The sequence below is a fragment of the Gemmatimonadota bacterium genome, assembly GCA_041390105.1.
Classification (GTDB): Bacteria; Gemmatimonadota; Gemmatimonadetes; order Longimicrobiales; family Gaopeijiaceae; genus JAGQIF01.
The window spans coordinates 1-57,120 of the sequence record JAWKQO010000005.1 but is presented as its reverse complement, the minus strand read 5'-3'; the positions used below and the strand labels follow the sequence as shown (position 1 = coordinate 57,120).

Here is a 57,120-nt window from a genome sequence, read left to right as displayed (position 1 = left end):
GTGACCGTCGACCTCCTGGTCGAGGCGGCGGCTCTGACCGCGGCCGAGCTTGCCGCGCGGTGGGGGATCGAGCGCCCATCCCTCGGCCTTTGCGCGATGAACCCCCACGCATCGGACGGAGGCCTCTTCGGCGACGAGGAGGCACGCGTGTTCACCCCCGCCGTAGAAGCCGCACGGGCCCGCGGCATCCAACTCGCGGGCCCCATCCCCGCAGACACGGTCTTCCACCGGGCGCTCCAGGGGGAGTTCGACGCGATCATCGCTCCCTACCACGATGTGGGGATGGCCGCCTTCAAGACGGCCGCGTTCGGAAGGGGGGTCAACGTGACCCTGGGCCTGCCTTTCGTGCGCACCTCTCCGGATCACGGCACGGCCTTTGATCTGGTGGGCAGCGGCCGTGCGGACCCGTCCTCGTTCATGGAGGCGATCCAATTGGCCAGGAGGCTTTCGTCGCGCAGGTTTTGACAGCCTTTTCGGCCGTTGGTTAGCATGGGGGGACCGCCACGTCGGGTCGGGTGTGCGCCCGAGCGCTCGGTGCGGTCCCGGTCGGGAACGCCACGCCCCGGAGCGCTGTGATCAAGTTCCACCACGTCTACAAGGAGTACCCGCCCCGCGGGGCGGCGCTGAGCGACGTGACCTTTCACGTTCGCAAAAGTGAGTTCGTGTTCCTGACCGGGCACTCGGGGTCGGGGAAGTCCACCACCATGCGCCTGGTCCACATGGCGGAACGCCCCACCAAGGGAGAGGTGCGCGTCAGCGGCTTCTCCTCGCTGCGCACGCCCGATCGCGACCTGTGGAAGGTCAGGCGCCGCGTCGGGTATGTCTTCCAGGACTTCCGCCTCCTGCCCGGGCGCAGCGCCGCCGAGAACGTGGCCTTTGCGCTCGAGGTGACCGGAGCGAGCCGCGGGGAGATCGGCCCCAAGTGCCAGCGCCTGCTCTCCCAGGTGGGGCTGGCCGCCAAGGCCGGAGCCGCGGTGGACGAGCTTTCCGGAGGCGAACGTCAGCGGGTCGCCATCGCTCGCGCGCTGGCCAACGATCCCCTGGTGCTCCTGGCGGACGAGCCCACTGGCAACCTGGACGACCGGGCCACCCGCGGGATCATGGAGCTCTTCCTCCAGATCAACGCGCTGGGCATGGCGGTGCTGATGGCCACTCATGACCTGGAGCTGATCCAGAAGCACCCCGAGATCCGACTGCTGGAGCTGGATCAAGGAAGGCTCGTCTACGACTCGGGGAACGCCGATGCCGTACGCCCTGCGTGAGGCGCTGGCGGCCTTTCGCCGCGCTCCGCTCCTTACCGGCCTCTCGGCGGCCATGGTGGGGATGGCGCTCTTCGTGGTGGGGATCTTCTCCCTCGTGGCCTTCAACCTCCGGGAGGCGTTGGTCGGGCTCGAGGAGCGCGTCCAGATCGTCGCCTATCTCCGTGACGACGCCCGAGCGCTCGACGTGACCCTGAGCCAGGATCAACTCCGGCGGCGCCCCGAGGTGGACGAGGTGCGCCTGGTCACCAAGGACCAGGCCTTGGCCCGGGCCCGTGCGGATCTTCCCGAATTCGGTGACGCGTTCGTGGGGCTCGAGGAGAACCCCCTGCCCGCCTCTCTGGAGATCCGATTGAAGGAGGCGTTTCGGACCGAAGACGCCATCGAAGAGATCGCTCACGAGGCGGCGCTCTATCCTTTCGTCGAGGACGTGCAGTTCGGACAGGAATGGGTCGAGCGCTTGTTCCTGCTTCGACGGATCGCCGGGTTCACGACGCTCTTTCTAGGAGCAGCCTTCGCGTTGGTGGCAGCGTTGATCATCGGGACGGCCATCCGGATCGCCATCTTCGCGCGGCGCGACGAGATCTCCATCATGCGACTCGTGGGAGCCACCAACGGGTTCGTGGCCCGTCCGTTCCTGCTGGAGGGTGCGATTACCGGGCTGCTCGGCGGGGCGGTGGCGTTGATCCTCACGGTGGTCACGCACCGCTCCATCCAGGGCTTCCTGTTCGAGCTGGCCTTCATTCCCGGCTCCTGGATCGTGATCGGCCTGCTCGCCGGCACCTTCTTCGGGATGGCCTCCAGCGCTCTGGCGCTGCGCCGCTACTTGCGGGAGGTCTGAGTCATGCGCCTGCTCACGGTCGTCCTGCTGGTCACAGGTTTGGGCGTGGGTCAGACCACGGCGGCAGCCGGACAGCAGAGCCAGGAAGACGTCCGCCGCCAACTGGCCGAGAGCCAGAAGCGCCTGGAGGAGATCCGCGCCGAGCGGGCCCGTCTCAACGACGAGCTGAGTACCCTCCGCTCACAGGTGCGCAACGTGTCCGGTGAGTTGCAGAACATCGAGAGACAGCTGTCCACCTCCCGTTCCGCCGTGGCCGAGATCGACTTCCAGCTGGACGCGGTCTCCACCGAAGTGACTCGCATCTCCACGCAGCTCACGCGCACGCGCGAGGATCTCTCCCGTAAGAAGCACGTTCTCGGCACGCGCCTGCGCGAGGTCTTCAAGCGAGGGCCGCTCAGCACCGTGCGGGTGCTGCTGGGAGCCGAATCGTTCGCCGATCTGCTCAACCGCTACCGCTATCTGTACCTGCTCACATCCCTGGACCGCTCCCTGGTCGAGCGCGTCTCCACGCTGGAGCGCTCCCTCGTCAGCCAGAGTGCCGAGATGGAGGCGCAGGTGCAGGAGCTGGGGCGGCTGCGCGATGCCAAGCAGGATGAGGAGCAACAGCTGGTCCGGGTGCAGCAGTCCCGCCAGGCGACCTTGTCCTCCTTCCAGCAGACCGCCCAGGCCGCCGAGACCCGCCTGAACGAGCTGCAGGCACGAGACCAACGGATGACAGGTCTGGTGGCCGAGCTCGAGGAGCGCCGGCGGGGCGAGGAGCAACGCTCGCGCATGGCCGGTGGTCCGGCGCCCGCGGCATCGACGCTGACGTCAAACGACGTGGGTCGACTGGATTGGCCGGTCGAGGGAACGCTCGTCTATCCGTTCGGAGAGCAGCGGCGCCCGAACGGGACCACGCTGCGCTGGAACGGCATCGGCATCCATGCTCCGGTGGGCACGCCGGTCAAAGCCGTGCGGCCGGGCCTGGTCGTGCACGCCGGACCGTTGGAGGGCTACGGCCCCACCGTGATGGTCAGCCACGGCGAAGGCTTCTACACGCTCTACCTCTACCTGCAGGACATCGGCGTCACGGAAGGCCGCAACGTGGCGGAGGGCCAGGTGGTCGGTACGGTGGGCGGTGCCAACACGCCGGAGGGCCCGCACCTGGAGTTCCAGGTTCGTATGCGCATCGGCGGCAACTCACCCCAGGCGACCGACCCGCTCCAGTGGCTGAAGCCGCGCTGAGCAGCGTCCGCCCGAATCCCGGGAGCCCGGTCCCATGAGTCCGCTGCACCCGCTCCTGGGACATCGGGAAGCCCAGCGCGCCCTGGCGCGGGCGCACGCGTCCGGGATCCTACCCTCCGGCCTGCTCCTCCACGGCCCGGAGGGGGTCGGCAAGCAACGCCTCGGTCTGTGGATCGCCCAACTGCTCCTGTGCGAGAGCCCGCATGCGGAAGAGGGGCCCTGTGGCGTCTGCCGGACGTGCCGTCAGGTGCTCCGCCTCGAGCACCCCGACCTGCATTGGTACTTCCCTCTCCCGCGCCCCAAGGGAGCCAGCACGCCGGAGAAGCTCGAGGAGAAGCTGGAGGAGGCTCGCCACGAAGCACTGGCCGAACGCCGGGAGAGCCCGTTGCACCGGAGTCATCAGGAGGAGCTGGTGGGTCTGTATGTGGCCACCTCCCGCTCCATCCGCCGCCGTGCGTCGAAGCGCCCCTCGGCTGGAACGCGTCAGGTATTCCTCATCGGCGCCGCCGAAGCGCTGGTGCCTCAGGAATCGAGCCCCGAGGCCGCCAACGCCCTGCTCAAACTGCTGGAGGAGCCTCCGGCTTCGACCACCTTCATCCTCACTTCGGCGGAGCCGCACGCGCTTCTCCCCACCATCCGCTCGCGACTGCTGCACCTGCACCTGTCGCCCCTCCCGCTTGCGGAGGTCGAACACGCGCTCGTGGAGTGGGCCGGAGCGACTCCCCAGGCCGCTGGCCTGGCCGCCCGGCTCTCGCGCGGTTCTCTGGGGCGAGCCCTCGCCTTTTTGTCGGATGGAGACGGACCGGGACCTCTCGACCGGACACGCCTGGACGCCCTCGCGTTCCTGCGAAGCGCCCTCGGGCCCGCACCCGACCCGGCGTACGCCTACGCTCTCTCGGCCTCCGCAGCCGGCGGCCGGGGTTGGGCACCGCTTCTGGACGAGGTGGCCGAGTGGCTGCGCGATCTCGCGGCCGCCGCGGCCGGGTTGGACGAGCCCATCGTCAACGTCGACCAGCGCGAGCTCCTGACCCGGATGGTCCGCGCGATCGCGGCAGACCCGCACTGCTACGCACCTGCAGTGGATGCGGTATTCGAAGCGCGGGCGCTGGCCCTCGGCAACGCCAATCCCCAGCTTCTACTGTTCCAGCTCGCCCAGCGCTTGCGCGAGGTGCTCCTGCCCGCGCGCTGAAGCGGTGCGGTGCGCGGCGCCGTCCCGGCGGAATCTCACCGCCCTGCCAACGAGCCCAGGAGAATAGCCGTGCCGCACGAACCCGGACCCGGGCCGACGGAGCTGACCCACGTGACTGCCTCGGGTGAGGCACACATGGTCGACGTCACCGACAAGGCGCATACCCAGCGCAGCGCGGTCGCAGAAGGACATATCCGCATGTCTGCCGAGGCGCTGGAGCGCGTCATCCGAGGGGACGGCCGCAAAGGCGAAGTGCTGGGAGTGGCGCGCCTCGCCGGCATCATGGGGGGGAAACGGACCGCCGACCTGATCCCGCTCTGTCATGCGCTACCGGAGACCTCCTTCGAGGTGGAGGTCCACCCGGACACCACGCTCCCGGGCGTGCGTGTCCGCACCACCGCCCGCGTGGCGGGGCGCACCGGGGTGGAGATGGAAGCGCTGATGGCAACGGGAGTGGCGCTGCTGACCATTTATGACATGGTCAAGGCCGTCGATCGAGGGATGGAGATCGGCGGCGTGCGCTTGATCGAGAAGACCGGCGGACGCAGCGGTCACTGGACGGCGACCCAAGGCTGAGCGAGCGTCCTCTGCGAGCGCGGAGGGCCGCCACGTCGCGGGGACCGCCGGTCAGCGGCCTCCGACCGGGATCTTGACCTCGTCGCCGGGGCGAATGACCGAACGCAACGTCAGCCCATTCGCCTCGGCCAGCGCGCGTGCGCTCACCCCGTGACGCTGGGCGATGCCCGACAGCGTGTCACCCGACTGGACGCGGTAGACGACGACCTTGGCGCCCCGGACGCTCAGGCGCCGACCTGGATAGATCGTCTCTCCCTTGGACAGGGAGTTCCACGCCAAGAGCTCATCGACCGTCACGCCGTAGCGGCGCGAGATGGTCCAGGGGTTCTCCCCCGGCTGCACCACGTGGGTCACGTCGGCCCCACGGCCGCTGGTCACCGCGACCTCCGCCGTCTCGCCTCCCCCTTCGCTGGCCTCGGCTCGCCCCGTGCTGGCCGGAGCGGTGGGCGCTGCCGCAGCGATCCGCGCACGATCCACTCCGGCCGTGGGGATGATCAGGTTCTGGCCGATGCGCAGACGTCGGGGATTCACGCTGGGGTTGGCCGCCTGGAGCGTGGAGACACGGATCCCGTAACGGGCCGCGATGTGCGAAAGCGTCTCCCCTCGCGCCACCCGATGCTGCAGAAAGGTCACCCGCTGGCGCTGCGGCACATCCGCGAGGCGCGCCGCAAAGCCCTCGGTGCGCCCGGGCGGCACGCGCACGGTGAACGTGTGCCCCGGCGGCGTCACCCGCTGGCGCAGGTGCGGGTTCAACTCCTGGATCACCGCCTCCTCGACGCCGACCAGCTCGGCCACCACATCGAGGGAGACCGCATCGTCGACCTCGACCGTCTCGTACTCGAAGGGCTCGACGGCCTGTGGCACGCGGAAGCCGTAGCGCTCGGGATCCATGGCGATCTCGGTCGCAGCGAAGAGGCGTGGTACGAAGTGGCTGGTCTCGTTGGGCATCTTGTCGGACAACGCCCAGAACAGCGAGTCGGTGCGCGGAGCATCCGGTGCGTTCCGGCGGATGATGCCGCCGATGCGTCCGGGTCCGGAGTTGTAGGCCGCCAACGCCATGAACCACGACCCGAACTGCTCGCGCAGCTCGGCCAGATAGTCGAGCGCAACCGGCGTGGAGGCGACCGGATCCAGACGCTCGTCCACCAGCCCATCCACCTGCAGTCCCTTGAACCGCGCGGTGCCACTCATGAACTGCCAAAGCCCCACCGCGCTGACGCGACTGACCGCGCCCGGATTGTAGCCACTCTCCACGATGGGCAGGTAGCGCAGCGTGCGCGGCAAGCCGAGGCGGTCGATCTCCTCATCCACCAGCGGCTGGTAGCGCCCCATGCGCTCGAGGTAGCGCTGGAAGTGCTCCGAGCCCCGGGTGCTCCAGAAGTTCACCCAGAAGTCGATGCGCTCCCGGATCTCCGGTTGGTTGCGCAGCGGCGAAGAGAGAATCTCATCGAACTGCGGGTCGACGGCGTCCGCCTCCAACAGTTCGGAGGCAATGTCCACTGCGGCCGGCGCCTCGAAGGCGGTTGAGTCGGTTCGCAGCTCGGCGTCACTGGGCTCGGGGATCTCCATGGGCAGCAGCTCGTCCACCGACGGCTGCGGAACGGGCGTCGACGCGGGGCCCACCCCTCCACCCACGGGTGCACACCCGACGACCGCGGCGGCCAGGAGCAGCGCCACGCGTCTCATGCGAGGGCACCCACGCCAAGCAACTGATCGACCGCCGTCAACAGGCGCTCGACGACCTCGGGTCGCGCACCCTCTCCCATCAGGCCGACCCTCCAGATCTTCCCCTTGGCGGGGCCGAGGCCGCCCCCCACCTCGATGTCGAACCGATCGAGGAGCTCCTTGCGCAGCGGCGCTTCGGGCCGCCCCTCCGGCAGACGGGCAGAGGTGAGCTGAGGCAAGCGGTAGCCTTCCTGCGCGAAGAGCTCGAATCCGCGCTCCAGGAGGGCGGACTGCAGTGCCTCACCGGCGGCCCGATGCCGAGCGAAGCGCGCCTCCAGTCCCTCCTCCTCGACCAGGGCCAGACCCTCGCGCAGCGCGTACAGCATGTTGATGGGCGCGGTGTGGTGGTAGCGGCGTTCGTCGCCCAGGTATCCCGCGATGAGCTTCACGTCCAGATACCAGCTCTGGCAGGGGAGCGAGCGACCCTCGATGCGCGCCATGGCCTTGGGGGAAAACGTGATCGGGGCCAGGCCCGGCGGCACGCCCAGGCACTTCTGCGTGCCTGAATAGCACACGTCGATGCCCACCCGGTCCACGTCCACGGGCACGCCGCCCAGGGAGGTCACCGCGTCGACGAGGAACAGCGTCTCCCGCTCGGCCAGAGCCTCTCCGACCGCTTCCAGGGGCTGATGGACCCCCGTGGAGGTCTCGGCATGCACCAGGGCGGCCACGCGGGCCTGCGGATGCCGGGAGAGGACCTCCAGGAATCGGTCCTCCGACACGGGCTCTCCCCAGGGGGCCTCGACCTCGACCACCTGAGCGCCCATGCGACGGGCCATCTCGGCCAGCCGTCCTCCGAACACGCCGTTGATGCCGATGACCGCGGTATCCCCCGGCTCCAGCACGTTGGCCAGTGCCGCCTCCATCCCCGCGGACCCGGTGGCCGACAGCGCGAACGTCATGGGATTCTCGGTCCCGAAGACGACCTTCAGCCCTTCCTGGACCTCATCCATCAGGGCGAGCAGCTGCGGGTCCAAATGACCGACGGTGGGGCGCGCCATCGCCTCAAGGATGCGACCGGCCACGGGGGACGGCCCGGGGCCCAGCAACAGGCGGGGACGGATCTCGTGGGGTCGCATGGGGCGGCTCGTCGTCAGAGGTGGTAGTTGGGGGCTTCGCGGGTGATGGTCACGTCGTGCGGATGCGATTCGCGCAGGCCCCCGCTGGTGATGCGCAGGAACCGGGCCCGCTCGCGAAGCTCCTCCAGGGAACCCGCTCCCACGTACCCCATCCCGCTCCGAAGGCCCCCGACCAGTTGGAAGACCGTATCCCCGACCGGCCCCTTGTAGGGGACCCGGGCCTCGATTCCCTCGGGAACCAGCTTCTTGGCGTTCTGTTCCCCCTCCTGGAAGTACCGATCCGCCGACCCCTGCTCCATGGCGGACAGCGATCCCATCCCCCGGACGATCTTGAAGCGTCGACCTTCCAGGAGGAAGCTCTCGCCCGGGGATTCCTCGGTGCCCGCAAACATCGAGCCCATCATCACGGACGAGGCTCCCGCCGCCAGGGCTTTGACGATGTCACCCGAGTAGCGAATGCCACCGTCGGCGATGATGGGGACCCGGCCGTCGACCCCGTCCACGGCATCCATGATGGCGGTGAGCTGTGGCAGGCCCACCCCGGTGACCACGCGGGTGGTGCAGATCGATCCAGGTCCGACCCCCACCTTCACCGCATCCGCACCCCGTTCCGCCAGCGCCCGGGCCCCATCCGCGGTCCCCACGTTCCCGGCCACGATCTGCACGTCCGGCAGAGCCTGGCGTGTGCGCTCCAGGGCCTGCAGCACCCCCTCGGAATGGCCGTGAGCCGTATCGATCACCAGTACGTCAGCGCCCGCGGCGACCAGGGCCCGGGCCCGGTCGAGATCGCGGGTGCCGGCGCCGATGGCGCCCCCAACGCGAAGGCGGCCATGGTCGTCCTTGCAGGCGTGGGGGAAGTCCCTCCGTTTGTAGATGTCCTTCACGGTGATGAGGCCACGCAGGATGCCCTGCTCATCCACAACGGGCAGCTTCTCGATGCGGTGCCGATGCAGGATCCGTTCGGCATCGTCCAGGGTGGTCCCGACGGGTGCCGTGACCAGGCGCTCGGAGGTCATCACCGCCTGGATGGACTGGGAGAGGTCGGTCTCGAACTGCAGATCGCGGTTGGTGATGATCCCGACCAGCCGTCCGTCCGGCTCGACGATGGGCACTCCACTGATGGAGAAGCGCGCCATCAGATCCTGCGCGTCCCGCAAGGTCCGCTCGGGCCCCAGCGTGATCGGCTTGAGGATCATCCCGCTCTCCGATCGCTTGACGCGGTCGATCTCCTCGGCGTGGCGCTCGATGGGCATGTTCTTGTGGATGATCCCGATGCCGCCTTCCCGCGCGATGGCGATGGCCATCCGGGCCTCGGTGACCGTGTCCATCGCCGCCGACAGGAGAGGGATCTTCAGCGAGATCCCTTGCGTGAGAACCGACGTCAGATCGGTGTCCTTGGGATGCACGGTCGAATGCCCGGGGACCAGCAGGACATCGTCGAAGGTCAGCCCCTCGCCCACGATATGGGACGCGCGTGAACGCTTCGTGGGCATGCGGATGACGTCGGCAGCGCGGGTCGAACGCAGATTCATGGATGGGGGGCCGATGCTTCGTGGGTGAATCGGTCAGGAGTCAATGAAAAGCGCCCGCCGAGCGTCCGTGCCACGGGCACGACGGTCGGCGGGCGAAAGCCGCTGGGAAACACTTGCCTTCCCATGGGCCATCCTACCGGCGGGCCGGTTGGAGTGTCAAGGCGACCCGGCCCCCCCCCGCTCCGCGTCCGGGCCCTCCCCGCGATCGCCCGGACGGGGGCGTCCGTCGGAGGGCCGAAGTGCCCCCGCACTCTCGCCGCCCCGCTCGTCTTCGGTCGCTCCGAGCTCGTTCAGGAGCTTCTTGCCCGCATTGGAGACGCCCGACAGCACCCGGTCCGCCGCCGAGATGAGTTGGAAGGCCTCTCGCAGCGTGCTGGGGCTCAGCGCCTTCTTGCGAAGCTTGTCCTCGAGATTCTCCGCGAAGCGCTGCAGCCCGGAGCTCTCACCCGCTCCAGAGGGCGCGTACTTGGACTGCAGGAACTCGATGTAGTCGAGAACCTGGTAGACCTGGTCTTCCGGGAGACTCTCGATGGTCCTCAGGAGACGTGTCCGCAGGACGTCATGCATGGTGGCTCCTCAGGAGGTGCCTCCCCTTCATCCGAGGCGGGTGACGTTCTGCGCCGCCGGACCCTTCTGTCCGTCGACCACGTCGAACTCGACGGCTTCGCCTTCCTTCAGCGTACGAAACCCGTCCGTCTTGATGGCCGAGTGATGCACGAAGCAGTCCTGGCCGTTGTCTCCCCGCGTGATGAAACCGAAGCCCTTGGCGTCGTTGAACCACTTCACTGTGCCCTGCACGCGCATGTTCAAGCTCCCTTCCCACTGGGTGTTCCGGGGCAGATTTCGTCCCGCCCCGTCCTCGCGGAGAACCCATCACGCCTTCCGTGGATTCGTCCGGAGACACGAACGCTCGGACCAAGGCCCAGCCGGGTCAAGTCGCCAGCCTGAGCCCTGAGGGGCCGCGACCCCGCCTCCCCCCTTGGACACCCAGCGCACACGGCGTAGTGTAGACCGAGCCATCCTCCACCCCGACGGACAGACCATGAGAAACCTACCCCTCAGGGCCGTTCCTGTGGATCCGGACGCCCGCGCGGAGTACGCGCGCTGGCTGGATGGCCTCGACGCGCGCCTCCGCGACCCGGCCTGTGACCGCTACGCCCTTTGCCGCGAGGTCCTGGAGGACCTCTACGCACCCTGGTTGATGGGCCCCTCGGCAGACAGCGCCGGCGGACGCCTGACCCGCCTCCACCTCGACGCGCGCAACGTCACCCTGGAGCCCGAGTACTACGACGAGACGGATCTCGAGCGCTACGACCGCGTCAAGCCCCTCATCTGGATGTGGGAGATGTTCGACCGGAGTCCGCTCGGAGAGAACGTCGAGCTCGGCGTGAAGTTCCGACGTCTCCTGGCGCGGCGGATCTTCAAGCGCTGTGGAGCCAACTTCAAGGCATTCCATCAGGTCAAGCTCAGCTTCGGGTACAACCTCGAAGTCGGGGACGGCGTGGTGGTGCACCGCCAGGTCCTGTTGGACGACCGGGGAGGCATCGTCCTCGGCGACAAGGTCTCCATCTCGGACTTCGTCAACATCTACAGCCACTCCCACGCGCTCGACGACCCCCGAGACGTGAACCTTGCAACCACCGTGATCGAGCGCGGGGTGCGCGTCGCCTACCATGCCACGGTGCTGGCAGGCATCCGCATGCATGAGTACTCGATGGCGGGGGCGGGAGCCCTGGTCACCAAAGACGTCCCCGCCGACACGTTGGTGGTGGGCGTCCCGGCCAAGCCCCTGCGAGACAAAGGTGGGCGTCCGCGGCCTGGCGGCCGCAGCGACCCTCTCGCCACCGAGTAGTCCACCGGCCCGGCGGGGCCGCCGCCGTTCCTCGGTGAGCCTACCCGCCCGCCAGGCGGCGGATCAACCGGATCTGCCCGGCGTGGTACACGTCGTGGAAGGCCGCACCCAGGATCTGGTCCCGTCGCGAGCGGCGGGGTGCCGCGTCGCCCAGTGACGAAGGGTCCAGGCTTCGCAGTGCCTCCAGGAGCGCCGCGTGCGTGGCGTCCAGAAGCGCCAGATCCTCCCGCCACGCTCTTTCGGAGCGATCGTCGGGGATCGCCGGGAAGTTCGACGGACCACGCGCGAAGCGCGACTCCTCGCCCGTCACCCGACAGCGGACGCGATGCTTCCAGTAGGCGCAGTGCAACGCCAGCGCCCAGATCGAATGTCGGCCGACGTCCGGCTCCCACGCCGCCTCGGCAGCGCGCACGCGACGAAGGCTGCCCCGCAGCGTCGGGCCGTGCCAAGCATCCGCGTCGTACCCCTCGTGCAGCGCACGCTCCAGGAACGCGAGTTCCGACCGATCCGCGGCGCTTTTCCCCTTCGCCATCACTCCACCTCACTGAACAGGTCTCGACGACCCTCCACCCGCAGGAGGCGCCGCTTGTACTCCACTCCCCCAGTGTAGCCACCCAGCGTTCCATCGCTGGCAACGATGCGATGACAGGGCACCACGATGGCCACCGGGTTGGCGCCCAGCGCGTTCCCCACTGCTCGCGCAGCCCGCGGCCGCGCGATGCGCCTCGCCAACTCGGCGTAGGGGATCACGGCGCCGAACGGGATGCGCTCGGCCTCCTCCAGCACGTCCTTCTGGAACGGCCGCAGATCTGAGAGATCGACGGCCACGGAGAAGCGCTCCAGATCCCCGTCGAAGTAACGCTCGATCTCTTCCTGAACGGGCTCCAGTGCGTCGGCATCCCGAACCAGGGGCAGCGCCGGATACCTCCGGGACAAGTAGTCCTCGAACGCCCCCACCCCCGGCTGCTGCCAGGAGATGCGCGACAATCCTCGCGCGGTCCGCGCCGCGTACATGGTGCCGAACGGACTCTTGAACCGATGCCAACGGACCACGTCCTCGGCATCCAGTCCCCGTAGGACCGCTTCCGCCGCCCGCTCTGCGGCAGCGCGCTGGCGGCAGCGTGGACAGTCCGCGATGTGGTGGGCCATGCTCAGCGCTGCGGCATCGTCCATGGCGCCATCCAGGAAGTCGGAGAGCGTAGTGTCGTCGACGCGGCAACGCAGCTCGGGATCCGGGGTCATGTCACTCCTCCTCTGCCAGATCCGCCAGCGTACGGCGGAGGCGTTTCAAACCGTGATGGACGTTGGCCCGAGCGCTTTCAGGGCTGCACTCCAGCTTGTGCGCCACCTGCGTGTATTCGAGTCCCTCCACCCAACGAAACCACACCGCCTCACGCTGCTTCCGAGGAAGTCGGCGCAGTGCCTCCCTGACCTGGCCCTGGGTCCGCCGCGAGAGCGGCGCCCGTGGGGGATCCAAGGCGGCGGCGAGTGGATCGGCCGCCAGAGCCGCGAGTCGGGTACGCCAGCGCTTCTTGTGGGCCAGCCGGTCGAGGGCCGCGTTCGTGGCCACCCGAAAGAGCCAGGCCCGCACGTTCAGCCCAGTGTCCTCGACCGGCAGCCTTGACCAGGCCCTCATCCACACATGCTGCAGCAGATCGGACACGTCGTCCGGGTCACCGACCATGCGCAGGAGGTGGCGTTCCAGCTCCGGCCCGTGCGCGTCCATCCAGCGAGGGGTGGACTCCCTCATGTCGCCGGGCCACGGTGGACGACATGCAACGCCACCTGGAGGATCCAGTCCGGCAACGCGCCGGCCAGGGTGACGAGCACCGTACCACGAGTCCAGCGGATCCAGGCGGTGATGCGGGTGGAGCGGGTCATGGACGATCTCCGAGCAGGATGTTCTCGTCCATGGAACGGACGGGGCGCCGCGGCGTGAAAAATCCGCGGACGGGTACGCCCTCGTACGCGGCCCCCTAGGCCACGAGGGTGCGGATCCGTTCCACCTGGCGGCGGTGCAGGAGATCGTGTCCGGCGTAGAGCGCGATCAGATGCGCCACAGACTCCTCCCCGCGCTCCTCATGCACACCGACGCGGGCCAGGTCGTCGGGAGTCGCCGACCGCAGCAGCCTCAGGTTCGCCGCCCGCAGCGCTCCGAAGACGCCCAGCGCCTCAGGGAGCGACACATCGTCGTAGCCGAGTCGCCGCGCCCAGGCGTCCTGATCGTATCCCTGGAGGAGTGGACGTTCCTCCGCGAGGATACGGCGCACCCGGTAGCTCCACACGATCTCGGAGTCGGCCAGGTGTTGGATCACCTGACCGATCGACCACTTCCCCGCCGCCTCCGGCTGCTGGAGCTGGGCCGAGCTCAGCCCCTGCAGCGATTCGAGGAACCAAGCGGGAGAGGTTCGCAGGATCTCCAGAGGATCCGAGTCGACCACCAATTCGAGGACCGCCTTCACGTAGGCACGTGTGTCCTCGGGCCCTCCGGAAGCGGGGTTCGTGAAGACCGACATGGGAGCGGCTCAGGCGTCTGCGCCTTCCTCCTCGTACTTGGTCTTGAGCGAGAGAATGACTTCGGGGTCCGCCAGCGTGGTCGTATCACCGACGGCCCGGCCCTCTGCGATATCGCGGAGGAGTCGCCGCATGATCTTGCCTGAGCGAGTCTTGGGCAGTGCTGCCGTGAAGATGATGGTCTCGGGCCGCGCGATGGCGCCGATCTTGTCCGCGACGTGCTTCTTCAGCTCGTCCACCATCGCGTGGGTCCCGTCGACGCCCTCCTTGAGCGTCACGAAGGCCGCCACAGCCTGTCCCTTGATCTCGTGCGCCTTGCCCACCACCGCCGATTCGGCGACGGCGTGATGATCGACCAACGCACTCTCTACTTCCATGGTGCCGATGCGGTGCCCAGCGACGTTGAGCACATCGTCCACGCGCCCCAGCACCCAGAGGTAGCCATCGTCGTCCCGCTTGGCGCCGTCACCGGGGAAGTAGATCCCATCCCATTTGGACCAGTATTGCTCCCGGAAACGCTGGTCGTCGCCCCAGACGCCACGGATCATGGAAGGCCAGGGACGCGTGATGGCGAGGTAGCCCGCATGGGCCTCCTTCCCTTCCTCGTTCAGGATCGTAGCGCTGATGCCGGGGAACGGCTGCGTGGCGCTTCCTGGACGCGTCTCCGTGACCCCGGGCAACGGCGTGATCATGATGGCGCCCGTCTCCGTCTGCCACCACGTGTCTACGATCGGACAGCGCTCGCCCCCGATCACCCTGTGGTACCACATCCAGGCCTCAGGGTTGATGGGCTCGCCGACGGAACCGAGCAGGCGGAGCTGCGAGAGGTCGTATCTGCCCGGCCAGTCCTCTCCCCAACGCATGAACGCGCGAATCGCCGTGGGCGCTGTGTAGAAGACACTCACGCCATACTTCTCGCAGAGCTCCCAGAAGCGCCCGCGATGGGGCCAATCCGGGGCACCCTCGTACATCAGCACCGTGGCACCGCAAGCGAGCGGCCCATAGACGATGTAGCTGTGCCCGGTCACCCAGCCGACGTCCGCCGTGCACCAGTAGACGTCGTCGTCCTTGAGGTCGAAGACCGCGCGCGTCGTGGCGTAGACCTGCGTCAGATACCCGCCGGTGTGGTGCACGACTCCCTTGGGCTTCCCCGTGGTCCCCGACGTGTACAGGATGTAGAGGATGTCTTCGGAGTCCATCGGCTCGGCCGGACACTCCATGGAGGCGGTGTCCATGAGCTCGTGATACCAGTAGTCCCGGCCCTTGGTCATGTGCACGCCCGACACCCGCGAGAGCCCGAAGCCCCGGCCCACGACCACGCAGGACTCGATGGTCGGGCAGTGCTCGAGCGCGCGATCGACGGCGGCCTTGAGCGGCATCACCTGCCCTCGGCGGTAGCCACCGTCGGCCGTGATCAGGACCTTGGCCTCGGCGTCGTTGATGCGATCCGCCAGGGAGTCGGGGCTGAAGCCACCGAACACGACCGAGTGAGGCGCACCGAGGCGGGCGCACGCCAGCATCGCGATCGCCGCTTCCGGAATCATGGGCAGGTAGATCGCCACGCGATCGCCCTTCTTCACGCCCAGACCCTTCAAGACGTTGGCGAACTGGCACACCTCCCGATACAGGTCCCAGTAGGTATAGGTGCGTCGCTCGTCCTGCGGCTCGCCCTCCCAGATCAACGCGGCCTGGTTCCGCTTGGGCCCCCGCACGTGCCGGTCCAAGCAGTTGTGAGCCACGTTGAGAGTTCCGCCCAGGAACCACGACGCGTAGGGCGGCGCCCACTTGAGGACCGTGGTCCAGGGCGTGAACCACTCGAGTTGCTCCGCCCAGGACGCCCAGTAGGCCTCCGGGTCGGCCGCGGCCTCCGCATAGACGCCGGGATCGGCGAGGTGAGCCTGGGCGCGAAACGCCGGGGACGGGGGGAATCGGCGGGTCTCGTTCAGCAGGACGTCGAGCGCGTCGCCTTCACGGCTCATTCGGGTCGCTCCTCGAAAGCACGGATCACGGGGCGGGTGCCAGCGGGCACAACGGATATCCTGGGACAACGGTACCCGGGACGTTCCGGCAGGGGCAAGCCGGACGGGCAGGGTACCGGGACCCCTTCCCCCTCCCGCAGCCCAGAGCCTTATCAAGAATGGTTGTTGACATGGTGCCGCTCCGAAGCCGAGGTTTGGGGATGGAGTCCAAGGTGCCCCGGATGCTGGAAGAACGGCTGCGCCAGGCCTTGAGCGAACGCGGTCAGCGCTTTACGGCCCAGCGCGCGGCGGTCTATCGGTGCTTGGTGTCCACCTCGACCCACCCCACCGCCGAGGACGTCTTCCTCGAAGTCCGCGGGGAGATCAGCGGCATCTCCCTGGCGACCGTCTACAAGAGCCTGGAAGCGCTCGTGAGCTGTGGTCTCGCCCGCAAGCTGGCTCCGATCGACGGCTCCGCGCGCTACGACGGCGATCCCTCTCCCCACCATCATGCCCGCTGCCTCTCCTGCGGCCGCATCGTGGACGTGGCCGATCGCTCTGCAGAAGCCGCGGCCCGCGCGGCGATCGAGGCACCCGAGGGCTTCCGGGTCGTGGAGGCCCGCATCGAGCTGAGCGGTTACTGCGGTGCCTGCGGCGGGCTGCATGCCCCACACGCCCACGCCTGAGCTCCGTCCCCCGCAGCACTACCGCGGGTCGTTCGGGAGCGATTCCCAGCTCCGTTCGTCGCACGGGTCGGCTCGCGGACCTTTCCGGATCCTACCACGCGCCGTGGCCCGGCCCGTCGACCGATCCGATGTCGCGACCTTGCTGACCTGGTGCAACCAGGAGCACGTGGCCCTCGTCCCGCGCGCTGCCGCAACGGGGATGCCCGGGGGCAACGTCGGACCCGGTGTGGTGCTGGATCTCATGGGACTCGACCACATCGAGGCTCCCGACGCGGAAACCCGCACGATCCGGGTGGGCGCCGGAGCCGTCATCGGACGGGTGGAGGGGATGGCGCGGGCCTGCGGGCTGCGCCTCCCCCCGCTGCCCTCCAGCGCGCCCTGGTGCACGGTGGGGGGTCTCCTGGCCAACAACGGAGCGGGCGCTCACACGTTCTCCTCGGGCGCGATGCGCGCCTGGGTCGAGTCCGCGGAGCTGGTACTGGTGGATGGACGCATCGAGCATTGGTCCACCCAGGGGTTGCCGGAGGGCCTGCCGGGAGCATCTCCCGACGACCTCCGTCCCGGTGACCGCTGGCCAGCGGTGCGAAAGAACTCGAGCGGGTATGCCCTCGACGCGTACGCCCGCAGCGGGCGGGCGCTCGACCTCGTCGTTGGGTCGGAAGGAACCCTGGCCGTCATCACGGGCGCCACGCTGCGCCTCGACCCCGTTCCAGAGCAGCGGGCTCTGGTGGCTGTCGCATGCCCCGATGCCGAGGCCCTGCTCGGCTGGTGCGCGTGGGCACGGGAGGCGGGCAGCGCCACCTGCGAAATGCTGGGCCGGCGTCTACTGGGCATGATCCGCCTGGACGACGACCCGGAGCTCTCGACGTTGGGGCGCGATCTGGAGGCCGTGCTGCTTCTGGAGATCGAAGGGAGTGCCGCCCGAGTCGACGCCGACCTGGGTCGCCTACTAACGGAATCACGCGCCCGGGGCACGCGGATCCTCGTCGCACGCGAGGAGGGGATGATCCAGGCGCTCTGGGAGCTTCGCCACCGGGCCAGCCCGACGATCGCTGCGGCGGCGGAGCGCGGCCTGCGCTCACTGCAGTTCATCGAGGACTCGGTGGTCCCGCCGGTCGCCCTCGCCCGCTATATCGACGGCGTGTCCTCCCTTCTGCGCGAGGAAACCACCGACGCGGTGCTCTTCGGCCACGCGGGCGACGCGCACCTGCACGTGAACCCGCTCGTCGACGTCCGCCGACCCGACTGGAAGGAGCGCGTCCGACGCCTGCTCGAGGGGACCGCGGCGCTCGTGGCGGAGCTGGGCGGCACTCTGGCGGGAGAGCACGGAGACGGTCGGGTACGCGCACCCTTCCTGGAGCGCATCTGGGGGGTCGAGCGCGTACAGCGCTTCCAGGCGCTCAAGCGCGCCTTCGACCCGAACGGGATCCTCAACCCCGGAGTGCTGCTGCCCGCTCCGGGACAGGATCCACTGGAAGGCCTCTCGCTCTGAGGCGTCCGGCCGGACCCCGGCGTTACGCCTCCGTGTAGAGAGCCCTCGTGGAAACCCGCATGCGAATCCGAACCAAGGCAAGCGCTCGACGCGTGGCCCGGCTCGCGCTCGGCCTATGCCTGACCGGCGCCACGGCGGCCGCGCTGCGCCTACCTGGTGGGGCGGCCGATCCGGCGTTGCAGGAGGAGCTGACCTCCGTGTTGGAGCGCACGGGCTGGCGCGGCGCCACCTGGGGAATCCTGGCCGTGTCCCTGGAGTGGGGAGACACGTTGTTCGCGCTCAACGCGGACCTGCCGCTGATCCCTGCCTCCAACATGAAGCTGCTCACGGCGGCGGCAGCGTTGCACTACCTCGGCCCCGAGTATCGCTACCGCACCTTCGTTCTGGCGGACGGCACGGTAACCGATGGCGTTCTCGACGGAGATCTCGTCCTCTTCGGTACGGGAGACCCGGCGCTGTCCTGGCGCTTCGCCGAATCGAGGACGGCGATCCTGGAGTCGCTCGCGGACTCCGTCATCGGCACTCTGGGGCTGAAGGCGATTCGAGGGCGCGTGCTGGGAGACGGAACCTTCTTCGCTGGACCGGGAACCCATCCCGCTTGGGAGACGGCGGACCTCGACGATTGGTTCGCGGCACCGGCCACGGCGCTCTCCTTCAACGAGAACGTCGTCACCTTGCGCGTGGTCGGCGGCGCGGAGGCATCGGCCCGCCCCCGCGTCGAGACGATCCCCGGCGACGCCCAGGTGGACATCGTCAACCGAGCCATCACCGTCGAGGGTCGCTCGGGGGCCATGCACGCGGGCCGCGAACGCGGGCAGGGCCCCATCCTGGTCAGCGGAGAGATCGGCAACCGTGGACCCGACCGGTGGCGACTGGTGACCGTCTCCGACCCTGCCACGTTCGCCGCCGGGGCGCTACGGAACGCGCTGGAAACCCGTGGGATCCGGGTCGAGGGCGGGAGTGCCGCTGTAGAGTCCCCGGCTGCATCACCCGTGAACCGTCGGCAGATCTGGTCTCCCCTCGCGGACGACGACGCCGCGCCGAGCATTGTGGCGGAGCACTGGTCACCAGCGCTGTGGGAATTGATCCAGGTGATGAACAAGACCAGCCACAACCTCTACGCCGAGCTCATTCTCAAGACCATGGGACGGGTGGTGGAGGGCGAAGGTTCGTTCACTGCCGGCGCGCGCGTGGTCGAGCGCTTCCTCGTCGAAACGGTGGGCGCCGACCCATCTGAGGTCCGCGTGGTCGACGGATCGGGACTGTCCCGTGAGAACCATGTGAGCGCAGACGCGTTCGTACGCACGCTCGCCTACATGCGCAGTGGACCCTACGGCCCTACGCTGTTGAACTCGCTGCCGCGCTCAGGTGAAGAAGAGCTGGGTCGCATGACCCGGGGCGCCGCCGCGGAGAACCTGCGCGCCAAGACGGGCACGCTCACCGGTGTCTCGGCGCTGTCCGGAGAGCTGCGCACGCTCGAAGGTGAGACGGTACTGTTCAGCATCCTGCAGAACGACGTGCCGTCGCGCCGCGCCGCCAAGCGCGTCGAAGACGCCTTGAGCGAGCGCATCGCCAGCCTCCGGCGCGCTCACCAGGGGGGATCGATCGAATTGCGTCCCCGCGACCGCCCCGCCAACGGCGCCCCTCAGGGCAACGACTGAGCGCCCGCCCTTCCGAGCGCTACGTGGAGCTTCCGTTTGAGCTCCACCAAGGACATGGTCTCGAGGGTCCGTTCCGCAGTGCGCGGCGAGTTCCAGCGGACGTCCTCCACCTCCACCTCGGGCTCCGAGCCGGCCCGGGGACGAAGCACGAGGAAATAGCGTCCTTTGTAGTTCTCACCCGGACGTTCTCCGATCGTTGCGACCCAGGTGCGGCCCTCGTCGTCCTGAAACTCCCTCATGCGCTCCCCACTCGAGAAAAGGCACGTCCACGCTGATCCGCCGATCCGGGGCCCCTCTGCCTGGACGGCGCGTGAGGAAAGGATAGTATCGGGGGCTCGGGCAGCGCGAGGCTGTCCGCCCCACTCCTGAGACGAGCGATCGTTGACGACGCCAGCACCGGCTGCAGCCGCTCCCCCCACGACAGCGACTGGACACGCCGACGGCGTGCTGGGGCCACTCCTGGCTCTGGTGCTCATCTGGGGACTCAACTTCTCGGTCATCAAATCCGCCTTCGACTACATCGGGCCGCTCGGATTCAACGCGTTGCGGTTCCCCGTGGCCTGCTTGACGCTCCTGGTGGCACTACGGAGCCAGAGGCGGAGCATCCACTTGCCTCGGGCGGCACTGGCCAGGATCGCCGCCCTTGGGATCATCGGTCACCTGGGGTACCAGGTCCTGTTCATCTATGGGCTCAGCGTGACCCTGGCCGGCACCGCCAGCGTGCTGCTTGCCACCACGCCGATCTGGACGTCGCTCCTCTCGGCGTGGGCGGGGCACGAGTCGGTGGGCGCACGGCTCTGGCTCGCCGCGGGCGGCACCGTGGTGGGCATCGGCCTGGTGGCGGGCGGCGGGAGCGGCATCCCGGAAGGGCTGGGGAGCAGCCTCACGGGCGATCTGGCGCTGGTTCTGGCGTCGGTCGTCTGGTCGATCTACACGGTCGGCGGACGACGACTGGTCGAGGTGCACGGTGCGTTGCGCGTGACCGCCTGGGCATTGTGGTTCGGAACCCTGCCCGTCCTGCTGGTGGGAGCGCATCAGGTCGGGCAGGTGCGGCTCGCAGACCTTCCGCCGGCGTTCTGGCTTCGGGTCCTCTACGCCGGAGCCCTCGGTATCGGGGTGGCCTACCTGATCTGGTACCACGCGGTGCGCGCTATCGGAAGCGCACGCACCGCGATCTTTTCGAACGCGGTGCCGGTGGTGGCCATGGGTGTCGCGTGGATCTGGCTGGATGAACGACCCTCGGTCGTGCAGCTGGCGGGTGCGCTGCTCATCCTGGCCGCGCTACAACTGGCACGGCCAGCGCGCGCCACCCGTCCAGCGTAGACAGCGACGTACGCCCGCCTCCGCGCCGGTCAGGCGGTGCCCTTGGGTGCCGGCTCGGGCGAAGAAGGCAAGCGAGGACGGGGCTCCGGCCCAGCCCCCACGCGATACTTGAGTTCAGGGAACTCGTAGAGAATCAAGCCGCTGTCCGTCACGTCGGAGCGCACCCGGAACCCATCATCCATCTCCGTGAGGACCTTCTCGGCCGCTTGCAACGATAGGTCCAGCTCAGCCGCGACCTCGGACACCGTCAGCTGGCCGCCCTTCTCCTGGGCCAGCAACAGCACTCTCCGCTCCATGCTCTTCAGGATGGCTTTCCTGCGATTCTGCAGCGCCGAGTATCCCCACAGGAAGGACAGCGAGCCTCCTGCACCCATCACACCCCCCACCGCGATGGCGGCCGCCTCGAATTCGATGATCCCCATCACGATCATGAGGGCCGAGACGAGGAGTGCGAGCACCCCCATCACGCGGCGACCGATGCCACTGCCGGGAAGCGCCTGGGGCGGCAGGGGCTCGATCGGGCGGGACACCGCTCCGTTGCTGGGAGGATTGAGCAACCGCGTCGACGACTCCCAACCGAGGCCGCAGCTGGGGCAGATGCGACGCTTGCGACAGACCAACCAGTAGGTGAGTCCGCCAATCCCATAGGTGAACAACGAGAGACCGGCGAGCACCGCGATGTGGCCGGGGCGGCTGAAGTACGATACGCCCTGCCCCCAATACCCACAGCGCGGACAGCGGCGGACGTTGGTGGCTCGCCCGAGCAGCCGAGGCGTCGGGGCACCGCACGTGGGGCAATGGGTGACGCCCGCCTCAAGTTGCTCGCCGCAGGTATTACAACGCATGGCCTTCGTCGTTCGAGGTGGAGGCCCACCCGAGCCCCTGTGAGAGGACAATACGCCAGCAGCGCCCTGAAGATTCAAGGCACGCCGGGAGGCTGGGGTCAGCGCAGCCGCACCAGGCGGAGCTCGATCTCGCCGGACGCCGGGGGAGCACCGTCGACGCCCCCGGCCAGGGTCAACGCCGCTTCCCCGACCAGATCACCCGATAGCACGACATGGGCCAGCGAGGAGGCCCTGAGCGCCAGGGGCGCCCGTGGGCGCGTGCCCTGCAGAACGACCGGAGCGTTCGCCGGTCGCCCTACCTCACCCTCCAGATCGAACCCCGGGTACTGGAACCGCAGGGGGATTCCAGGCAGGTCGTCGCCCTGGAGAGCCACCCCCCAGTCGCCCAGCCGCCCGGCCCACGATCCACCGGTGACCGCCTCGACATTCTCGACCCCTTGCAACGTGGTCCGGGTGAGATCGCCCAGCACCGACGTCCCGAAGCGCTCCGACAGATAGCGCAGCAGAAGCCAGGCTCCGCCTCGTTCCTGGACGGTCCCGGCGCCCTGGGTGATGATCAGACTCACGTCGTGGGGAGCCGCCAGGTAGTCACGCGCCCGCACCAGATTGCCACGCATGAAGCGCTCGCTTCCTGCCGCGTCGCCGTTCGCCGCCAAACGGTCGGCGACCCGGTCCTCGGCCATCACGGCGAGTCCCTCCGAGAGCCAGGTGGATTCCGTGCGACTGGCTCGTCGCTCCAACATGCGCTCGTTGAAGTGGATCAGGTGCTGGAGCTCGTGCGCCAGCACCGCGGGCAACCCTTCGAGGATCTCGGCCCCGGTGATGGGAGGTCCGAAGGCCCCGAGCGAGTCGGGGCGGATGAGATAGAGCACCTCGCCGGCGTTCGACCCCGAGCGACCTGGCAGCAGGTCCGCCCCGAAGAAGAAGCCCCCCACCCGGCCCGACCCTCCCGGCGAGGCGAAGGTATTCACCACCGAGGTCACGAGCAGCGCGACGCGACCGCTGGCATCGAGATCCGGCACCCGACCGTAGAAGGTGCTGTCCACGTCCCAGATCACCCCGTCGAACCACCCGGCCAACTCCCCCCAGGCCGGGTCGGCAGCCGGCAGATCGGCCGCGCCCACCTCCGCGTAGAAGGCTGCGTGCTCACCCACGTAGCGCACCTCCGCCTCCACGGTGGCGAAGTCGCCCGTGGGCCGGAGCACCTGGAAGAGGCGCGTCTGGCCCAGGCTCGGAACCGCGAAGCTGGGAGTCACCGAGGCGGCCGCGCGGGTGCCCAGTGCAGCGCTCTCGAGACCCGAAAGCCAGGCACGCAGCGCTGGCGGGGCGGGCTGGAGGCGCGGCGGCGCAGGTCCAGCTCCGACCAAGGGGAGCACCTTCGCTGGTGCCGCGTTCGGACCCACCGCGCTCTGGGGGAGCGCGATCCCCCGGATCTCGAACGAGGTGGGAGGAGCCACGCTGGCGGCCGCAGAAAGCGCCAGGACCAGGACCTCGTCGCCGGGCTCCAGTCGTACCCGCTGGCAGGTGAGGCCCGGGCTTTCAAGGACGCTGCGATCTTCGCCCAGGCCGAGTCGGGCCGCAGGTGTTCCGTTGCGCACCTCCAGTGGCGTCGCGCCCGATGCCCCCGTCTTCCCGTACACACGCACCTCGACGGGGCCGGGGGGAAGGCACGGTGGAACCTGGACGCGGAGACCGTCCGGGTCCGCGGAGAGCACGCCGGCCCGGAACCCCGAGAACTCGACCCGGCCACCTTCCTTCGACCACAACCAACTCCCGGACAGCGTAACCGCGTCCCCCGCGGTCGCTGGAGACGGAGACACTGCGGTCAGCTGCGGAACGGGGAGGGCCAGGGCCTCGGCCTCGGCACCCGCACCGCCCGCGGCCAGCGAGGCCGCCACCCGATACTCCCCCGCGCCCGGGCCCAGGCGAACCAGCGCGCGCGCACGCCCCTCGCCATCGGTCAGTGCCTCGGTCGGCTCGACGCGCAGGCCGGTACCCGCGATCGGCGCCAGGCGCAACGCCAGTCCCGAGCCGGCCTCCCCGGTGGCCGCGTCACGGACCTCGAACACGATGGGCAGAGGCAGGCTGGTGCCGGGAAGAGCGATCTGCCCGTCTCCCTCCACCACCGCCACTTCCCAACGCCGTTCGGGAGCGCCGGGTCCCCCATCGGTGCACCCCCCCGGCGAGAGGCCGACCAGCGCGGCGAGCAGAGACGCGAGCCTGGGTCGGTGGAACATCAGGGGTCCTGGGGGCCGGCGATTGGGCGAACCTGAAACGCCCGGGGGTGTCTAACGCCCCAATGTCACGGTTCCCTCCTGCGAGCGTCAATCCAACCACGCGAGTCGATTGGCGCCGTGCCAGACCCCGGCTAGCTTCCCGGCTCGCCCTCCAGCGGAAGAGGTCGCCTCACGTGAAAGGAACGTTCGAGTGACGGTTCGTGGCCCGCTCTCCACAGTCGTGCGCGCTGTCCTGGGAGCGCTGCTTCTCGCCTTGTTCCACGCGCCGGCCCGCGCCCAGACGATCGAGTCCCCCTTCTCGTTCATCGACAAGCGGCAGGCGGGAGGGCTTTTCGTGGGATATCGATCCGCGGGCACCGGCCGTTTCGGCTACGGCCCCGGGCCCGGACCGATCTTCGGAGCCGTCTACGATCTCGAGGTCGCCGGCCCGCTCGGGCTCGACGTGGTGACGACGATCAACCCCACCACCCGCGACGTGATCAACCCAGATCTGCCGGAAGGCGCCCGGGTCACGGGATCCGCCGACGTCCTGCTGACTTCGATCGAAGCGCTCTTCCGCTTCTCCCTGACGGGCCGCCGAACCTGGCATGGCCTCAGCCCCCATCTGAGCGCGGGCGGTGGGATGGCCTTCGAGTCGAAGGGTGCGCAGCCCGACGACGAGCGGGTGCTGGTCGACGACCGCTTCTCGTTCGGAAACTCGTTCCTTACCACCATGGGTGGGGGCGTGCGCTGGATCCCGGGCCAGCGCCTCACCTTCCGCACCGACTTCGGCTTCTCTCTCTGGAGACTGGAGACACCACGCGGCTTTGCGGACCCAGACCGTGCCTTCGAGGGGGTGCAAGAGCGGGAGTGGGTGGGCGTGCCGACGGTGCGGGCCATGTTCTCCCTGCGCTTCTGAGCGCTCCGCTGCCGACGGCGTGCACACGGAGGCCCCTTTCGAGTCACGCGCAGCCGACTGGCTGACGTACGAGGAGGCGCGCGCCCGGATCCTGGCCGCTGCCCAGCCGCTGGGCTCGGAGTCCGTGACCCTGGACGAGGCGCTCGACCGCGTGCTGTCCGAGCGCGTGGAGGCCGCCTTTCGCATGCCTCCCTGGGACAACTCGGCGATGGACGGCTTCGCGGTCCGTTCTGCTGATCTACGGCCCGGCGCGGAAGTCGAGCTGACCGTGATCGGCGACGCGCTGGCCGGAGGCGAGGCGCCCCCGTCCGTGGGCGCCGGGCACGCGGTGCGCATCATGACAGGAGCCCCTCTGCCGGTCGGCGCAGACCAGGTGGTCCGCGTCGAGGATACGGAGCAGTCCGGTCAGGTGGTGCGGGTCCGCGCGGATCCCTCCTCCGGCCAGAACATCCGGAGCGGCGGCGAGGATTTCGCCGAGGGAGACACGCTCCTGGAGCCCCACGACGTGGTCACCCCCGCGCGCCTCGGAGTGCTGGCGGCGTCCGGCCGGACGCACCTCGCGGTCCACCGTCGCCCGCGCATCGTGGTGCTGACTGCCGGGGACGAGCTGCTGGCTCCGGGGTCGGTGGCGGCCGTGGCGGAAGGGCGCGGGGTGATCGACTCGAACGGGCCCATGTTGCGCGCTCAAGCGCGATCCTGCGGGGCCTTGGTGGAGTCAACACCCACGCTGCCGGATCGCGCCGACGTGTTGGAAGTGGCGATACGGGAGGCCGCCTCGCGCGCGGATGTGTTGCTGACCGTCGGCGGAGCCTCCGTGGGTGCGCACGATCTCTTCAAGCGCGTGCTCGACGGGCTGGGGTACCGACCGGACTTCTGGCGCATCCGCATGCGCCCCGGCAGTCCGGTCAGCTTCGGCACGTTGACGTACGACGGACGCGTGGTCCCGGTGCTGGGGCTTCCGGGCAACCCCAGCTCCGCCTTCGTCACGTTCGAGCTCTTCGCCCGCCCGTTGCTGCAGCGCCTGGGCGGACGGATCCATATCGGTTTGCGCATGGACCGGGTGCGCGCGGGATCCCGGCTCAGAGGGGCGCAGGGGCTGACGGTGTTCGCGCGGGTACGCATGGAACCCGCCCTCCAAGGCGAATGGGTGGCCCACCCGTCCGGACCACAGGGCTCCGGACTGATCTCCCCGCTGGCGCGCGCGGACGCACTGGCTCTCATTCCACCCACGCCCGGTGAGGTCCCCGCCGGAGCACCCCTCACGGTCCTGTGGCTGAGCGAGCCGGTCGGCGACGGACACGACTAAGCCGCCTCGTGGTCCTGGCCGCGACAGCGAACGCGTCGTGTGTGATCCCGACGTGGCCGGTGCGGTCCACGGTGACGTCTCCATTCGGCCTGCGCTGGAGTGGCGGGCCCGATCTACACCGCGGCGTGGACCTGGAGGCGCCGATGGGAACCCAGGTGCTGGCTATGGCCCACGGTTCAGTGCGCTTTGCGGGTACAATGCGCGGGTACGGAGAGGTCGTCTGGTTGGACCACGGCCGCGAGATCCTGAGCGTCTATGCGCACCTGTCACGCATCGACGTGCGCGTCGGCCAGAGCGTGCGGCGAGGTCAGACCATCGGGCTCAGTGGAGCGAGTGGCGACGTGACGGGCCCCCACCTCCATTTCGAGGTATGGAAGCGCGGGCGCGAGGTCGATCCGGTCGTCTGGCTCGGCGGTTTTCCGGACCCGTGAGGAGGTCCGCGCCACCGGCGTCTCAGCCGGCGCGGAGCTTCTCCACTTCCTGCGTGAGCGCAGGCACGACCTCGAAGAGGTCGCCCACCACTCCATAGTCGGCGACCTGGAAGATCGGCGCGTCCGGGTCCTTGTTGACCGCCACGATGGTGCCGGACGTGCGCATGCCTGCCAGGTGCTGGATAGCGCCGCTGATGCCGATCGCGAAATACAGCTTGGGAGCAACGGTCTTCCCGGTCTGGCCGACCTGTTCGCCGTGGGGACGCCAGCCTGCGTCCACCACCGCACGCGACGCACCGAGTCCTGCTTCGGGGCCCAGCGCTTCGACCAGCTGCTCGAGGAGGGGCCAGCCCTCCGGCCCGCGCATGCCACGGCCGCCCGCCACCACGATGCTCGCTTCCGCGACATCCAGCGCTCCACCCGCGGCGGTCTCGAAGCCCACCACCTTCGCCGTCAACGACTCAGCGGGGAGCTCCGGCGTCCACTGCTCCACCGACGCATCGCCCCCGGTGGACTCGATCGGCACGGAGTTGGGGCGTACGGACACGATGGCGGGCGTGGCCTGCAGGCGCACCCGCTGGAAGGCCTTGCCGGCGTAGACCGGACGCACCACCGAAACCATCCCTCCGTCGACCGAAAGGCCAGTGACGTCCTGGGCCAGCGGCACATCGAGGAGGGCCGCGACGCGGGGAGCCAGGTCCTTTCCGGTGGAGGTCGCTGCGAACACGACCGCAGCGTAACCGCCGTCACGCACGGCCTGGGCCACCACGTGGGCGTATGCCTCGCCGCGGTAGGTGGCAAGCTCCGGATGTTCCGCTACCCGTACCCGGGCTGCCCCGGATTGGCCCACGTTCGCGGCTTCGTTGCCGGCCCCGGCATCGCCCACGACCAGGGCGTGCACATCTCCACCGAGGCCCGCGGCCACCAGGCGCGCTGCGCTGACCACTTCGGCGGCGCTGGAACGCAGCCGGCCGTCCCGCTGCTCGACATACGCCAGAACAGAACTCATCCCTTCCTCGCTTCCATGTTCAGGATTGTCGGGTCCTCGTTGCTGCTCTGACGACAGCGGCGGAGCAGCGCGAATCCCTGCTCAAAGCACCTTGGCTTCTTCGCGGAGCAGGCGGACCAGCTCAGGCACCGCCTCCACACCGTTGCCGACGACGCGCCCCGCGGGGCGCTCCGGGGGCAGGCTCAACTCGTCGACGACGAGGCGCGGACTCAGCGCGGGAGCGGGCTTCTGCTCCAACGGCTTCTTCTTCGCCGCCATGATCCCCTTGAGAGACGGGTAGCGCGGCTCGTAGGGTCCTTTGGTCATGCTCACCACCGCCGGGAAAGGCAGGTCGACCAACTCGGTGCCGCCCTCCACCTCGCGCCGGCACCGGACGCCGCCCTCCACGAGCTCGAACGACGAGACCGCGGTGGCACAGGGTCGCGACAGCAGCGTGGCGACCATGGGCCCCACCTGTTGCTGATCGTCGTCGATGGCCTTTACGCCGAACAACACCAGTTCAGCATCGGACTCCTTCAGCGTGGCGGCCAACGCCTTTGCGGTTTCCAGCCCGTCGGCGACTGGAGTGCCCTCGAGCAGCACGGCTGTATCCGCACCCATGGCGAGGGCCTGGCGCAGGGTCTCGGCGGTGGAGGCGTCACCCAGAGAAAGCACCTGAACCTGCTCGGCGCCTCCCGATTCCTTGAGCCGGAGTGCCGCTTCCAGGGCGAACTCCTCGTAGGGGCCCACCACGAACTTGACGCCGGAGGGATCGAGATCCGTTCCACTGGAGCCCAGGCGGACGCGCGTCTCAGTGTCGGGGACCCGTTTCACGCAGACGACGATCTTCACTCGACCACTCCTTCCTCTGTTGCATCCGGGCGACGGTCCGCACCGCCAAGCCCCGCTCGCTACGCCACTTTCGAGCCGGGGCGGGATTACCCTCGGATGTGGAGCAGGGTCCCCCCGGGGCGTCGGCACGGCCTCGCATCGACCATGGCGGCGCGGCGTTGGTCCCGAGAAGCAGTGCCCGCGTGTGAGCGCGGCGCCGGCCTGTACCGGAACCTGGCCGGGCCCTGGCTACAGGGTGGCTCCGACGAGTGCGAAGCCCACGGCGGCCGCCGCGCCGGCGAGCAACGCGTAGGGCAGCTGCGTGCGCACGTGATCGATGTGATCGGTCGCAGCCGCCATCGACGCGATGATGGTCGTGTCGCTGATCGGGGAGGCGTGGTCCCCGAAGACGCCACCCGACAGGGACGCCGCAACGAAGGGGGCGGCGGGGAGTCCCAGCGTCGCGGCCGCCGGTACCGCGATGGGGAGCATGATCGCGAACGTGCCCCAGCTCGTTCCGGTGGAGAACGCGATGCCGGCGGACACGGCGAACACCAGGGGAAGGAACAGGACGGGGGGAAGCACTCCCGCCGTCACGCTGGCCACGTACGGTCCCGTGCCCAGGGCAGTGGTCACCGACCCCAGCGCCAGCGCGAGTTGCAGGATCAATGCGAGGGGAACGAGCCCCCCCGCCCCCTTCAGGGCAATCCGCATCAACTGGTCCACGGTGAACGCGCGCTGGGCCAGGAGCATGATCCACGACACCGCCAACGCGGTTAGAACGGCCCACAGCACCGACGTGGAACCCGAGCCCTCCTGCAGGCGACCGCCGCCGGTGATCCAGAGCCCCACCGGCATCATGGTCACCATGACGACGATGGGCAGGATCATATTGATGGCCCGAGGCGGGATGCGATCCGTGGCTGGGGGCGCCGTCACGTCCTCGCTTACCATGGGCTGCGCGTTGGGCCAGAGCAACTCGCCGTTCCGGGTTCGCTCCTCGGCGCGCTTCATCGGGCCCAGGTCCAGCTTGAACAGAATGGTCAGGGCAGCCAAGAGCACCGCGAAGAACGCGTAGAAGTTGAACGCGATGGAACGCACGAAGACGCCGAGCGGGTCCTCGACCCCCAGCTCCGTGAGGATGCTCAGGTTGTACGCACCCCATGCGTTCAGCGGGATCAGGATGCAAACGGGTGCAGACGTCGAGTCGATCAAGTAGGCCAGCTTCTCGCGGGAGGCGCGGAAGCGATCGAACAGCGGTCGTGATACGGAGCCCGCAACCAGGACCGTGATGTTGGACTCGATGAAGATGATCAGCCCCACCACCCAGGCCAGCCACTGCGCGCGTGTGGCGTTGTTCACGAACCTGCCCTCTTCCAGGCGATGCACGAAGCCACGCACCCCGCCCGACGACTCCAACGTGCGGATCAACGATCCGATCACCAGCGTGAAGAGGATGACCTTCGCATTGCCCGCGTCGCCCACCACGTCGACGACTCCGTCGATGGCACGCGCCAGCCCGGTTCCGGGATTCCATCCGGAGAGCATGGTCCAACCCAACCAGACGCCGGCCGCCAGAGACAGGTAGACCTGACGGCTCACGATCGCGAGCACGATTGCCAGCACGGGAGGAAGCAGCGCCAGCCATCCAGGTTCGATCATCACCGCTCCAGCGTCTCAGGGGAGGGGTCCACCGCAGAGCCCGCGACCGCCACGGACTCGAGGAGGGCCCTCCGGAAGGAGGTTCCTCGCCGGGGAGGTCGGACCCGCCCACGCGAGACGGACGACTCCCCCCGCACGAAGAATCGCAAGGGCCAGTCGGCCGCCCGCGAGACACCGACCCGGCCCGAGGTACCCACGCAGGAGGCGGGCACCGTCCACCCCTGCAGGAGGCGCAGAGGCGGTGAGCCGAGATCGTGACCGTCCAGGCTACCACGGATGTGCAGAGCTTGGCAAAGCCGGCCGGGACCCGAGCATAGATCGTGGGCCCGCCCTCGGCGAGCTGCCATCCGGTCGAGCCCTTCCAGGGGGTGCAAGGCTCGGATCAGTACGGCGAGTGGTTGCCCGACCGGACCACCGACCACGTTGACGCAATCGTGGATCCCGTGGGAGCGATAGACGTACGCCGTCCCCGCCGGCCCGAACATGGAGTCGTTGCGGCGCGTGCGTCCGATGCGCGCGGCCGCGTGGGAAGCCGGATCGTGGACGCCGATGTAGGCCTCCGTCTCCACCACCACTCCGGCGGTGCGGATGCCATCCACTTCGGAGAGCAACACCGCACCGAGCAACGCGCGAGCCGCCGCGTCGATGGGGCCCCTCAAGACCTCGACTGGAAAGGCCTCGGCGGACGGGCCCCCAGTAGCGCCCGCCCAAGGGATCGGCGGGCGGTTACTCCGCCTCTGCGCCGTTGCCGGCACCGCCATCCTTGCCCGGGACCCTCACGACCTGGCCCTCCAGGAGCGGAGGCGGACCTTCCCGGCCGCGTACGCGCTTCTGGGAACGGGGCGTGAGGCCGCCGGCCTTGGAGCCGGCGGCGACCGGAGCCTCCTCGGTCCGGGTCCGCTCCGCAGGCGGGGCTGCCACCGTCACCGGCTCCTCGCGGGGCGTCGGCGTGACCCGCGGCTCTTCGCGGGGCGTCGGCGTGACCTGCGGTTCCTCGCGGGGCGTCCGGGTGACCTGCGGCTCCTCGGGCGCGAGCAGCGTCGTCACGCTGGCGGAGGGAGCCGCCGCCACGTCCTCTTGAGCCGGCTCGGCCTGATGCCGCTCCGAGGGCTCCTCAGCCTCTCGCTCGTCGTCCCTTCGGCGGGACCCTCCCCTGGCGCGGGACCGAGGTGGAGACGCATCGGTCGCCTCGCCCACATCCCCACCGGACCGTCGGCGCCCCCGCTTGCGCTCCGACCGATCGCTGGACTCGGGCTCCTCCGTTTCCTGGGCGCCACGGCCCCGGCGCCCACCGCGTCCCCGACGCGCGCCGTCCTCGCCCCCATCCTCGGCCTTGCGTCGCTTCTCGCGCGACTCGCCGCCCCCCTGACTGCCTCGTTCGCTGCGCGCGCCGCCCGGCAAGCTCACCTCGAACTGGCCGTTCTCCAGGCGCTCGATCCGTACGATGCGATCCTCGTGGGCCTGCTTCAGGAACTTGCTGAACTTCGGAAAACCCAGCTCGCCTTCATCGAACGACGAACGGAGTTGCAGCAGTCGACGTTTCACGTCGGAGTCACGAGCCGGATGTCGACCGGCCTCGCGCAACTCCTCCATCGCCTCGCGGAGCAGACTGTATGCGCGATCCAGCGTGTCGGGTCGCGCCTCCGTCTCCACGGCCTCGGGCTCCTGCAGCTCCTGTTCGGCCTCCGTAGGCTCTCGCTCGGTGGTAGCCGGCTCTTCGGCGCTGGCGCGCACGGATCGGCGGGTCCGCTTGCCCGCACGCTTCTTCCGCCCAGGCGCCACATCGTACTGGCCGTTGTCGAGCTTCTTCAGGTCGAGCAGACCCTTTCCTGCCGCCTCGGCGAGGAACTTGGAGAACTTGGCGAAGCCGAACTTGCGCTCCTCAAAGCTCGGATCGAGTTCGACCATCACCTGCTTCAGGCGATCGGAGCGCATGACGTCCGAGCGCTCCACCATGCGCTCGACTGCCTTCTCCACCAGCACCCAGGGATCGAAGGCCACGCGCTCGGCGTCGGTGGTCTTGGTCAGGCCGGTGATCGTGCTGTACGAGTAGTACTCGTCGCAGTTTTGCACGAGGATGTCCGAGCTGGACTCCTGCAGCCCGACTCCGATGACGTACTTCCCGTACTCCTTCAGCTTGAGCACGAGACTGGAAAAGTCGCTGTCACCGGAGAGCAGGATGAAGGTGTAGATCTCCGGTCGGATGAAAACCAACTCGAGTGCGTCGATGGCCAGACGGATGTCCGTGGCGTTCTTCTTGGAGCTGCCGTAGGCGGGGGCGAAGATCAGGTCGATCGAGGCCTCCGAGAGCGGCACGATGTACTGCGGGTAGCGCCGCCAGTCGGCGTAGGCGCGTTGCACCGCGACCTTGCCCCGGATGATCTCCGAGTTCAGGAGCGCCTTGAGCTCCCGTGAGAGATCGCTGCGGATCCCCATGGTCACGTTGTCGAAGTCGATCAGGAGCGCCGCGTTGTGTCCCCGATCGGGCACGGCGGTGAGCGAGCCGCCGACGTGCGGGGCTCGATGGAATGGGTTGTTCATGGTCCTTGTAGCTTTCGCAGCGTGTTGTTGATGTGCCGCGAAGCCGCCTCACCCGCCCCACTCCATCCGGAATGTGGGACGTGGTCGAGGGAGCCTCACGCCTCCAAATCGGCGCTCCGGGTCGTGCCGGCAGAAAGCTGCCGGGCGAGTTCCTGGCGCCGTACCTTGCCTGTTCCTGTCAGGGGCAAAGCTTCGAGGAACGTCACCGCGTCTGGGATCTTGTAGGCCGCCAACGTGACGGCACACCAGTCGCGGATCTCCTCCGGCGTGACGATCGCACCTTCCTCCGGCACGACGCACGCATGGATGGCCTCGCCCCGAACCCGGTCCGGAACGCCGACCACGGCCGTCGAATGCACCGCGGGGTGGTCCAGGATACGGGACTCCACCTCCAGGGGGTACACACTCAAGCCGTCGTGAATGATAACGTCCCGACGACGGCCCACCAAATGGAGATAGCCCTCCTCGTCGAGGAGACCGAGGTCCCCGGTGCGGACGAAGCCGTCGGGATCCAGGTGGTCGGCGGTCAGCCTCGGCTGTCGGTAGTAGCCTTTCATCCGTCCGGGACCGCGCACCGCAATCTCCCCGACGCTCTCACCGGGGAGCGGGGTGCCGTCCGGGCCCAGCACCCGCAGCTCGGTCCCCGGCAACGGTCGTCCGACCGTGTGCCGCCGCTTCTCTCCCGGATCTCCGGGGACGGTCATGGTGACCGTGGCGGCGGTCTCCGTGACGGTATAGGCCACCTCGAGTCCCGGGCACAGCTCCGACCGCAGGGCGCCGAGCAGTTCGGCCCCGAGGGCGGCGCCCGAAACCAGACCGGTCCGCAGCGATGAAACCACCCGGGGGCGCCGGCGTTGCTCATCGAGTTCCGCACGGAGCAGCGGGGGCACGCCGTAGTGGACCGTCACGCCGTGCCGCTCGATGAGGTCGAGGGTCTCACCCACCGCCGGGCTCTCCTGCAGAACCATGGCGGCGCCGGCCAGCACGGTCCCCAGGAGACCGGGTCCGATCCCGAACGCGTGGAACAACCCGGTCACTCCGATGACGCGGTCGTAGGCATCCAGCCCCAAGGCTCGAACGGTGGTGGCAGCCACCGCCAACAGGCTCGAATGGGAAAGCTCCACCGCCTTGGCCTTCCCCATCGTGCCCGACGTGTAGAGAAGGGCAAACGTGTGCTCGAGGGGGTCCACCGCCGGCGCGTCGAAATCCCGACCCGCGCCCGCGGACAGCGCGTCCTCGAACTGGAAGATGCGGTCGTCGTACCAGAGGTCCTCCTTGCCCACCGTCACCACGCGGCGCAGGTCGGGGAGACGAGGAAGGAGGTCTTCGAAGAGTTCGAGGTAGTCGACGTCGTCCAGGGTCTCGACCACCACGGCGCAGGCCGCTTGCGATTGTCGCAGCACGAACTGGAGCTCGGGGGCGACGATCCGCGGATTGAGGGGCACGACGATCGCACCCAACTTGGCCACCGCGAACAGCGAGATGACATACTCGGGCCAGGCGGGGAGGACGAGCGCGACGCGGTCCCCGCTGCGTACGCCGAACTCAGCGAGCGAAGCGGCCAGCGCCTCGGCGCGCATCTCCACCTGGCCGTACGTCAGCACGTCGTTCCCGAAGACGAGGAAGGGGTCTTCGGGGCTGCTGGTGGCCCGGCTCGCAAGGGCCGCGGCCACGGTCAAATCAGCGACGCTTTCGAGCAGCGCCATGCGGCTCCCGTGCGGTGGAGTCCAGGGTGGCGACCGGCGCCGGGAGGATAACCCGTGCGAGCGATGCCGTCACCTCTGCACCTGGAGGGTTTCGACCACGCGCTCTTCAGGGACATCGTGCAGCCAGCCCTCCGCGGGGGCCACCATCCCAGGGCGGGCGAGAAGCACATAGCGCGCACGGCCGGCACGGCCCTTCTTGTCGATGCGCGTGCGGGCCACGACCGACTCCGCCGCATACCGAAGGCGCCCATCGATCGGCAGCCCCAGGCGACGGAGCGCACCCGCCAGCCGCTCCGCGGTGCCTGGGTCGGAAACCCCGATCGCTTCACCGAGACGTGCCTCCAAGACCATCCCCTGCGCGACCGCCTCGCCGTGACCCATCCGGTACCCCGAGAGGTGCTCGAGGGCATGGCCGAGGGTATGCCCGAAGTTGAGAATGGCGCGCAGCCCGTGCTCTCGCTCGTCTGCGGACACAACCTCCGCCTTCAGGGCCACCGACTCGGCGACCACAGCGGCCGTCACCTCGGGCTCGGCTGCCAACAGCGCGTCCATCGCATCTTCGATGCGCTCCAGGTGGGCCACGCTACGAATCGCTCCGTGCTTGACCGCTTCGACCAGGCCCTGTGCCCGCAAGCCGACCGGAAGCGTCTCCAGCAATCGCGGATCGATGACCACCGCGGCGGGGGCATGGAACGCCCCGAGCAGGTTCTTGCCCTGCAGGGTGTTGACGCCGGTCTTCCCTCCGACCGACGCGTCGATCATCGCGAGCAGCGTCGTGGGGACCTGCACGACCGGAACCCCACGCATGAGCGTAGCCGCCACGAAGCCGGCGAGATCCCCCGTGACGCCCCCACCGAGCGCGACCACCACGGACCCGCGGTCGTGGTGGTCCGCGAGCAACGATTCGCTCAGCGAGGCCCAGGTCTCGACGCTCTTCGAGGCTTCTCCGGGATCGAACACGTACAGGTCCGACGGGCGCCCCAGGCCGGCCCGCACGGCCGGTGCGTGCAATCCGGCCACCGTGCGATCCGCGATGATGGCAACGCGCCCTTCGGGACGCAGAGAGCCGAGCACGCCGCCGAGCTCCAGCGCTGCACCCGGCTCGATGTGGATCCAGTAGTCGGTGTCCTGCCCCAGCGAGCGAACCTGCACTCCCCGAGGTGGGCTCACCGGGCACCCACTTCGATGCGATGGACCCTCCGAGGACCGACCCACAGAACGGAGAGCGCGCGCCCCCCGACGTCTTCGGACTCGACCGACCATCCCGCTCCGGCCACAGCGGAGACGAAGGCATCGCGGGACTCGGCGTCGTCCCACACCACCGCCCACTCGAGGCCCTCTTCGCTTCCGTCGCGCCACAGCACGAAGCGATCGCCGTCCCACCCGACCGCCCGGCGCCCGGCCTCGGCGCCGAGGTGCTCCTCCAGGAAGATGCGGGTGCCCAGCTGACCAAGCTCATCCGTCAGCCGCGCTTCACCGCTCTCCGCTGCGAGGAAGAGAGAGGTCGGCTGATCCCGTTGGGCGCCCAGGAATCGGGAGGGATCTTCGATCTGCTCCGTCGATTCCGGGAGGTCGGCGCCGAAGGGGGCGGGCCGTGCACCTCGGGCCATCCACAGCGCCTGGACGAAGCCCGCCCCCGCCAGGTAGGGGTAGAGCAACGACTCCTGGATCACGCGTGGCGCCCGGGCCAGGGCGGGATACTGACTGCGGGCCGCTTCCAGCATCGGTCGGATACGATTGGCGAAGTCGGGCACCTGGGAGAGGTCCACCCGGTTACCGCTCATCCCCTCGGCCATGAACTCGAGCATGACAAGGGTGGCGTGCCCCTCGATGGCCGATTGCGCCGCAGTCTGCCGGTCGGACCCGCGTTCCCGCGCCGTGATGGAGTCCAGTGAAGTGGTCTGATCCTGGATGGCATGGACGAGCTCATGCACGAGGATCGTGCGTGTCATCTCTTCCGGCTGCTCCCGCATGACGAACAGCGCCGTGGAATCGGGATCGTAGAACCCCGCCACCTGCTCCAGATGCACATCCAGGAGCAGCGCTCGCAGGTCGACCGGCTGATGGAACAGGCCGAGCAAGCTGTACGCACGGGAGAGGGACTCGGCGCGCTCCGCCGGCAACTCCTCATCGACCTTCACGCGGAGGTAGCGCTCCAGTTCCTCTTTGCTCCGCCACTCGACACGGACCGGCCGCTTGAGGGCCAGGCCCGCCTTGTCGGCCAACTGTGGCAGGAGTTCTCCGGCCATCCGGGCCAAGGCAGGATCCGTCGAATCCACCCAGGTCGTGTCGGCCATGTCTGCGCTTTGCGCGCATCCGGCCAGCAACAGGCCGGCCACCAGGCTCAGCATCGTACCGCCTCCGACCATTCCGGATCGGCGATCCGGTTGCACGGCGTGCGGAGCGCCGGGTCCAGCGCCTCGTAAAGCCGGGATACGGGAAGTCCGGATTCGGGATCGGTCCATGCGGGGGCCACCTCGGCCAAGGGCGCGAGCACGAAGCTGCGCTGCTTCCAGCGGGGATGGGGAATCCGGAGCCCCGCGCTCTCCTCGACGCGAGCGCCCAGCAGGATCAGGTCCACGTCCAGCGTGCGGGGACCCCAGCGCACGCGGCGAACCCGACCCGCTTCGCACTCCAGGTGCCGGATCCAGCGAGCCAGCTCGGGGGGGGGCGCGTCCGTCTCACCCACGACCACAGCGTTGAGGAACGCACCTTGGTCCACGTCCCCGACCGGCTCCGTCTCATACAGAGACGAAACCTGGGCCCCGCGCAGGTGATCCGAGAGCCAGCGGGCCGCGCGCGCGAGCAGCGCGCGCCTGTCCCCCACGTTCGACCCGAGCGCGAACGCGACCTTCGTCAACCCGCCTCCGACGGCACCGCCCGTCCATAGCGATCCTCGAGCCGGACGACGTCGTCCAGATGTGCGGTCGACGCTTCCAGCATCGTGCAGTCCGTGACGGCAACCATCCGGTGCACGGTGTGGGGCCGAACGCGGAAGTTGTCGCCCGTCTCGAGGAGGACCTCTTCGACCTCGCCGCCCACGGGACCGGCGTAGAACCTGAGCACCCCCTCCAGGAGGTAGAGGGTCTCGTCCTTGACCTCATGGTACTGGAGGGAGAGGGCCTCCCCGGCGTTGATCTGCAGGATCTTGCCCACGTACTGGTCCGTTTCGGCCCAGATGAGCTCGTGACCCCACGGCTTCTCGACCCGTCGCGGTCGTCCCTTCATCGCGTCCGTTCCCCTCGTGTTCTTGGCGCAAAGCCGCCGATCTCCGGCAGAGCTACCCATCTGCCCCTGCCTCGGGTCCGGACCTCCGGTGGCCCACCCTGTGTATTGGCTTTAGCTTTGCAGTTTCGGTTCATGTTCGCCTGCCGGGGGCTCCCCCGGCCACCCACGTCCCAGGTCGGGCCTGGTTGGTCATGTGGAAGAAGACGCTCGAGGCCGTCGGAAGCCTCGCTCGCCGCCCCTACGTATGGATGCCTGGTCTCTTCCTGGCCTTTGCGGCCCTGGGAGGAGCCATGGGCTCGTGGCAGAATCTCTGTGCCACCTGCCCCTCCATCGCCCAGATCTACGACTACGAGCCGACCCAGACCAGCAAGGTCTACGCCCGCGGCGGTGAGCTCATCGCCGAGTTCGGCGAGGAGGCCCGCACCCCGGTCCTGATCGCGGATCTCCCACCCTACGTGGCCCAGGCGTTCGTGGCGGTCGAAGACAAGCGCTTCTACACGCATCACGGGCTGGACTACGTCTCACTGCCCCGCGTGGCGTTCGGCGTGCTCACCGGAACATCGGGCCAGCGCGGGGGCGGCAGCACCATCACCCAGCAGCTCGCCCGGAACATGTTCGAGAGCATCGGCTCCGAGCGGCGGGACAAGTGGAAGCTCATTGTCCGCAAGCTGAAGGAAGCGCGGGTGGCCATGCAGCTCGAGGAGGTCTACAGCAAGGACCAGATCCTCGAGGCCTACATCAACCAGATCAACTACGGGCAGAACTGGCTGGGCATCCAGACCGCCGCTCGCAACTACTTCGGCAAGAACGCCTCGGAGCTCACGCCTCCCGAGGCGGCCATGCTCGCGGCCATCCCCAAGAGCCCGACCCGCTACAGCCCACTGAACAACCCCGAGTTCACCATCGATCGCCGCAACGTCGTGCTGCAGCTGATGGCGGATCAGGGCTACCTGCCCGAGGCGGACGTGGAACGCTACAAGCAGGAGCCCGTCCCGACCATGCGAGCCGAGCTGGACAAGGGGATCGCACCCTACTTCGTGGAGTGGGTCCGGGGCCAACTGGACGACCGCTTCGGCGTGCAGCTCTACACGGCGGGACTCAAGATCTACACGACGCTGGACGCCAACATGCAACGGGCCGCCAACCTGACCATGGAACGCGGCTTCGTGGGCGTGGAAGGCCGACCGGGATTCCGTCATCCCCGCTACGCGGAGTATGCCGATTCCTCCTCGCTGGGCGGCTCCAACAGCCCATACCTCCAGGGGGCCTTCATCGCCATGAGTCCGGAGACCGGCGAGGTCTGGGCCTTGATCGGGGGGCGGGACTTCCGTCATTCCAAGTTCAATCGGGCAACCCAGGCCCGCCGCCAGGCCGGGTCGTCGTTCAAGCCCTTTGTCTACACGTCCGCCATCGCCAGCCGCATCCCGGCTTCACACATCATCATCGACGCACCGGTCGTCATCCCGCAGCCCGATACCACCGAGTGGAAGCCCAAGAACTTCACGGACGAGTTCAAAGGGCCCATGACGTTGCGCGAGGGCCTACGCACCTCCACCAACATGATCGCCATCAAGTTGGGCATGGAAGTTGGCCTGGAGACGGTGGCGCAGACCGCGCGACGCATGGGGATTCGCACCGAGGTGGAGCGCTACGAGTCGACCGCCATCGGCGCGGTGGAGGTGGTCCCGCTCCAGATGGCCGAGGCCTATAGCGCGTTCGCTACCCTCGGCACCAAGGCCGTGCCCTTCGGCATCAGCCGGGTGGAGAGCGCGACGGGTGAGGTACTGTGGGAGTTGGAGCCGGAGCGCGCCGAGGTGCTGGACCAGCCCGTTGCGCGCATCATGGTCTCCATGATGGAGGACGCCGTGAACCGGGGGACGGGCACGGCCATCCGCACCACCTCGGGCCTTCCCTACGACGTGCGCGTGGCCGGCAAGACCGGGACCACGAACGACGCCACCAACACCTGGTTCATCGGCTACACGCCCAACCTTCTGGCCCTGGTATGGTTCGGTATGGACCTACCCCAGACCACGCGGCCCAATGCAACGGGCGGCGGAGACGCGGCCCCGGTCTGGGGCGACTTCGCCAAGCTCGTCTACTACGGGAACACGGACCAGGACGCCGATCCCTCGTTCCAACCGATGCTGCCCATTCCTCCGGAGTGGCCGATGGTGGATGGACTGACCACGCGGCTGGTGGACGGGAAGACCGGGAAGCTCGCGTCCCAATGGTGTCCGGAAGAAGACCAGTACACCGAGCTCTACCTTCCCGGCACGGAGCCCACCGAGCTCTGCGACCGCTCCGGCGAGGGTCTGTTCCAACGTCTGCGGATTCCCCGGTAGGAGCTGCTGCAGACTGCGCGGTGCCCGGAGCGGCGGAGCACTCCCCGCCACTCCCTTCCGTTCAGCGACCGCCGGACCAGCGCAATGTTCCCCCGACCTCCAGAGTGCGTCCCGGTGCGGCGAAGCCGAACACTTCTTCGTAGGCCGTGTTCATCAGGTTGCCGGTCCGCAGTACCAGTGCGACTTCGCGTTCCCCTCCCGGCTTCACCACCCAATCGAACGCCGCGTCCAACGTGGCGTAGGCGGCCAGGCTCACCGACTCGGCCGGGAACACAGTGAAGTTCCGATCGGCCCGCTCGCCCACACGCCGGATCGAGAGCTGCGCACCCAACCTCCCGACACGTCCACCCAAGCTGGCCCTCACTTGATCGCGGGGGCGGCGTAGCAGCGGGGCGCCACGCACGAAGGTCGCGCCCGGCCCTTCGTCGAAGCCCGCGTCGATCACCTTGGTGTCGAGCCGGGTCCAGTCGGCGGACAGTGAGACTCCGCGGAGGCGGGCCTCGGCTCCCACCTCGAATCCGTCGGCATCCGCCTTCGCAACGTTGAAGTAGTTGGGCGCGCCCGCCGCCGGCGGAGTGGCCGTGTATTGAATCAGGTCCCGGAAGGACTGACCGAAGAGGGTGCCCTGCAGCCGCAGGCGCTCGTCCAGCAACGTCTGCTCCGCACCGACCTCCCACGACGAGGAACGCTCGGGAGCGAGCTCAGGATTGCCACGGACGAACCCGCTGGCGAAGGTTTCCAAGAAGGTGGGCTCCTTGACCCCCCGTCCCCAGGCGGCCCGCACTCGCACGCGCTCGGAGAGCGGAAGGCTGGCGCTCGCCTGCAGGGAGGTGAAGCCACCGAACCGCTCGTTGTCTTCCTGGCGGATCCCCAGGTTGGCCTGAAGCCTCCCCACTGCGGTGGCGAGGTGCGAGTACACTGCGCGATTCCCCCGTTCATTGGAATCCTGCCCCCCGGACGGCCCGAACTCCGACTCAGAAGCATTGAACGAGCGCACCACCTGCCGCTCCAACTCGGCCCCCAGAGTCCAGCGTGTCCGGGGGGTCAGCCGCCAGCCCCCGCGCACGTCCAGGGCGGTCCGCCGGTACGCATCCAGACTCTGGAAGGCATAGAACCCCAGCGTGTCGGCGGGACCATCCGCCGCGTCCTCCGTCCCTCCTTCGACGCTGTACGCGCTCAGCAGCACCCGAAGGTCCGCCGAGCCGCCCAACGGCCGGGTCCAGCTCGCCGAGAGCGTGCTCTCATCCGCGAAAGTGAACTGATTCCGATCCACCACACTCCCGGCGAAGTCCGTCGGAAAGTGATAGGCACGCTCTCCCAGACGGGCTGTGAGGGTGAGCCGCCCACCCGCTCCCAGTCGCACGTCCGCCTTCCCGTTGAACACCGTGTTGCGGCTTTCATTGTTGAACTCGAGGATTCCCTCGGTTCGGTAGCGCGCCGCGCTCAGCGCATACGACGCGCGCTCACCTCCGCCACTCACGCTCAACGCAGCCGAGCGCGTCCCGTAGTTCCCGGCCCCTACGTCGAGCACGGCACGGGTTTCACCGTGACCGTCTCGGGTGATGATGTGGATGACTCCCGCGATGGCATCGGACCCGTGCAGGGCGCTGGATGGACCACGAACGATCTCGATGCGCTCGATCGCTTCGGTGGTCAGGCCGGAGAAGTCGTACGCGCCCCCAGGCTGATTGACCTGCACACCGTCGACCAGAACCAGCACGTAGTCGCTCTCACCCCCGCGGAAGAATACGGAGGTCACGCTCCCGACCGGTCCGTTCTGGGCGACTGCCAGTCCGGCGACGCCACGCAGTGCATCCACCACGTGGCTCACGCCGCGTGCGCGTAGGTCGTCGCCCTCGAGCACGGAGACATGGTTCCCCAAGGCGGAGAGGGCAACCGGAAAAGGGGAGGCGGTGACGACGAACCCATCGAGGAGGTAGGGTTGGGGCTCCTGTGCCTGGACGGTGGCCGCAACGCCGAAGGTGGCCAGGATGGCCAGAAGAGACGTCCGCATGTGACTCGCTCCGTCCCGCCCGCGCGGGACTCGAGGCCGCAACGCGGACGGCGAGCCGGGCGTGTGCACGGAGCCCGCTCCGCTGCCGACGCCCCACTCGACCTCTGCCCACGAGCGGCCGGGTGACAAGCTGCTACGGTGGGGTCAGGTCTCCTGGCTCGAGGCCGCCCGCCCGGCCTTCCCGGAGCCCAAAGGACTCCAGTGGCGCGCTTGGGGTCGGACGTTCCGGAGCACTGCTCCGGACCTCTCACAGTGGCGGGGCCGCGCCGGGTTCTCACCGGCTTCCGGGATGACCCCCCGCTACGATTCGAGGCCTATCATGACGGGGGCGTCAGCGGCCGTCAACCAGAGGTGGTCCGGCAGCGCTACTCGCCACGAGCCTGGATGCGCTCTCCCAGCAAAGGAAGTAGAGACGGCGCGCCATCGCCGATGTCCAACGCGCTTCGGAGCGCACGCAGACCGCGTTCGGCCCCGTCCGGACCTGCGGCGTGCACCTCCCCAAGGGGCTGCCCGGCTTCCACCACGTCGCCCGCTGCGACGTGAAGCAGGAAGCCCACGCGAGGGTCGATCGTGTCCTCCACGCGCGTACGCCCTCCGCCCATCTCCACCACACCCCATCCCAGTGGCACGGGTCGCAGGTGCCGCACCGTCCCGCTCCGCTCCGCGCGCAACACGCGTCGCTCGGGCGCGAGCGGCAGGCGCTCAGGGGACTCGGCGACGCGCGCGTCGCCGCCCTGAGCCGCGATGAGGGCGCCGAAGCACTGCAAGGCGCGGCCGTCATCCAGGGCGGCACGGCAGCCCGCCCGACCCTCCTCGATCGAAACGAGCCTCCCGCTGGCGACGAGCATCTCCGCACCGAGCTCGATGGAGAGCGCCCGCAGGTCGGGCGGCCCCTTCCCCGAAAGCGTCTCGATCGCCTCCCGCACCTCGAGCCCATTGCCGATGGCACGTCCGAGAGGTCGGTCCATCGCGGTCAATCGCGCCACCGCGTTCAGACCTCGCGCACCGGCCACGTCGACCATCAGGCGGGCGAGCCCCCGGGCTCGCTCCATCTCCGGCAGGAACGCTCCGGCGCCCACCTTGACGTCCAACACGAGAGCGTTGATCCCCTCAGCCAGCTTCTTGCTCAGGATCGACGCGGTCATCAGCCCTTCGGACGGCACGGTTCCGGTCAGGTCCCTCAGGGCGTAGAGACGCTTGTCCAACGGCGCGATCTCGGCGGTCGGTCCGATCATCGCGCACCCCACGTCGGCGAGCACGGCCCGAAACCGGTCGAGCGGCAATGCGGTCCGGAATCCCGGAATGGACTCGAGCTTGTCCAAGGTCCCACCGGTGTGGCCCAGCGCCCTGCCGGACATCATGGGCACGAGTGCGCCCAACGAGGCCACCAGCGGAGCCACCACCAGCGACGCCTTGTCCCCCACGCCACCGGTGGAGTGTTTGTCCACGCGAAACGGGGAGAGGTCCGATAGATCGAGCACGGTGCCTGAGGCGATCATTCGGCTGAGCAGCACGTCGAGCTCACGGGCGCTCAGGCCCCGAAAGACCACGGCCATGAGGAAGGCCGCCATCTGGTAGTCAGGAACCTCTTCACGCTCAAAACCGGTAAGAAACCCGGACAGCTCGTCGGGGGTCAGCTCCCGCCCGTCACGCTTGTGTTCGATGATGCTTTGGGGGATCACGCGTGCATCGCCTTCTCGTAGGGATGGTGCTTTGGGGTGTCATGGGTGCTCAACCCGGTCTCCTCGCTCAAGCCGAGGAGCCCTGGATCGAGGCCTCCGAGCGCTTTCGCTCGCCTCATCGGCCCGACTCGGCGCTGGCCGCCCTGGACAGCGGCCTGCTCAGGGCGCCGACCTCCTACGCCCTGCTCTGGCGAGCGAGCCGCGAAGCGCTGTCGCTCGGGATGACGGAAGACGGCGATGCTCGCGCCCGCCATTTTGCCGAGGCCGTGGACTACGGCCGCAGGGCGATCGCCGTCGACTCCAGCAGGATCGAGGGCCGTGCCTGGCTGTCCGCGGCCCTGGGCCGCTATGCGCTCGACCAGGGGCCGAGGACGCGTGTCCAACTGGCCAACGAGATCTTCGCCCTTGCTTCGGGCGTGGTGGAATCGGACGCGAACAACGGCGTCGCGCAGCACGTCCTGGGGCAATGGCACGCGGAAGTCCTGCGCGCGGGTCGCCTCACGCGCTTCATCGCTCGTCGGCTCCTGGGCGGCGACACGTTCGCCCATGCCTCCTGGGACGAGGCCGTCCTGCACCTGGAGGCAGCGGTACGGGCGGAACCGACCGCGCTGATCCACGGGCTGGAGTTGGCGCGCGTCTACCTGGACGTGGGTCGCAGGGAGGACGCACTCGCAGAACTCCAGCGTGTGCTGGCCCTTCCCGATACGGAAGCGACCGACCCGCAGCATCGGGAACGGGCGCGGGCGCTGCTCGAGCAGCTTCTGCCTCCGCCCCCCTAGCTCGGGAGCCGTCGCCGCGCTGCCTTCACAGTGTCGTCGACCCGCCGTTTCATGTCGTCGGCGAGATCGTCCCAGCGATCCACGGCCCCGTCCCGCAGGTCGTTCGCGGCCCGTTTGAGCTGCTTCCGCGTACGCGTTCCCGTTTGCGGCGCGGTCAACAAAGCCACACCTGCCCCGATGGCCGCTCCGAGCAGGAGACCGGCCACGAAGGGGAGTACGCGTTCGTTGTCTTCCTGGTAGTCCATGGTCGACCTCCACAGTGCATCGCGACTCCACTAAGATAGTGCGAACGGGGTGCCGCGGGGGCGCCTCCCGGCCCAAGACGGCAGGAGCCCGCCATATCAGCGTCAACCGACCCCGGCCCGCGGCCTGGCCGGCTCATGGGCATCGATTTCGGGGAGCGAAGGGTGGGGGTGGCCGTCAGTGACCCGACCGGTCGGCTGGCGACCCCCCTCACCACCCTGACGCGCAGGGCGGGACAGCGTCTCCCGCTGGCAGCCCTGGAACGGCTTGCACGGGAGCAGGAGGTCACAGGGGTCGTCTGCGGGCTTCCCCTGGACCTCGCGGGAGAGGAAACGGAGTGGAGCCGAGCCGTTCGGACGGCGGGCCAGAGCCTCGGCGCCCGGCTGGGGTTGCCGGTCGCCTTCCAGGATGAGCGCATGACGTCCGTTCGCGTGGAGCGCAGCCTGCGTGGGTCCGGGTTGCCCCGGCACGCCCGCCAGGATCGTGAGCGCGTCGACGCAGCGGCAGCGGCCCTCATCCTGCAACTCTGGTTGGATCGCAACGCCCAGGTAGGGGGAGACTGATGCGCAGTGGCCGCACGCTGACGGCAGTGGGCGTTCTGGCGGTGTCGACGCTCGCCTGCCACGACGCTGGCCAGGGCCCGGAGGTCCACGTCACCGTGCCTCCAGGATCTCCGTTCGTGGCGGTGGTCGATACCCTCGCCGCCCGGGGATTGGTCTCCAACCCCCTGCTATTCCGGGTGTACGCCAAGGCGCGTAGCGCCGAAGCCCGGGTCCGGTCCGGCCGCTATGCCTTCCACGAGGGTGACGGCTGGGGCCGCGTGCTCGACGACCTGGTCGCCGGACGGGTGCAGACCGTCACCCTGACGATTCCCGAGGGCTTCACGCTCAAGCAGATGGCGCCGCGCATCGCGGAGTTGAGCGAAACCAGTCCGGCCGCGGCGCTGGACGCGCTCTCCGACCCTCAGGCCCACACCCGATACTCCGTGCCGGGCCCCGGCCTCGAGGGCTACCTGTTCCCCGATACCTACCGCTTCGCCTCCGGGACCGCCCTCAGCGGCGTCATCGAAACGATGGCTGGCCGCTACCGCGCCTTCTGGACGGCCGAACGGCGCGCGCGCTTGAACGCAGTGGGCCTGAGCGAAGCGGAACTGGTGACGCTCGCCTCCATCGTGCAGGCCGAGGCGCGGCGCCCGGACGAGATGCCCCGGATCGCGTCCGTGTACCACAACCGACTCGATCGCGGCTGGCGTCTGGAAGCCGATCCGACCGTGCTCTACGCGCTGGGCGGCCCCCGGGAAAGGCTGCTCTACGCGGCCATCGACTCGGTGGCCAACAACCCGTACAACACCTACCGGCAGGCAGGCCTGCCTCCGGGACCGATCGGGGCCCCGGGCGCAGCGGCCCTGGAGGCCGCGCTGAATCCCGCTGGCGAGCCCTTCCTGTTCTTCGTGGCTCGCCCCGACGGATACCATACCTTCACCCGAACGCTCGCCGAGCACAATCGCGCCAAAGCCGCCGCACAACGCGCGTTTCGCGAGGTCCGCAGCGACCGTCCCTCGTGAGCCCGGACGCGCTCCGCCTCATCGTGCTCACCGATCGGGGCCTGGCCGGCACTCGGGGGGTGGAAGCGGTGGTGGAAGCGGCACTCGAGGCCGGCGCGCCGGCCATCCAGCTGCGGGACAAGGGGAGTTCGGTCCGCGACAGCCTGAAACTGGCCCATCGTCTTCGGGCGCTGACGGCTGCGCACGATGCGCTCCTCTTCGTCAACGATCGATTCGACCTCGCGCTGGCGGCCCAGGCCGACGGTGTGCACCTGGGTCCGGACGACCTTCCTGTGGAGGCGGTGCGGGGGGTGGCCCCCCCGGGCTTTCTGGTGGGCTTCTCCACGGACGACCCCGCTGTCGCGCGCGCGGCTGAGCGCGGAGGGGCGGACTACATCGGGTGCGGCACCGTGTTCGAGACGAGCCACAAGCAGGATGCAGGCGCCGTCATCGGACCCGAGGGGATCCGCCGCGTAGTGGACGCCGTCGGCATTCCGGTCGTTGCCATCGGTGGCATCGGACCCGAGAACGTGAGTCGCCTACGAGCGTCGGGGGCGGCCGGGGTAGCTGTCCTGGGCGCCGTCATGGCCGCGCCCGATCCTGGCACGGTGACCCGCCGGCTGCTGGCTGCGGCGGGAACGCTGGCCCGCGACTGAAGGCGCGCCTCAGGACATGGACCGACACGAGCGCACGATGTGCCGGTCGCGCCTGGCCTCGGAGCGTAGAATGTCGAAGAAGTCTCCGAGGTATTTCTTGGCACGCCCCCGATTCCTGCCGCTGAGTGCGACCAGCTCGTCGACGAGGCGGTACGTGGCTTCCTCTCTGGCCAGGAAACGATCGACCACACCGCGCAGGACCCCGTCTTCCGTACAGAACCCGCGGTAGAGCCGGTCCTTCACGGACTTGATACCCAGAGTAGGATTCGGCTCCGCATAGGGTGCATCCACGAGCCCCGAGAAATCGAAGTCATAGAACACGGGAACGTGGCGACCATCGGACAGCTTCAGAAGCACTGCGTTGTGGAACTCGACGATGGACCAGTCCGTGTTGCCGATCATGAACTGGAAGAGCGACGCGGTCAGGTGCGCCGACGCGTCATAGTCGCGTGGATCGAAGAGCGGCGTTTCCACGATCGCCCCTCCGAGTCGCTGCGCCATGGCCTCGTCATCTTCGATCAAGAATCCGAAGCGGGTGACGGGATCCTCCCGCGCCAGCTCATCGACGTAGGTGACCCTGGCCAGGCGAACCCGGAAAGACCAGTCGCTCAGCTCGTTGAAGAGCCGGTAGGCCAGATACTCCTCGAGAATGTCCTGTTCGGTGCTGTCCCGGTCACGGCAGTAGGTCACCAGCTTGAGCTTGTCCTGCCCCTCGAAAAGCGTTCCCGCGACCTTCGATCGGGGAAAGTCCAAACGCAGAGGTGGGAAGGGGCAGGTGGAGGGACGCAGGCGAAAGTTGCCGCGGGTCCGCACATCCACAGCGATGGCGTCCGCGGCTCCTTCCACCTGGATGCGCGAGGCTCGTTCCGGGTTCTCGCTGGCGCGATCCGCTTTGAGCGCCTCGAGGTCGGCGACGAGGCGCAGAGCCACCGGTTCGTTGGACGCGAAAAGGGGCGGGCCTTGTGGGGGGGCCAGCTCCTGGGCGCCCGCCGCCTGCGCCCAGAGGAAGAGGCCGCCCAGCACAGCGCGTAACATCGCCCATCTCCTTGTGTACCGACTCGGACAGGAGCAAGCTACCGCCCTCCTCCAACAGACTCCAGCGGAGACGAACGTCGCAGATGCACCATGGGGTACGGAACGCCCTGGCCCTCACGCTCGCGCTGACGGGCGCCGGCTGCGCCGGCCGCCCCTCGACAGGGGCCGGACCGATGCCTTCGGCAGAGGCAGACCCAGGGTTGGTGGTCCTCGTCGTGGTGGACCAGATGCGCTACGACCTCCTCGAACGCTACGCAGATCTGTGGACTGGAGGACTGCGGCGGCTGCGGGCGGAGAGCCTCCGCTTCACCAACGCCACCCACGACCATGCCGTGACGGAGACGGCCCCCGGTCACGCGACGCTCGCCACCGGGGTGCATCCATCGCGCCACGGGGTCGTGGCCAACCTGTGGCTGGAAGCGGACTCATCCGGCTGGAGGACCGTCGAGAACGTCGTAGACCCTGCGACCCCGTTGGTGGGTGCGCCCGAGTTCACCGGGGCCTCGCCCGACCGCCTTCGGCGGGAGGGGCTGGCCGATTGGCTCCGGGCAATTCAGCCCCAAGCGCGCGTCGTGTCCATTGCGGGAAAGGACCGCGCCGCGGTGCTCATGGCCTCACGCGCGCGGGGGCTCGTCTATTGGTACGAGGCCCGGCTGGGACGCTTCGTTACGTCCACCTGGTACGCAGAAACCGACCCGGAATGGGTGGTCTCCTTCAACGAGGGGCGGCTTCGGGAGCTGCTGGCCGACTCCGTGTGGGAGTCGACGGTCCCGTCGCACGCCGTGGCGCGGGCCCGCCCGGACTCGGCGTCGTACGAAGGCGATGGCCTCCACGTGACGTTCCCCCACGAACGGGTCCGAGAGGATGCCACTCCGGGGGCTTGGCTGGCGCGGACGCCCGACCTCGACCTGGCCACGCTGGACCTGGCGCGCGCCGCGCTGGTCGAGCTCGACCTGGGGCGTGGTCAACGGACCGACTACCTCGCGATCGGACTTTCCCAAACCGACCGGGTGGGACACGCCTTCGGCCCCTACAGCCTGGAGCAGCTGGACAATCTCCTGAGGCTCGATCGCGAGTTGGGCTCCTTTCTCGCCGAATTGGAGGCTTCGCTCCCGCCCGACCGCCTGACCCTCGCGTTGACTGCCGACCACGGCGTCCTACAGGCACCCGAGTGGCGCGTGGCTCAGGGGCTGCCGGGCCGGCGCCTTGGCACCGCCGAACGTGACCGCTATACCGACATCGTCACCACCGCCGTCCGCACCCCGCCTTTCGAGCCCCGGGCCTTACGCGACTCGCTGGCGGCCCTGGATTGGGTGGCAGCGGCGTGGGTGGACGCTCGGTTCCCCGCCGACAGCTTCGCGTCCTTGGAGCGCAACGGCGTCTACGAGGGTCGGTTCGCCAGCAGCGTGGAACGCTTCGGCGTCGGCTACCGCATGACGGAGGGCACCCTGGACTGGGCCTGGCCGCGAGGCACGATGCACGGGTCGCCCTACTACTACGACCGGCACGTCCCGCTTCTCTTCTTCGGGGCCGAGATCGACGCGGGCGTCGTCGAGACCGCGGTGTCGTCCACCGACGTCGCGCCCACGTTGGCGCGTTGGGTGGGGATTCCGGTACCGGGGGATCTCGACGGGCGTCCGCTCCTGGGACGGAGAACAACGACCGGACTCCGGGCTCGGGAGTCGCCTTCCGGGGACGGGGAGACGAGCCGTCCGCGAGGGTCGGCCGACCTCACACCGCCCGGTTCCTAGTCCCCTTCTTCCGGAGGGCTGGAGTTTCTTGCGCGCAACCCCGACAGCGCGCGGATCTCCGCCGCCAGGATGTGGCGCCCTCCCTCCTGGCGAATGCAGTCCAGCAGCTCGCCGGGCGTGTGCTCTTCCTTCAGGCGCACGAGGTACTCGAGCACCGACGTGGACGCGTCGGCCGGGACGATCTCGGCCAGGCGCCAGCGGAAGGCCATGCGCGCCAGGTTCGTGTCCACGACCTTCTGGGCCATCGCCACCCATTGGGCGTGCACGATCAACACCGAATAGCGTCGCTTCTCCTTGCGCGAGCCGGTCTCGTCATCCAGGTGGCGCTCCATGCGAGCCCGGCGCTCGGCCACGTCCTTGAGGTCCCTGGGTGACAGGGCTTCCAACAAGCGACGGTCACCGATGGACACCGCCGACTGCTCGGAGCCTGGTCCCGCCAGTGCCTCGCCGAGGTTGAGCGACTTGGTCCGGCGAGCGGAGTCCGCGTAGATGTTGCCGAAGTCCTGCGCCCACAGCAGCAGGTTGATGCCGTTGAACAACACGGAGACGACCGCGGCGACGCCGATGGCTTGAACACCACAAGCCAGGCCTACTCCGATGGCGAGAAAGACATACACGCCGTCCTTCACATCTTTGAGCGTGGTCCGGAACCGAACTGCCGCCACGATCCCCGCCAGACTGAACGCCAGCGCCAACGAATGCTGTACGATCAAAACGATGCCGGTGACGGCCACCGGCAGGATGATGAGCGTGTGGACGACAGATTGGTCGTAGTCCCCGCGCCGCTTGATGATGATGTAGGTCCAGGCGACCGGCAGCATGATGAGTAGCGCCGCCGCCACGGAGATGAACACCACGAACAGGTCGATGGGCTCGGTAGCGGTGGCACCGCTGTCGAACGGGCCGGCGCCGCGCAGGCGCTCCAGCGACGACGAGGTCCAGACGGTGGGTGCTGTGCGGGCCAACACCACCAGCACTACCACCAGCAGCGCGTAGTAGAGCGCCAGTCGTATGAGCGAGGCGCGGTTCTCTCGGTCCGGTGGGCGGTGGAACAAGCTCACGGAGTCGCCTCGGGTCCGAACTCGTCGAGCAACAAGTCATCGAACTCGTCTGCTTGCTCCGAGGTCCAGAGCACCAGGTCGACGAGCTCGCTCGGATCCAGATCCTCCATCGGCCGCCCCGCCACCAAGCGAACGCGGTCGTCGCCACCTACCCAGAAGCTGGCTCGGCCGCAAAGGATTCCGTTCAACTCGAGGAGCCTGCGGAAGAACCCTTCCCGGTTGTCCGGCGGCACGTCCATGATCTCCAACGTGATCAAGAGAAGAGGAATTTCTGGATCTCGTGGGTTCGGGACCACCGAGACTTCGCCCTCGGCGCTGCCCCGCCGCACGTGCGCGACGAAGCCGGGCCGGAGGCTTCCTTCCTCCAGACCTTCAACCAGGTCCGCGACCAGGCTGCCGAGTGCTTGGATTTGTTTGGGCATCGGATTCTTGGGAAGCGCGCGGGGGAACATCCCATGGCAGAGCAGGTCAGGCAACGGGCGCGTGTATTACCACCCTCCCGAGGCACCGCCCCCTCCAAAGCGTCCTCCACCTCCTCGGAAGCCTCCACCCCCCCCACGGAAGCCCCCGCGCCCCCCCGGCCAGCCCCCCTGACCGCCCCCTGGCGGCGAACGGTCCCGCGGACCAGGCCAGGGCCGGGCCCACGGCCGTGGATGCCGGAGGATGACCGGCGGCTCGACCCACCCCCGACGCGAGCTCCATCCCCGACGCCGCCGAGCCGGGCGGGCGCGCCTCAGCCACACGAGAACGAGGATCAGGATGAGCAACGCGACCAGGACCGGGATCGGGCTTGGAGCCTCCGCAACGGGAGCGTCGGGTGCCGGAACCTCACCGCGGACCCGAGCGAGGATGGCCGCCACCCCCGCCTCGACCCCCCCGTCGAAGTCGCCCGCTCGAAAGGCAGGCGTGACCACGCGATCGAGGATGCGCCGCGCCACGGCATCGGGAAGGGCGCCTTCCAGGCCGTATCCGACCTCGAGGCGCATACGGCGTTCCTCCCGTGCGATCAGGAAAAGCACGCCGTCGTCTACGCCCTCGCGCCCGAGTTGCCAAGTTTCGGCAACGCGCAGTGCAAATGCCTCGATCGGCGTGCCCTCGAGGGAAGGAACTGTCAAGACCACGACCTGGGATCCAGTCTCCTGCTCGAAGTCCTGCAGCACGGTTTCGATGCGGGTGCGGGCCCCCTTCGACAGCATATCCGCCTGATCCACCACCGGTCCGCTCAGGAACGGCACCTGTTGGAAGGCGAGCGCCACCAGAAGCAGCGGAAAGACCACGGATCGCAACGCGGGCACCGGACGTCTCATCGCGGCCGCACCCGAGGAGTGTCGGGCAGCTCGTCCGTGTCGTCCGGTGCGGGCGGGAACCCGGCGTCCCGCGTCAGCGCGGCGCACGCGGCCACCGCTTCGAGAATCGCCTCGGTGGTTCGACCGCTCCTCAGGCCCGACACCAGGCGTTCGGCCAGCGCCGTCCAACGATCCTCGGGCACAGCGGCCCGCACAGCCTCGTCGCCGATCACGAAGGCGGCACGCTCGAAGAACGCCAGGAAGACAAGGATCCCGGTACCTGCCCGCGTGGCGAAGACCCTCTCCTCCAGGAAGGCGACCTCGGCCCTGCGCTCAGCGCGCCGGGTACGCAGCGCAGCGCTGGTCAGAAGGCGACGCGCGGGCTCCCAGTGGGAAACAAGCAGGCCCGCACCCGCCCCCAGGCTCCCCAAACCCAGCCAGAGGAGGGGGCCCATCCCCCACAGGGGCCGCAGGAGGTCCACGGCCAGCAGTGGCAGAAGCACCGCCACGGCGCCCAGGGCAGATCCGCGCCAGCGAGCTTCCGGGTAGTCGTCACACGCCTCCACCAGGAAGGTGACCACTTCCGCGGCAGACTCCCGCTCCGCCTGTCGTACGGCCTCCTGGATCCGCTCGAGATCGGTGTCGCCCAGCCGCCGGGAGCGAAAGGCGAACGACGACCCGGTCAACTGCGGGTGAGGTCGACGCGGGGCGCCTGCTCCGCGCCCGGTGCGGCCTCGAAGTAGGAACGCGCCTCGAAGCCGAAGGCCCCTGCGAACAACGCGGTGGGAAAGCGCCGCCGGAAGGTGTTGTAGGTCTGGGCCACCTCGTTGAAGCGCATGCGTTCGACGGAGATGCGGTTCTCCGTTCCTTCGAGCTGGGCCTGAAGATCGCGGAAGGCCTCTGTGGCCTTGAGCTCCGGGTATTGCTCGACCACCACCAACAGGCGGCCCAGCGCGGTGGAGAGCTCCCCCTGCGCGGCCTGAAACTGCCGCATCTCCTCGGCGTTCGGTGTGTCTGCGAAGGTCACCTGGGTCGCCTTGGCACGCGCCTCGATGACGCCCTCGAGCGTCTCCCGCTCGAACTCCGCCGCACCCCGCACGGTCTCGACCAGGTTGGGAATCAGGTCGGCGCGACGTTGATAGACGTTCTGCACCTGCCCCCAGGCGGTGCTCACCGCCTCGTCCCGTTCCACGAGGCCGTTGTACGAGCGGTAAGCGAATAGAGCCACTACGCCTACGGCCAACACGCTGAGAATGCCGAGCGCCTTGCCCATTGTGCTCCTCCAGCTCCGGGATTCGAGGTCAGCCTGAGCATACGTCCCGCACGGGACCGATGCACGCGACCCGCGGCTCCGGAGCGGATGCGGGCGGGCTGGAGGGGGAAGGGGGGAAGAAGCGGGGACGCCCCGCGGGGACCGGAGGTCGGCCCGCGGGGCGTCTGGAGATGAGGCTGGCGGCGTCGTACTCTCCCACCGAGCTGCCTCGGCAGTACCATCCGCGCTGTGGGGCTTAACGGCCGTGTTCGGGATGGGAACGGGTGTGACCCCCACGCCATCGCCACCAACCACAAGTGCCGCGCACTGGATCGTGGCGCTGGAGGTCGTCAGGCTGCGGGGACCTCCCTGCGACGTACCATCCAGGTACGTCTCAGTCGGTCTCCTCGCCTTCCTACTCCAGCATCCACGCTGCAGCGCGCCATACCATTGGGGCGTCGATCCGGGCCCTACCTGGCATCCCGGCTGAACGCCCCCAGACCGTTCTGGTGGATACCCACCTGAGGCAGGCCCACCGGAGCGATCCAAGAGCGAGTTGGGGAAAGGGAGAGCAGCGAACCGAGTTGCTGCGGGCGACCGTTGCGTGCGGGTGCACGTGGAGCCGCTACCGTTCGTGCAGTCCGTCGCCTACCGGACTGCGCTGTGCTACTGCGGTGGTGACACGCTTCGACGACTCCCGGGATGAACCCAGGGACGTCGAACGTGCCGGTCAAGCCTCTCGGGCGATTAGTACGGCTCGGCTTCACGGCTCACACCGCGTCCACCTGCCGCCTATCAACGTGCTCGTCTCGCACGGCCCTTCTGAGTGCTTACACACTGGGAGTGTTCATCTCGAGGGGGGCTTCCCACTTAGATGCTTTCAGCGGTTATCCCGTCCCGACGTCGCTACCCGGCGCTGCCCCTGGCGGAACAACCGGTACACGAGGGGTCGGTCCGTCCCGGTCCTCTCGTACTAAGGACGGCTCCTCTCAACACTCCAACGCCCACGACGGATACAGACCGAACTGTCTCACGACGTTCTGAACCCAGCTCATGTACCACTTTAACGGGCGAACAGCCCGACCCTTGGGACCTTCTCCAGCCCCAGGATGTGATAAGCCGACATCGAGGTGCCAAACCGCCCCGTCGATGTGAACTCTCGGGGGCGATAAGCCTGTTATCCCCGGCGTACCTTTTATCCGTTGAGCGACGGCCCTTCCATTCAGAACCGCCGGATCACTAAGGCCTGCTTTCGCACCTGCTCGATCTGTCGATCTCGCAGTCAAGCTCCCTTCTGCCTTTACACTCGTCGCGCGATTACCGACCGCGCTGAGGGAACCTTTGCGCGCCTCCGTTACTGTTTGGGAGGCGACCGCCCCAGTCAAACTACCCACCTGCCACGGTCCCCGAGGAGGATTCACTCCCCTGGGTTAGAGCCTCAACATTGTAAGGGTGGTATTTCACCAATGACTCCCCGACCCCTGGCGAGGCCGGCTCATAGTCTCCCACCTATCCTACACGTGCAAAGCCAAGACCCAATGGCAGGGTATAGTAAAGGTGCACGGGGTCTTTTTGTCCTGTCGCGGGTACTCGGTATCCTCACCGAGACTCCAATTTCGCCGAGCTCGCGGAGGAGACAGCGCCCAAGTCGTTACGCCATTCGTGCAGGTCGGAACTTACCCGACAAGGAATTTCGCTACCTTAGGACCGTTATAGTTACGGCCGCCGTTTACCGGGGCTTCAGTTCAGAGCTTCGGGTTTCCCCTAACCCCTCCCTTTAACCTTCCGGCACCGGGCAGGCGTCAGTGCCTATACGTCGTCTCGTCGACTTCGCAGACACCTGTGTTTTTGCTAAACAGTCGCTTGGGCCGATTCTCTGCGGCCTGTCTCAGCTCCCCACGCATCGTGGTTCACCTACTGCAGGCTCCCCTTCTTCCGAAGTTACGGGGACATTTTGCCGAGTTCCTTCTCCGCGGATCACTCGAGCACCTTAGGCTTCTCGCCTCGCCTACGTGTGTCCGTTTGCGGTACGGTCTGATGCACTACTCCCCTGCGAGGCTTTTCTCGGCGGCATGATTACAGACCCTTGGCGGGGCCCGAAGGCCCCTTCGGCATCGGCGCTCGGCTAAGCGGGTCTTTTATCCCCCACCATCGCCTACCACCTTGCATCGGATACTCCACCACCCGACGGTCTTTTCACTCCCGCGTCCCCCCTCAGGGTCGAACGCACTACACCAGGTACAGGAATATTGACCTGTTTCCCATCGCCTACGCCTTTCGGCCTCGGCTTAGGGGCCGACTAACCCGGAGCGGACCAGCCTGGCTCCGGAACCCTTAGGCTTTCGGTGACAAGGATTCTCACCTTGTTTCTCGCGTACTCATTCCGGCATCCTCACTTCCCTGCGCTCCACCCCTGCTCTCTCGAGGGGGCTTCTAGGCCCAGGGAACGCTCCCCTACCATGTCTCCACTCCGAAGAGTGGCCCACATCCGTAGCTTCGGTGGTGTGCTTGAGTCCCGACCATTATCGGCGCGGATTCACTTGACTAGTGAGCTATTACGCACTCTTTCAAGGCATGGCTGCTTCTAAGCCAACCTCCTAGTTGTCTGCGCAAATCCACATCCTTTCTCACTTAGCACACACTCTGGGACCTTAGCTGACGGTCTGGGTTCTTTCCCTCTCGCGGACGGACATTATCGCTCGCCCACTGCCTCCCGGGTGTCCTCTGACGGGCATTCGGAGTTTGCTTGGGGTCGGTAACCGGGTAAGGCCCCTAACCCATGCAGTGCTCTACCTCCCGCAGATCATTTCCCGAGGCTATACCAAAATATATTTCGGGGAGAACCAGCTATCTCCGAGCTTGATTGGCCTTTCACCCCTATCCACAGCTCATCCGAGCAGTTTTCAACCCACACCGGTTCGGGCCTCCACCAGGTGTTACCCCGGCTTCACCCTGGCCATGGATAGATCGCGTCGGTTTCGGGTCTGCCCCCACGTACTCATTCGCCCTATTCAGACTCGCTTTCGCTTCGGCTCCGGCCCTGAAGGCCTTAACCTCGCACGTGAGGAGCAACTCGCCGGATCATAATGCAAAAGGCACGCAGTCACCCATCCACACCCCGAAGGATGTAGCCAGGCTCCTACCGCTTGTATGCACACGGTTTCAGGATCTATTTCACTCGCCGTCAGGCGTGCTTTTCACCGTTCCCTCACGGTACTCTCCACTATCGGTCACGAACTCGTATTTAGCCTTGGAGGATGGTCCCCCCAGATTCAACCGGGATTCCTCGTGCCCCGGCCTACTCGGGTACCTCACCAGGTCGTGTACTCGGGTTTCGCATACGGGACTTTCACCCTCTACGGTCCGCCGTTCCAGGCGCGTTCCGCTACCCTTTCTACTCCCCTACGTCAGGCCCCACAACCCCGCATCCATCGCTGAACACGGTTTAGGCTCTTCCCCTTTCGCTCGCCACTACTCAGGGAATCTCGTTTGATTTCTCTTCCTCCAGGTACTGAGATGTTTCAGTTCCCTGGGTTGGCTACCGCTTTCACGGTCGACGAGGCTCTCACCCCGCCAGGTTTCCCCATTCGGACATCCCCGGATCAACGCTCGCGTGCAACTCCCCGAGGCTTTTCGCAGCTTGCCACGTCCTTCTTCGCCGGTTCGTGCCTAGGCATCCACCCTGTGCACTTCTTCGCTTGACCAGCAACGCTCAACATCCGGCCAACGCACACTCGCGTGCGCGCCCGCCAGAGTGTCTCTCTCGCGTCCCTGATCCACCGCCAAGCCCTACGTGCACCCTACTTCTACTTTCCCTTCGGTGCCCGCGTATACTTCTCTCTCGGCTCGACTACTTCCCTTTCCCAACTCACCCGTGTTTTCAAGAAGC

General features: G+C 68.2%; 53 protein-coding genes, 2 rRNA genes and 1 riboswitch (1 of these 56 only partly in view). Of the genes, 20 read left to right on the top strand and 35 right to left on the bottom strand.

The annotated features are described in order from the left end of the window. The 6 genes from pdxA to moaC form a co-directional block, all read left to right on the top strand. A protein-coding gene (gene pdxA, locus R3E10_19030) for a 4-hydroxythreonine-4-phosphate dehydrogenase PdxA (protein ID MEZ4417857.1) crosses the window boundary here: on the top strand, positions 1-465 show its 3' portion. The gene continues 417 nt to the left of window position 1, outside the view; 465 of the gene's 882 nt are visible here — the last part of the coding sequence; its start codon lies off the left edge, out of view; it ends in the stop codon at positions 463-465. Between the two features lie 107 nt (positions 466-572). Then, positions 573-1,262: an ATP-binding cassette domain-containing protein gene (locus tag R3E10_19025; protein ID MEZ4417856.1), complete on the top strand. Its 690-nt coding sequence runs from the start codon at positions 573-575 to the stop codon at positions 1,260-1,262. Further along, the gene (locus R3E10_19020; GenBank protein MEZ4417855.1) at positions 1,243-2,100 is read left to right on the top strand and encodes a permease-like cell division protein FtsX; all 858 of its coding nucleotides are present in this window, start codon (positions 1,243-1,245) and stop codon (positions 2,098-2,100) included. The genes R3E10_19025 and R3E10_19020 overlap by 20 nt, the downstream gene beginning before the upstream one ends. 3 nt (positions 2,101-2,103) lie before the next feature. Next, positions 2,104-3,324, top strand: coding sequence for a peptidoglycan DD-metalloendopeptidase family protein (locus R3E10_19015; GenBank protein MEZ4417854.1), 1,221 nt, complete (start codon positions 2,104-2,106; stop codon positions 3,322-3,324). 34 nt (positions 3,325-3,358) lie between these two features. Then, positions 3,359-4,513, top strand: a complete 1,155-nt coding sequence (locus R3E10_19010) for a hypothetical protein (protein ID MEZ4417853.1) — start codon at positions 3,359-3,361, stop codon at positions 4,511-4,513. 69 nt (positions 4,514-4,582) lie between these two features. After that, the gene (gene moaC, locus R3E10_19005) at positions 4,583-5,089 is read left to right on the top strand and encodes a cyclic pyranopterin monophosphate synthase MoaC (GenBank protein MEZ4417852.1); all 507 of its coding nucleotides are present in this window, start codon (positions 4,583-4,585) and stop codon (positions 5,087-5,089) included. A gap of 51 nt (positions 5,090-5,140) precedes the next feature. Here the strand turns inward: moaC and R3E10_19000 are convergent, their stop codons facing one another. The 5 genes from R3E10_19000 to R3E10_18980 all read right to left on the bottom strand — a co-directional run bounded on the left by R3E10_19000 (position 5,141) and on the right by R3E10_18980 (position 10,229). Beyond that, positions 5,141-6,775 carry a LysM peptidoglycan-binding domain-containing protein gene (locus R3E10_19000; protein MEZ4417851.1) on the bottom strand — a complete coding sequence of 545 codons (1,635 nt, stop codon included), beginning with the start codon at positions 6,773-6,775 and terminating at the stop codon, positions 5,141-5,143. Then, positions 6,772-7,893, bottom strand: a complete 1,122-nt coding sequence (locus R3E10_18995) for an alanine--glyoxylate aminotransferase family protein (protein MEZ4417850.1) — start codon at positions 7,891-7,893, stop codon at positions 6,772-6,774. The genes R3E10_19000 and R3E10_18995 overlap by 4 nt, the downstream gene beginning before the upstream one ends. A 14-nt stretch (positions 7,894-7,907) precedes the next feature. After that, positions 7,908-9,386, bottom strand: a complete 1,479-nt coding sequence (gene guaB / locus R3E10_18990) for an IMP dehydrogenase (protein MEZ4417849.1) — start codon at positions 9,384-9,386, stop codon at positions 7,908-7,910. Between the two features lie 195 nt (positions 9,387-9,581). Beyond that, positions 9,582-9,992 (bottom strand): DUF2281 domain-containing protein, encoded by a 411-nt coding sequence (locus R3E10_18985; GenBank protein ID MEZ4417848.1) that lies wholly within the window; start codon positions 9,990-9,992, stop codon positions 9,582-9,584. Between the two features lie 27 nt (positions 9,993-10,019). Then, complete coding sequence (locus R3E10_18980) at positions 10,020-10,229, bottom strand: cold shock domain-containing protein (GenBank protein ID MEZ4417847.1); 210 nt, start codon at positions 10,227-10,229, stop codon at positions 10,020-10,022. A 238-nt stretch (positions 10,230-10,467) separates the two neighbouring features. Here R3E10_18980 and R3E10_18975 point away from each other — a divergent pair, with 238 nt between their 5' ends. Continuing rightward, positions 10,468-11,277 carry an acyltransferase gene (locus R3E10_18975; GenBank protein MEZ4417846.1) on the top strand — a complete coding sequence of 270 codons (810 nt, stop codon included), beginning with the start codon at positions 10,468-10,470 and terminating at the stop codon, positions 11,275-11,277. Positions 11,278-11,317: 40 nt separating this feature from the next. Here R3E10_18975 and R3E10_18970 read toward each other — a convergent pair whose 3' ends face one another. The 6 genes from R3E10_18970 to acs all read right to left on the bottom strand — a co-directional run bounded on the left by R3E10_18970 (position 11,318) and on the right by acs (position 15,770). After that, positions 11,318-11,809: a DinB family protein gene (locus R3E10_18970; protein ID MEZ4417845.1), complete on the bottom strand. Its 492-nt coding sequence runs from the start codon at positions 11,807-11,809 to the stop codon at positions 11,318-11,320. Continuing rightward, the gene (locus tag R3E10_18965; GenBank protein ID MEZ4417844.1) at positions 11,809-12,519 is read right to left on the bottom strand and encodes a methylated-DNA--[protein]-cysteine S-methyltransferase; all 711 of its coding nucleotides are present in this window, start codon (positions 12,517-12,519) and stop codon (positions 11,809-11,811) included. The genes R3E10_18970 and R3E10_18965 overlap by 1 nt, the downstream gene beginning before the upstream one ends. Before the next feature lies 1 nt (position 12,520). Then, positions 12,521-13,027: an RNA polymerase sigma factor gene (locus tag R3E10_18960; GenBank protein ID MEZ4417843.1), complete on the bottom strand. Its 507-nt coding sequence runs from the start codon at positions 13,025-13,027 to the stop codon at positions 12,521-12,523. Continuing rightward, a complete protein-coding gene (locus tag R3E10_18955; GenBank protein MEZ4417842.1) occupies positions 13,024-13,158 on the bottom strand; it encodes a hypothetical protein in 135 nt (44 codons plus the stop codon). Before R3E10_18955 ends, R3E10_18960 begins: the two co-directional genes overlap by 4 nt. A 95-nt stretch (positions 13,159-13,253) precedes the next feature. Further along, positions 13,254-13,793, bottom strand: a complete 540-nt coding sequence (locus R3E10_18950) for a DinB family protein (protein MEZ4417841.1) — start codon at positions 13,791-13,793, stop codon at positions 13,254-13,256. Positions 13,794-13,802: 9 nt separating this feature from the next. Then, positions 13,803-15,770 carry an acetate--CoA ligase gene (acs, locus tag R3E10_18945; GenBank protein MEZ4417840.1) on the bottom strand — a complete coding sequence of 656 codons (1,968 nt, stop codon included), beginning with the start codon at positions 15,768-15,770 and terminating at the stop codon, positions 13,803-13,805. Between the two features lie 200 nt (positions 15,771-15,970). Here acs and R3E10_18940 point away from each other — a divergent pair, with 200 nt between their 5' ends. The 3 genes from R3E10_18940 (at position 15,971) to dacB (ending at position 19,588) form a co-directional block, all read left to right on the top strand. After that, positions 15,971-16,435: a transcriptional repressor gene (locus tag R3E10_18940; GenBank protein ID MEZ4417839.1), complete on the top strand. Its 465-nt coding sequence runs from the start codon at positions 15,971-15,973 to the stop codon at positions 16,433-16,435. Between the two features lie 103 nt (positions 16,436-16,538). After that, entirely contained in the window at positions 16,539-17,927 is a 1,389-nt protein-coding gene (locus tag R3E10_18935) for an FAD-binding oxidoreductase (GenBank protein MEZ4417838.1), read from the top strand. A gap of 59 nt (positions 17,928-17,986) precedes the next feature. After that, the gene (gene dacB / locus R3E10_18930) at positions 17,987-19,588 is read left to right on the top strand and encodes a D-alanyl-D-alanine carboxypeptidase/D-alanyl-D-alanine-endopeptidase (GenBank protein ID MEZ4417837.1); all 1,602 of its coding nucleotides are present in this window, start codon (positions 17,987-17,989) and stop codon (positions 19,586-19,588) included. Here dacB and R3E10_18925 read toward each other — a convergent pair. After that, positions 19,573-19,827 carry a hypothetical protein gene (locus R3E10_18925; GenBank protein ID MEZ4417836.1) on the bottom strand — a complete coding sequence of 85 codons (255 nt, stop codon included), beginning with the start codon at positions 19,825-19,827 and terminating at the stop codon, positions 19,573-19,575. The genes dacB and R3E10_18925 overlap by 16 nt on opposite strands. A 142-nt stretch (positions 19,828-19,969) precedes the next feature. Between R3E10_18925 and R3E10_18920 the strand changes: the two genes are divergently transcribed. After that, complete coding sequence (locus R3E10_18920) at positions 19,970-20,911, top strand: DMT family transporter (GenBank protein MEZ4417835.1); 942 nt, start codon at positions 19,970-19,972, stop codon at positions 20,909-20,911. 29 nt (positions 20,912-20,940) lie between these two features. Here R3E10_18920 and R3E10_18915 read toward each other — a convergent pair whose 3' ends face one another. Beyond that, complete coding sequence (locus R3E10_18915; protein MEZ4417834.1) at positions 20,941-21,756, bottom strand: hypothetical protein; 816 nt, start codon at positions 21,754-21,756, stop codon at positions 20,941-20,943. A gap of 98 nt (positions 21,757-21,854) precedes the next feature. After that, on the bottom strand, positions 21,855-23,993 hold the full coding sequence (locus R3E10_18910) for a hypothetical protein (protein ID MEZ4417833.1): 2,139 nt from the start codon (positions 23,991-23,993) through the stop codon (positions 21,855-21,857). A gap of 190 nt (positions 23,994-24,183) precedes the next feature. Here R3E10_18910 and R3E10_18905 point away from each other — a divergent pair, with 190 nt between their 5' ends. From R3E10_18905 to R3E10_18895, 3 genes are all read left to right on the top strand, one after another. After that, positions 24,184-24,891 carry a hypothetical protein gene (locus R3E10_18905; GenBank protein ID MEZ4417832.1) on the top strand — a complete coding sequence of 236 codons (708 nt, stop codon included), beginning with the start codon at positions 24,184-24,186 and terminating at the stop codon, positions 24,889-24,891. A 19-nt stretch (positions 24,892-24,910) separates the two neighbouring features. Continuing rightward, on the top strand, positions 24,911-26,197 hold the full coding sequence (locus R3E10_18900; GenBank protein ID MEZ4417831.1) for a molybdopterin molybdotransferase MoeA: 1,287 nt from the start codon (positions 24,911-24,913) through the stop codon (positions 26,195-26,197). Between the two features lie 71 nt (positions 26,198-26,268). Beyond that, entirely contained in the window at positions 26,269-26,628 is a 360-nt protein-coding gene (locus tag R3E10_18895) for a M23 family metallopeptidase (protein MEZ4417830.1), read from the top strand. A 22-nt stretch (positions 26,629-26,650) separates the two neighbouring features. On the opposite strand, the gene R3E10_18890 is transcribed toward R3E10_18895, so the two are convergent. The 10 genes from R3E10_18890 to R3E10_18845 all read right to left on the bottom strand — a co-directional run bounded on the left by R3E10_18890 (position 26,651) and on the right by R3E10_18845 (position 37,584). Continuing rightward, a complete protein-coding gene (locus R3E10_18890; protein ID MEZ4417829.1) occupies positions 26,651-27,637 on the bottom strand; it encodes an electron transfer flavoprotein subunit alpha/FixB family protein in 987 nt (328 codons plus the stop codon). Positions 27,638-27,718: 81 nt separating this feature from the next. Continuing rightward, positions 27,719-28,468: an electron transfer flavoprotein subunit beta/FixA family protein gene (locus tag R3E10_18885; protein ID MEZ4417828.1), complete on the bottom strand. Its 750-nt coding sequence runs from the start codon at positions 28,466-28,468 to the stop codon at positions 27,719-27,721. 228 nt (positions 28,469-28,696) lie between these two features. Next, positions 28,697-30,109: a Na+/H+ antiporter NhaC family protein gene (locus R3E10_18880; protein ID MEZ4417827.1), complete on the bottom strand. Its 1,413-nt coding sequence runs from the start codon at positions 30,107-30,109 to the stop codon at positions 28,697-28,699. Next, a complete protein-coding gene (locus R3E10_18875; GenBank protein MEZ4417826.1) occupies positions 30,109-30,768 on the bottom strand; it encodes a DNA-3-methyladenine glycosylase in 660 nt (219 codons plus the stop codon). Before R3E10_18875 ends, R3E10_18880 begins: the two co-directional genes overlap by 1 nt. A 67-nt stretch (positions 30,769-30,835) precedes the next feature. Then, positions 30,836-32,650, bottom strand: coding sequence for an NYN domain-containing protein (locus tag R3E10_18870; protein ID MEZ4417825.1), 1,815 nt, complete (start codon positions 32,648-32,650; stop codon positions 30,836-30,838). Between the two features lie 95 nt (positions 32,651-32,745). Then, entirely contained in the window at positions 32,746-34,356 is a 1,611-nt protein-coding gene (locus R3E10_18865) for a class I adenylate-forming enzyme family protein (protein ID MEZ4417824.1), read from the bottom strand. 69 nt (positions 34,357-34,425) lie between these two features. Next, the gene (aroB, locus tag R3E10_18860) at positions 34,426-35,526 is read right to left on the bottom strand and encodes a 3-dehydroquinate synthase (protein ID MEZ4417823.1); all 1,101 of its coding nucleotides are present in this window, start codon (positions 35,524-35,526) and stop codon (positions 34,426-34,428) included. After that, positions 35,523-36,707, bottom strand: a complete 1,185-nt coding sequence (locus R3E10_18855; GenBank protein ID MEZ4417822.1) for a DUF6782 family putative metallopeptidase — start codon at positions 36,705-36,707, stop codon at positions 35,523-35,525. Before R3E10_18855 ends, aroB begins: the two co-directional genes overlap by 4 nt. Continuing rightward, positions 36,701-37,216, bottom strand: coding sequence for a 2-amino-4-hydroxy-6-hydroxymethyldihydropteridine diphosphokinase (folK, locus tag R3E10_18850; protein ID MEZ4417821.1), 516 nt, complete (start codon positions 37,214-37,216; stop codon positions 36,701-36,703). Before folK ends, R3E10_18855 begins: the two co-directional genes overlap by 7 nt. Further along, the gene (locus R3E10_18845) at positions 37,213-37,584 is read right to left on the bottom strand and encodes a cupin domain-containing protein (protein ID MEZ4417820.1); all 372 of its coding nucleotides are present in this window, start codon (positions 37,582-37,584) and stop codon (positions 37,213-37,215) included. Before R3E10_18845 ends, folK begins: the two co-directional genes overlap by 4 nt. A gap of 191 nt (positions 37,585-37,775) precedes the next feature. Here R3E10_18845 and R3E10_18840 point away from each other — a divergent pair, with 191 nt between their 5' ends. After that, complete coding sequence (locus R3E10_18840) at positions 37,776-39,929, top strand: PBP1A family penicillin-binding protein (protein ID MEZ4417819.1); 2,154 nt, start codon at positions 37,776-37,778, stop codon at positions 39,927-39,929. A gap of 61 nt (positions 39,930-39,990) precedes the next feature. On the opposite strand, the gene R3E10_18835 is transcribed toward R3E10_18840, so the two are convergent. Further along, positions 39,991-41,943: a TonB-dependent receptor gene (locus R3E10_18835; GenBank protein ID MEZ4417818.1), complete on the bottom strand. Its 1,953-nt coding sequence runs from the start codon at positions 41,941-41,943 to the stop codon at positions 39,991-39,993. Positions 41,944-42,091: 148 nt separating this feature from the next. Further along, positions 42,092-42,229, bottom strand: a riboswitch (cobalamin riboswitch). A gap of 79 nt (positions 42,230-42,308) precedes the next feature. Then, entirely contained in the window at positions 42,309-43,625 is a 1,317-nt protein-coding gene (locus R3E10_18830) for a thymidine phosphorylase (GenBank protein ID MEZ4417817.1), read from the bottom strand. Between the two features lie 2 nt (positions 43,626-43,627). Here R3E10_18830 and R3E10_18825 point away from each other — a divergent pair, with 2 nt between their 5' ends. After that, entirely contained in the window at positions 43,628-44,404 is a 777-nt protein-coding gene (locus R3E10_18825) for a hypothetical protein (GenBank protein ID MEZ4417816.1), read from the top strand. Here R3E10_18825 and R3E10_18820 read toward each other — a convergent pair. Next, the gene (locus tag R3E10_18820; GenBank protein MEZ4417815.1) at positions 44,401-44,649 is read right to left on the bottom strand and encodes a YtxH domain-containing protein; all 249 of its coding nucleotides are present in this window, start codon (positions 44,647-44,649) and stop codon (positions 44,401-44,403) included. The genes R3E10_18825 and R3E10_18820 overlap by 4 nt on opposite strands. Positions 44,650-44,784: 135 nt before the next feature. On the opposite strand from R3E10_18820, the gene ruvX reads away from it, so the two are divergent. From ruvX to thiE, 3 genes are read left to right on the top strand one after another with little or no spacing between them, the layout of a single operon-like run. Further along, on the top strand, positions 44,785-45,210 hold the full coding sequence (ruvX, locus tag R3E10_18815; protein MEZ4417814.1) for a Holliday junction resolvase RuvX: 426 nt from the start codon (positions 44,785-44,787) through the stop codon (positions 45,208-45,210). Continuing rightward, positions 45,210-46,211 carry an endolytic transglycosylase MltG gene (gene mltG, locus R3E10_18810; protein MEZ4417813.1) on the top strand — a complete coding sequence of 334 codons (1,002 nt, stop codon included), beginning with the start codon at positions 45,210-45,212 and terminating at the stop codon, positions 46,209-46,211. The genes ruvX and mltG overlap by 1 nt, the downstream gene beginning before the upstream one ends. Continuing rightward, positions 46,208-46,846 carry a thiamine phosphate synthase gene (gene thiE / locus R3E10_18805; GenBank protein ID MEZ4417812.1) on the top strand — a complete coding sequence of 213 codons (639 nt, stop codon included), beginning with the start codon at positions 46,208-46,210 and terminating at the stop codon, positions 46,844-46,846. Before mltG ends, thiE begins: the two co-directional genes overlap by 4 nt. A gap of 9 nt (positions 46,847-46,855) precedes the next feature. On the opposite strand, the gene R3E10_18800 is transcribed toward thiE, so the two are convergent. Beyond that, the gene (locus tag R3E10_18800) at positions 46,856-47,881 is read right to left on the bottom strand and encodes a hypothetical protein (protein MEZ4417811.1); all 1,026 of its coding nucleotides are present in this window, start codon (positions 47,879-47,881) and stop codon (positions 46,856-46,858) included. An 83-nt stretch (positions 47,882-47,964) separates the two neighbouring features. Between R3E10_18800 and R3E10_18795 the strand changes: the two genes are divergently transcribed. Then, positions 47,965-49,632, top strand: coding sequence for an alkaline phosphatase family protein (locus tag R3E10_18795; GenBank protein MEZ4417810.1), 1,668 nt, complete (start codon positions 47,965-47,967; stop codon positions 49,630-49,632). On the opposite strand, the gene R3E10_18790 is transcribed toward R3E10_18795, so the two are convergent. From R3E10_18790 to R3E10_18760, 7 genes are all read right to left on the bottom strand, one after another. Then, on the bottom strand, positions 49,629-50,693 hold the full coding sequence (locus tag R3E10_18790) for a DUF4956 domain-containing protein (GenBank protein ID MEZ4417809.1): 1,065 nt from the start codon (positions 50,691-50,693) through the stop codon (positions 49,629-49,631). The two genes, R3E10_18795 and R3E10_18790, sit on opposite strands and share 4 nt — an antisense overlap. Next, the gene (locus R3E10_18785; GenBank protein MEZ4417808.1) at positions 50,690-51,115 is read right to left on the bottom strand and encodes a hypothetical protein; all 426 of its coding nucleotides are present in this window, start codon (positions 51,113-51,115) and stop codon (positions 50,690-50,692) included. Before R3E10_18785 ends, R3E10_18790 begins: the two co-directional genes overlap by 4 nt. Positions 51,116-51,181: 66 nt before the next feature. Then, positions 51,182-52,000 (bottom strand): TPM domain-containing protein, encoded by an 819-nt coding sequence (locus R3E10_18780; GenBank protein MEZ4417807.1) that lies wholly within the window; start codon positions 51,998-52,000, stop codon positions 51,182-51,184. Continuing rightward, a complete protein-coding gene (locus R3E10_18775) occupies positions 51,997-52,665 on the bottom strand; it encodes a hypothetical protein (GenBank protein ID MEZ4417806.1) in 669 nt (222 codons plus the stop codon). Before R3E10_18775 ends, R3E10_18780 begins: the two co-directional genes overlap by 4 nt. Next, positions 52,662-53,252: a LemA family protein gene (locus tag R3E10_18770; protein MEZ4417805.1), complete on the bottom strand. Its 591-nt coding sequence runs from the start codon at positions 53,250-53,252 to the stop codon at positions 52,662-52,664. The genes R3E10_18775 and R3E10_18770 overlap by 4 nt, the downstream gene beginning before the upstream one ends. A gap of 174 nt (positions 53,253-53,426) precedes the next feature. Beyond that, positions 53,427-53,543, bottom strand: a 5S ribosomal RNA gene (rrf, locus tag R3E10_18765). A 414-nt stretch (positions 53,544-53,957) separates the two neighbouring features. Next, a 23S ribosomal RNA gene (locus tag R3E10_18760) occupies positions 53,958-56,935 on the bottom strand. Between the last annotated feature and the right edge of the window lie 185 nt (positions 56,936-57,120).

Coding starts and splice junctions, on each gene's coding strand:
- R3E10_18800 (MEZ4417811.1), bottom strand. CDS start 47,881: ATGTTACGCGCTGTGCTGGGCGGCCTCTTCCTCTGGGCGCAGGCGGCG.
- acs (MEZ4417840.1), bottom strand. CDS start 15,770: ATGAGCCGTGAAGGCGACGCGCTCGACGTCCTGCTGAACGAGACCCGC.
- R3E10_18890 (MEZ4417829.1), bottom strand. CDS start 27,637: ATGAGTTCTGTTCTGGCGTATGTCGAGCAGCGGGACGGCCGGCTGCGT.
- R3E10_19000 (MEZ4417851.1), bottom strand. CDS start 6,775: ATGAGACGCGTGGCGCTGCTCCTGGCCGCCGCGGTCGTCGGGTGTGCA.
- ruvX (MEZ4417814.1), top strand. CDS start 44,785: ATGGGCATCGATTTCGGGGAGCGAAGGGTGGGGGTGGCCGTCAGTGAC.
- R3E10_18995 (MEZ4417850.1), bottom strand. CDS start 7,893: ATGCGACCCCACGAGATCCGTCCCCGCCTGTTGCTGGGCCCCGGGCCG.
- R3E10_18965 (MEZ4417844.1), bottom strand. CDS start 12,519: ATGACCCCGGATCCCGAGCTGCGTTGCCGCGTCGACGACACTACGCTC.
- R3E10_19015 (MEZ4417854.1), top strand. CDS start 2,104: ATGCGCCTGCTCACGGTCGTCCTGCTGGTCACAGGTTTGGGCGTGGGT.
- R3E10_19020 (MEZ4417855.1), top strand. CDS start 1,243: ATGCCGTACGCCCTGCGTGAGGCGCTGGCGGCCTTTCGCCGCGCTCCG.
- R3E10_18870 (MEZ4417825.1), bottom strand. CDS start 32,650: ATGAACAACCCATTCCATCGAGCCCCGCACGTCGGCGGCTCGCTCACC.
- R3E10_18820 (MEZ4417815.1), bottom strand. CDS start 44,649: ATGGACTACCAGGAAGACAACGAACGCGTACTCCCCTTCGTGGCCGGT.
- mltG (MEZ4417813.1), top strand. CDS start 45,210: ATGCGCAGTGGCCGCACGCTGACGGCAGTGGGCGTTCTGGCGGTGTCG.
- guaB (MEZ4417849.1), bottom strand. CDS start 9,386: ATGCCCACGAAGCGTTCACGCGCGTCCCATATCGTGGGCGAGGGGCTG.
- R3E10_18845 (MEZ4417820.1), bottom strand. CDS start 37,584: ATGAAGGGACGACCGCGACGGGTCGAGAAGCCGTGGGGTCACGAGCTC.
- R3E10_18925 (MEZ4417836.1), bottom strand. CDS start 19,827: ATGAGGGAGTTTCAGGACGACGAGGGCCGCACCTGGGTCGCAACGATC.
- R3E10_18980 (MEZ4417847.1), bottom strand. CDS start 10,229: ATGCGCGTGCAGGGCACAGTGAAGTGGTTCAACGACGCCAAGGGCTTC.
- R3E10_18910 (MEZ4417833.1), bottom strand. CDS start 23,993: ATGTTCCACCGACCCAGGCTCGCGTCTCTGCTCGCCGCGCTGGTCGGC.
- R3E10_18955 (MEZ4417842.1), bottom strand. CDS start 13,158: ATGACCCGCTCCACCCGCATCACCGCCTGGATCCGCTGGACTCGTGGT.
- R3E10_18780 (MEZ4417807.1), bottom strand. CDS start 52,000: ATGAGACGTCCGGTGCCCGCGTTGCGATCCGTGGTCTTTCCGCTGCTT.
- R3E10_18975 (MEZ4417846.1), top strand. CDS start 10,468: ATGAGAAACCTACCCCTCAGGGCCGTTCCTGTGGATCCGGACGCCCGC.
- R3E10_18880 (MEZ4417827.1), bottom strand. CDS start 30,109: ATGATCGAACCTGGATGGCTGGCGCTGCTTCCTCCCGTGCTGGCAATC.
- R3E10_18835 (MEZ4417818.1), bottom strand. CDS start 41,943: ATGCGGACGTCTCTTCTGGCCATCCTGGCCACCTTCGGCGTTGCGGCC.
- R3E10_18915 (MEZ4417834.1), bottom strand. CDS start 21,756: ATGCGTTGTAATACCTGCGGCGAGCAACTTGAGGCGGGCGTCACCCAT.
- R3E10_18985 (MEZ4417848.1), bottom strand. CDS start 9,992: ATGCATGACGTCCTGCGGACACGTCTCCTGAGGACCATCGAGAGTCTC.
- R3E10_18940 (MEZ4417839.1), top strand. CDS start 15,971: ATGGAGTCCAAGGTGCCCCGGATGCTGGAAGAACGGCTGCGCCAGGCC.
- R3E10_18865 (MEZ4417824.1), bottom strand. CDS start 34,356: ATGGCGCTGCTCGAAAGCGTCGCTGATTTGACCGTGGCCGCGGCCCTT.
- R3E10_18855 (MEZ4417822.1), bottom strand. CDS start 36,707: ATGCTGAGCCTGGTGGCCGGCCTGTTGCTGGCCGGATGCGCGCAAAGC.
- R3E10_18840 (MEZ4417819.1), top strand. CDS start 37,776: ATGTGGAAGAAGACGCTCGAGGCCGTCGGAAGCCTCGCTCGCCGCCCC.
- R3E10_18970 (MEZ4417845.1), bottom strand. CDS start 11,809: ATGGCGAAGGGGAAAAGCGCCGCGGATCGGTCGGAACTCGCGTTCCTG.
- R3E10_18960 (MEZ4417843.1), bottom strand. CDS start 13,027: ATGAGGGAGTCCACCCCTCGCTGGATGGACGCGCACGGGCCGGAGCTG.
- R3E10_18785 (MEZ4417808.1), bottom strand. CDS start 51,115: ATGCCCAAACAAATCCAAGCACTCGGCAGCCTGGTCGCGGACCTGGTT.
- R3E10_18770 (MEZ4417805.1), bottom strand. CDS start 53,252: ATGGGCAAGGCGCTCGGCATTCTCAGCGTGTTGGCCGTAGGCGTAGTG.
- R3E10_18950 (MEZ4417841.1), bottom strand. CDS start 13,793: ATGTCGGTCTTCACGAACCCCGCTTCCGGAGGGCCCGAGGACACACGT.
- R3E10_19010 (MEZ4417853.1), top strand. CDS start 3,359: ATGAGTCCGCTGCACCCGCTCCTGGGACATCGGGAAGCCCAGCGCGCC.
- dacB (MEZ4417837.1), top strand. CDS start 17,987: ATGCGAATCCGAACCAAGGCAAGCGCTCGACGCGTGGCCCGGCTCGCG.
- R3E10_18795 (MEZ4417810.1), top strand. CDS start 47,965: ATGCACCATGGGGTACGGAACGCCCTGGCCCTCACGCTCGCGCTGACG.